This is a genomic window from Methanomassiliicoccales archaeon (assembly GCA_013415695.1).
Classification (GTDB): Archaea; Thermoplasmatota; Thermoplasmata; order Methanomassiliicoccales; family JAAEEP01; genus JAAEEP01.
The window spans coordinates 1-45,875 of sequence record JAAEEP010000015.1 but is presented as its reverse complement, the minus strand read 5'-3'; the positions used below and the strand labels follow the sequence as shown (position 1 = coordinate 45,875).

General features: G+C 50.9%; 47 protein-coding genes and 1 tRNA gene. 28 read left to right on the top strand and 20 right to left on the bottom strand.

Annotated elements, in window-relative coordinates:
* Positions 1–113: 113 nt before the first annotated feature.
* Entirely contained in the window at positions 114–1,481 is a 1,368-nt protein-coding gene (locus GKC03_08165; GenBank protein NYT12502.1) for a TrpB-like pyridoxal phosphate-dependent enzyme, read from the bottom strand.
* 183 nt (positions 1,482–1,664) lie between these two features.
* On the opposite strand from GKC03_08165, the gene GKC03_08160 reads away from it, so the two are divergent.
* The 3 genes from GKC03_08160 to hisD all read left to right on the top strand — a co-directional run bounded on the left by GKC03_08160 (position 1,665) and on the right by hisD (position 4,102).
* Positions 1,665–2,483, top strand: a complete 819-nt coding sequence (locus GKC03_08160; protein NYT12501.1) for a hypothetical protein — start codon at positions 1,665–1,667, stop codon at positions 2,481–2,483.
* 89 nt (positions 2,484–2,572) lie between these two features.
* Positions 2,573–2,806 (top strand): hypothetical protein, encoded by a 234-nt coding sequence (locus tag GKC03_08155; GenBank protein NYT12500.1) that lies wholly within the window; start codon positions 2,573–2,575, stop codon positions 2,804–2,806.
* Between the two features lie 45 nt (positions 2,807–2,851).
* Entirely contained in the window at positions 2,852–4,102 is a 1,251-nt protein-coding gene (gene hisD, locus GKC03_08150; GenBank protein NYT12499.1) for a histidinol dehydrogenase, read from the top strand.
* 104 nt (positions 4,103–4,206) lie between these two features.
* Here hisD and GKC03_08145 read toward each other — a convergent pair whose 3' ends face one another.
* The gene (locus GKC03_08145) at positions 4,207–5,154 is read right to left on the bottom strand and encodes a hypothetical protein (protein NYT12498.1); all 948 of its coding nucleotides are present in this window, start codon (positions 5,152–5,154) and stop codon (positions 4,207–4,209) included.
* Positions 5,155–5,344: 190 nt separating this feature from the next.
* Entirely contained in the window at positions 5,345–5,872 is a 528-nt protein-coding gene (locus GKC03_08140; protein NYT12497.1) for a GNAT family N-acetyltransferase, read from the bottom strand.
* A 100-nt stretch (positions 5,873–5,972) separates the two neighbouring features.
* Between GKC03_08140 and GKC03_08135 the strand changes: the two genes are divergently transcribed.
* Positions 5,973–7,394: a replication factor C large subunit gene (locus GKC03_08135; GenBank protein ID NYT12496.1), complete on the top strand. Its 1,422-nt coding sequence runs from the start codon at positions 5,973–5,975 to the stop codon at positions 7,392–7,394.
* 8 nt (positions 7,395–7,402) lie between these two features.
* Positions 7,403–8,329 carry a 4-demethylwyosine synthase TYW1 gene (locus tag GKC03_08130; GenBank protein NYT12495.1) on the top strand — a complete coding sequence of 309 codons (927 nt, stop codon included), beginning with the start codon at positions 7,403–7,405 and terminating at the stop codon, positions 8,327–8,329.
* Here GKC03_08130 and GKC03_08125 read toward each other — a convergent pair whose 3' ends face one another.
* The 3 genes from GKC03_08125 to GKC03_08115 form a co-directional block, all read right to left on the bottom strand.
* On the bottom strand, positions 8,330–10,240 hold the full coding sequence (locus tag GKC03_08125) for a beta-CASP ribonuclease aCPSF1 (protein NYT12494.1): 1,911 nt from the start codon (positions 10,238–10,240) through the stop codon (positions 8,330–8,332). It abuts the gene before it with no gap.
* Between the two features lie 57 nt (positions 10,241–10,297).
* A complete protein-coding gene (psmB, locus tag GKC03_08120; protein NYT12493.1) occupies positions 10,298–10,954 on the bottom strand; it encodes an archaeal proteasome endopeptidase complex subunit beta in 657 nt (218 codons plus the stop codon).
* 372 nt (positions 10,955–11,326) lie between these two features.
* On the bottom strand, positions 11,327–11,887 hold the full coding sequence (locus tag GKC03_08115; GenBank protein NYT12492.1) for a DUF2085 domain-containing protein: 561 nt from the start codon (positions 11,885–11,887) through the stop codon (positions 11,327–11,329).
* A 112-nt stretch (positions 11,888–11,999) separates the two neighbouring features.
* Here GKC03_08115 and GKC03_08110 point away from each other — a divergent pair, with 112 nt between their 5' ends.
* Complete coding sequence (locus tag GKC03_08110) at positions 12,000–12,467, top strand: hypothetical protein (GenBank protein ID NYT12491.1); 468 nt, start codon at positions 12,000–12,002, stop codon at positions 12,465–12,467.
* A gap of 18 nt (positions 12,468–12,485) precedes the next feature.
* On the opposite strand, the gene GKC03_08105 is transcribed toward GKC03_08110, so the two are convergent.
* The 3 genes from GKC03_08105 to GKC03_08095 are packed head-to-tail and all read right to left on the bottom strand — an operon-like array spanning position 12,486 to position 16,423.
* Positions 12,486–14,228: a hypothetical protein gene (locus tag GKC03_08105; protein ID NYT12490.1), complete on the bottom strand. Its 1,743-nt coding sequence runs from the start codon at positions 14,226–14,228 to the stop codon at positions 12,486–12,488.
* Between the two features lie 19 nt (positions 14,229–14,247).
* Positions 14,248–15,999, bottom strand: a complete 1,752-nt coding sequence (locus GKC03_08100) for a type II/IV secretion system ATPase subunit (protein NYT12489.1) — start codon at positions 15,997–15,999, stop codon at positions 14,248–14,250.
* Positions 15,989–16,423, bottom strand: a complete 435-nt coding sequence (locus tag GKC03_08095; GenBank protein ID NYT12488.1) for a hypothetical protein — start codon at positions 16,421–16,423, stop codon at positions 15,989–15,991. Before GKC03_08095 ends, GKC03_08100 begins: the two co-directional genes overlap by 11 nt.
* Positions 16,424–16,663: 240 nt before the next feature.
* Here GKC03_08095 and GKC03_08090 point away from each other — a divergent pair, with 240 nt between their 5' ends.
* The 3 genes from GKC03_08090 to GKC03_08080 all read left to right on the top strand — a co-directional run bounded on the left by GKC03_08090 (position 16,664) and on the right by GKC03_08080 (position 19,632).
* Positions 16,664–18,589 (top strand): peptidase, encoded by a 1,926-nt coding sequence (locus tag GKC03_08090; protein ID NYT12487.1) that lies wholly within the window; start codon positions 16,664–16,666, stop codon positions 18,587–18,589.
* Between the two features lie 70 nt (positions 18,590–18,659).
* A complete protein-coding gene (locus tag GKC03_08085; GenBank protein NYT12486.1) occupies positions 18,660–19,145 on the top strand; it encodes a hypothetical protein in 486 nt (161 codons plus the stop codon).
* A 1-nt stretch (position 19,146) separates the two neighbouring features.
* Positions 19,147–19,632 (top strand): hypothetical protein, encoded by a 486-nt coding sequence (locus GKC03_08080; protein ID NYT12485.1) that lies wholly within the window; start codon positions 19,147–19,149, stop codon positions 19,630–19,632.
* 2 nt (positions 19,633–19,634) lie between these two features.
* On the opposite strand, the gene GKC03_08075 is transcribed toward GKC03_08080, so the two are convergent.
* From GKC03_08075 to GKC03_08060, 4 genes are all read right to left on the bottom strand, one after another.
* Entirely contained in the window at positions 19,635–20,003 is a 369-nt protein-coding gene (locus GKC03_08075; protein ID NYT12484.1) for a hypothetical protein, read from the bottom strand.
* A gap of 37 nt (positions 20,004–20,040) precedes the next feature.
* Positions 20,041–21,270 (bottom strand): 2,3-bisphosphoglycerate-independent phosphoglycerate mutase, encoded by a 1,230-nt coding sequence (locus GKC03_08070; GenBank protein ID NYT12483.1) that lies wholly within the window; start codon positions 21,268–21,270, stop codon positions 20,041–20,043.
* A 51-nt stretch (positions 21,271–21,321) separates the two neighbouring features.
* Entirely contained in the window at positions 21,322–21,705 is a 384-nt protein-coding gene (locus GKC03_08065; GenBank protein ID NYT12482.1) for a hypothetical protein, read from the bottom strand.
* A 93-nt stretch (positions 21,706–21,798) separates the two neighbouring features.
* On the bottom strand, positions 21,799–23,001 hold the full coding sequence (locus GKC03_08060) for a radical SAM protein (protein ID NYT12481.1): 1,203 nt from the start codon (positions 22,999–23,001) through the stop codon (positions 21,799–21,801).
* A 434-nt stretch (positions 23,002–23,435) separates the two neighbouring features.
* Here GKC03_08060 and GKC03_08055 point away from each other — a divergent pair, with 434 nt between their 5' ends.
* The 3 genes from GKC03_08055 (at position 23,436) to GKC03_08045 (ending at position 24,783) form a co-directional block, all read left to right on the top strand.
* On the top strand, positions 23,436–23,837 hold the full coding sequence (locus GKC03_08055; protein ID NYT12480.1) for a hypothetical protein: 402 nt from the start codon (positions 23,436–23,438) through the stop codon (positions 23,835–23,837).
* A gap of 50 nt (positions 23,838–23,887) precedes the next feature.
* A complete protein-coding gene (locus GKC03_08050; GenBank protein ID NYT12479.1) occupies positions 23,888–24,121 on the top strand; it encodes a hypothetical protein in 234 nt (77 codons plus the stop codon).
* 323 nt (positions 24,122–24,444) lie between these two features.
* Positions 24,445–24,783 (top strand): winged helix-turn-helix transcriptional regulator, encoded by a 339-nt coding sequence (locus GKC03_08045; protein ID NYT12478.1) that lies wholly within the window; start codon positions 24,445–24,447, stop codon positions 24,781–24,783.
* 167 nt (positions 24,784–24,950) lie between these two features.
* Here GKC03_08045 and GKC03_08040 read toward each other — a convergent pair.
* Positions 24,951–25,038 (bottom strand) — tRNA-Leu (locus tag GKC03_08040).
* A 57-nt stretch (positions 25,039–25,095) separates the two neighbouring features.
* Entirely contained in the window at positions 25,096–25,527 is a 432-nt protein-coding gene (locus GKC03_08035; protein NYT12477.1) for a hypothetical protein, read from the bottom strand.
* A 256-nt stretch (positions 25,528–25,783) separates the two neighbouring features.
* On the opposite strand from GKC03_08035, the gene GKC03_08030 reads away from it, so the two are divergent.
* Genes GKC03_08030 through iorB form a run of 6 tightly spaced genes read left to right on the top strand, consistent with a single transcriptional unit; the run spans position 25,784 to position 31,123 of the window.
* Entirely contained in the window at positions 25,784–26,335 is a 552-nt protein-coding gene (locus GKC03_08030) for a pyruvate ferredoxin oxidoreductase (protein NYT12476.1), read from the top strand.
* 2 nt (positions 26,336–26,337) lie between these two features.
* The gene (locus GKC03_08025) at positions 26,338–26,610 is read left to right on the top strand and encodes a 4Fe-4S dicluster domain-containing protein (GenBank protein ID NYT12475.1); all 273 of its coding nucleotides are present in this window, start codon (positions 26,338–26,340) and stop codon (positions 26,608–26,610) included.
* Between the two features lie 2 nt (positions 26,611–26,612).
* Positions 26,613–27,803 (top strand): pyruvate ferredoxin oxidoreductase, encoded by a 1,191-nt coding sequence (porA, locus tag GKC03_08020; GenBank protein ID NYT12474.1) that lies wholly within the window; start codon positions 26,613–26,615, stop codon positions 27,801–27,803.
* On the top strand, positions 27,803–28,699 hold the full coding sequence (locus GKC03_08015) for a pyruvate synthase subunit beta (protein NYT12473.1): 897 nt from the start codon (positions 27,803–27,805) through the stop codon (positions 28,697–28,699). Before porA ends, GKC03_08015 begins: the two co-directional genes overlap by 1 nt.
* Before the next feature lie 4 nt (positions 28,700–28,703).
* Positions 28,704–30,521 (top strand): indolepyruvate ferredoxin oxidoreductase subunit alpha, encoded by a 1,818-nt coding sequence (gene iorA, locus GKC03_08010; protein ID NYT12472.1) that lies wholly within the window; start codon positions 28,704–28,706, stop codon positions 30,519–30,521.
* Positions 30,518–31,123, top strand: coding sequence for an indolepyruvate ferredoxin oxidoreductase subunit beta (gene iorB / locus GKC03_08005; GenBank protein NYT12471.1), 606 nt, complete (start codon positions 30,518–30,520; stop codon positions 31,121–31,123). The genes iorA and iorB overlap by 4 nt, the downstream gene beginning before the upstream one ends.
* 127 nt (positions 31,124–31,250) lie before the next feature.
* On the opposite strand, the gene GKC03_08000 is transcribed toward iorB, so the two are convergent.
* Together GKC03_08000 and GKC03_07995 are read right to left on the bottom strand one after the other, a co-directional pair.
* Positions 31,251–32,072, bottom strand: a complete 822-nt coding sequence (locus GKC03_08000) for a hypothetical protein (protein ID NYT12470.1) — start codon at positions 32,070–32,072, stop codon at positions 31,251–31,253.
* Between the two features lie 132 nt (positions 32,073–32,204).
* A complete protein-coding gene (locus GKC03_07995) occupies positions 32,205–32,567 on the bottom strand; it encodes a hypothetical protein (GenBank protein ID NYT12469.1) in 363 nt (120 codons plus the stop codon).
* Positions 32,568–32,790: 223 nt separating this feature from the next.
* On the opposite strand from GKC03_07995, the gene leuS reads away from it, so the two are divergent.
* Both leuS and GKC03_07985 read left to right on the top strand, forming a co-directional pair.
* The gene (gene leuS, locus GKC03_07990) at positions 32,791–35,670 is read left to right on the top strand and encodes a leucine--tRNA ligase (protein NYT12468.1); all 2,880 of its coding nucleotides are present in this window, start codon (positions 32,791–32,793) and stop codon (positions 35,668–35,670) included.
* Between the two features lie 133 nt (positions 35,671–35,803).
* Complete coding sequence (locus tag GKC03_07985; GenBank protein ID NYT12467.1) at positions 35,804–39,001, top strand: MMPL family transporter; 3,198 nt, start codon at positions 35,804–35,806, stop codon at positions 38,999–39,001.
* A gap of 6 nt (positions 39,002–39,007) precedes the next feature.
* On the opposite strand, the gene GKC03_07980 is transcribed toward GKC03_07985, so the two are convergent.
* A complete protein-coding gene (locus GKC03_07980) occupies positions 39,008–39,559 on the bottom strand; it encodes a UbiX family flavin prenyltransferase (protein ID NYT12466.1) in 552 nt (183 codons plus the stop codon).
* Positions 39,560–39,703: 144 nt separating this feature from the next.
* Between GKC03_07980 and GKC03_07975 the strand changes: the two genes are divergently transcribed.
* Genes GKC03_07975 through GKC03_07955 form a run of 5 tightly spaced genes read left to right on the top strand, consistent with a single transcriptional unit; the run spans position 39,704 to position 41,601 of the window.
* Positions 39,704–40,132, top strand: a complete 429-nt coding sequence (locus GKC03_07975) for a 30S ribosomal protein S19e (GenBank protein ID NYT12465.1) — start codon at positions 39,704–39,706, stop codon at positions 40,130–40,132.
* An 11-nt stretch (positions 40,133–40,143) separates the two neighbouring features.
* Entirely contained in the window at positions 40,144–40,485 is a 342-nt protein-coding gene (locus GKC03_07970) for a DNA-binding protein (protein ID NYT12464.1), read from the top strand.
* Positions 40,486–40,487: 2 nt separating this feature from the next.
* Entirely contained in the window at positions 40,488–40,643 is a 156-nt protein-coding gene (locus GKC03_07965) for a 50S ribosomal protein L39e (protein NYT12463.1), read from the top strand.
* Positions 40,644–40,661: 18 nt separating this feature from the next.
* A complete protein-coding gene (locus tag GKC03_07960) occupies positions 40,662–40,925 on the top strand; it encodes a 50S ribosomal protein L31e (GenBank protein ID NYT12462.1) in 264 nt (87 codons plus the stop codon).
* 16 nt (positions 40,926–40,941) lie between these two features.
* On the top strand, positions 40,942–41,601 hold the full coding sequence (locus tag GKC03_07955; GenBank protein ID NYT12461.1) for a translation initiation factor IF-6: 660 nt from the start codon (positions 40,942–40,944) through the stop codon (positions 41,599–41,601).
* A gap of 18 nt (positions 41,602–41,619) precedes the next feature.
* Here the strand turns inward: GKC03_07955 and GKC03_07950 are convergent, their stop codons facing one another.
* Together GKC03_07950 and GKC03_07945 are read right to left on the bottom strand one after the other, a co-directional pair.
* Positions 41,620–42,249, bottom strand: a complete 630-nt coding sequence (locus GKC03_07950; GenBank protein NYT12460.1) for an MBL fold metallo-hydrolase — start codon at positions 42,247–42,249, stop codon at positions 41,620–41,622.
* A 96-nt stretch (positions 42,250–42,345) separates the two neighbouring features.
* Entirely contained in the window at positions 42,346–43,455 is a 1,110-nt protein-coding gene (locus GKC03_07945; protein NYT12459.1) for a hypothetical protein, read from the bottom strand.
* Between the two features lie 191 nt (positions 43,456–43,646).
* Between GKC03_07945 and GKC03_07940 the strand changes: the two genes are divergently transcribed.
* From GKC03_07940 to GKC03_07930, 3 genes are all read left to right on the top strand, one after another.
* A complete protein-coding gene (locus GKC03_07940; GenBank protein ID NYT12458.1) occupies positions 43,647–44,798 on the top strand; it encodes a DUF373 family protein in 1,152 nt (383 codons plus the stop codon).
* Positions 44,799–44,807: 9 nt separating this feature from the next.
* The gene (locus tag GKC03_07935) at positions 44,808–45,470 is read left to right on the top strand and encodes a DUF115 domain-containing protein (protein ID NYT12457.1); all 663 of its coding nucleotides are present in this window, start codon (positions 44,808–44,810) and stop codon (positions 45,468–45,470) included.
* 252 nt (positions 45,471–45,722) lie between these two features.
* Positions 45,723–45,875 (top strand): hypothetical protein (locus tag GKC03_07930; protein ID NYT12456.1); only part of this gene is annotated, 153 nt, incomplete at its 3' end.

Genomic DNA, 45,875 nt, shown 5'->3' with positions numbered 1-45,875 from the left:
AAAATTGCTGTTCATTCGTACTGATTAGAGGTTTGAGGGGAGCTTGAAAAGCCCCCCTCGAGGGATAGAGGGGGAAGGCGTTTAGGGGTGAAAACTATGGGTGCAGAACCTATTCATGCGCCTCCAGGAGGTATGATGCTCGAGGTTGCCTTCCTTATATCCTCTTCTGGCAACGCATAATCCACCAGCTTGCCGGAGAAGTATGCATCGTAAGAGGACATATCAAGGAAACCGTGTCCGGAGTTTGCAAAGAAGATTACTTTCTCCTCTCCAGTCTTCTTGCACCTAATGGCCTCGTCAATGGCTGCCCTTACGCAATGGGAGGTCTCTGGGGCTACAACGAAACCCTCCTGCCTCGCGAATAATACCGCTGCTTCGAAGCACTCCTTTTGTTGGAAGGAAGCGGCCTCTATGACATTCTCGTGCACTAATTTGCAGAGAAGGGGGGCGTCACCGTGATACCTGAGTCCGCCTGCATGTATGGGTGGTGGGACGAAGTCATGTCCAAGGGTGTACATCATCATCATGGGTGTCATCTTGCCAGTGTCTCCATGATCGTACATGTACGGGCCCTTGGTCAATGTCGGACAAGCAGAGGGCTCGCAGGCCACGATCTTGACATCCGGTCGGGAACCGTTCATCTTGTCCGCAGCGAAAGGAAACGCTGCACCTGCGAAGTTGCTTCCTCCGCCCACGCACCCATAGAGGGAGTCGGGATACTCATCGATCATCTCGAACTGCTTCTTCGCCTCCAATCCAATGATTGTCTGATGAAGCAGGACGTGATTGAGAACGCTTCCAAGCGAGTATTTCGTCTTCTCGTCGGTCAATGCATCCTCCATTGCCTCAGTAATTGCAATGCCTAGGCTTCCAGGAGTATCGGGATACTTCTCCAACATCATCCTTCCGAATTTTGTCTTGGTGCTGGGACTTGGTACGCAGGTGGCTCCCCAGGTCTGCATCAAACTCCTTCGATAGGGCTTCTGCTCGAAGCTGATGCGGACCATGTATACTCGACATCCCAGGCCAAACAGGGAAGTGCCAAAGGCCAAGGCCGATCCCCATTGACCCGCTCCGGTTTCTGTGGTCAGGGTCTCGATCCCTTCCTTCATATTGAAGTAGGCTTGAGCCACTGCCGTGTTGGGCTTGTGGCTGCCCGCTGGGCTCACTCCCTCCCACTTGTAGTATATCTTCGCTGGCGTCTTCAGGGCCTTTTCCAGCCTTTTGGCTCTGTACAAAGGGGAAGGTCTCCATATGCGATAGGCTTCCAAAACCTCTTCCGGAATGGGGATCCATCTATCCTGGCTCATCTCCTGCTTCAACAGCTCCATGGGAAAGAATGGAGCCAGGTCTTTCGGTCCAGCCACCTCACCATTGGGCATCAGGGGTGGGTCCAGCGGAGAGGGAAGGTCGGGTTGGATGTTGTACCAGTTCTTGGGAATATCCTCCTCGTCAAGGAAAATCTTGATTCTATCAACCATATTGCACTCCTCCCAATAAGGATGTACAATATATACAATAGAGTACTATATATTGCTTTGGTGTATAGAATAATACAATATTATCCTAGATACTATCCGCTCTTACCTACCTAATTCCCATTTATTGGGTGTCGGACGCAAAGATTATTGAATGAACTGATGATTTGCTTCAGAGGAAGGTACATGAGCTCCGAGGAACTCAAGAAGGATGAGAAGAAGAAAAGTGATCCCAAGGAATCATCCAAGAAACTTCAGGAATCCATAAATGATATGAACGAGGGTTCCAAATCGTTCTCCAAACTAAGACGGTTCGCGAAGGAGCTGTCCAAGTCCCTCGAGGAGCCCATAGCCTCAATGAACCTTTTGAACGAGATGAGACCCGCAAGGATCGGTCCTACCTTCATCATCGGTGCAAACGCTCAAACCGATAGATCTCCAGCGAGGACGTTGGATGAGTACTACCAGCTGGTTCGAAGATCAAAGGATGAGGACAGGACCCTTGAAGAGATAACCGGCAAGTCTAATCAAGAGATGAGGAATGAACTAGAGGAAGCCGTGGAATCAAGCATTGAGTCGGAGTTCAACTTCCTGGGCTACCGATTCCTGTACGAGCTTGAGAATTTCCTAAGGGACCTCATCCAGGAACGAGTCGTGATCCCTAATGAGAAGAATATAGGCAACTACGTTCCCAAGAACATCCTGGAGCAGTGCAATCTGAGAAGATCCACGGAGGAATCCTCCTCGTATACTTACGGATCCTACCGCTGGATTGATTACTCCGATTTCAACGACCTCAAGACGATCCTGGAGAAGGGTAAGAACCGCAAGTACTTCCAAGATGTCCTGAACGAAGAGCAGTTCAAGTGCGTTGTGTCTAAACTTCACGAGTTGGATCCTATACGAAAAAAGATCGCCCATTCCCGCTCTCTCACAAAAGAGGAATTCAACCGCCTCTCAATGTATTCTGAGGATATCGCTATAATGTTTAGAGAGAACAGCTGAGCGATCGCATTCCCATAACCGAAAAGTTAGGCAAACCATTATTGCAATCACCCTGGATGCCCGTTCACCAAAACACAGGAGGTAAGGCGTTGAAGGAGGATTTGAAATCAATCTTAATGACCGTAGTATCCACCCTGGTTCTGATTGTCGTTGGAATAATCTATTTCGCGATCACCCTCGCTATAATAGATGTTTCAGCCTGGGTCCTGCTTGGAGCAAACCTTGATGAAAACTGGACAGTACTCTCGGCCGCCATTGTAACACTGGGATCTATGCTTGGAGGGTCTCTAAGGCAGAGACCAGTATTGATGATGAAGCAGTGAGTGAAGTCCGTAAAGGTAATCTAGTCATTTGCCAATGGTGCAATCATGTGGGAGTCTCTCGACCCGGAGGGCTGGAGGACCTCAAAGAGAACCGACCTGAGCAACGTCCATGAATCCGTCGCTCAAATCATAGAGCGGGTGAGGATTGGTGGAGATGCCGCCCTTAAGGACATAACCTTGGAGCTTGATGGCGTTGACCTAGATGAAATCAGGGTGACTAAAGAGGAGCTCGAGGGTGCCTTCGATCTAGTCGATCCTGCGATTGTGAAAGCGCTGAACGACGCCTATTACAGAATATGCAGGTTCCATCGCATGCAGATGCCTCCCCCAGCCTGGTTTGGCGAGGCAGGACCGGGCATCATCCTCGGGATGAAGACCGAACCGCTTGGAAGGGTAGGGGCATACATACCAGGGGGTAGGGCATCCTACCCAAGCACTGTTCTTATGGCGACCGTGCCTGCGCGGGTAGCTGGTGTTCCTCAGATATGCTGCTGCACTCCTCCGCCTATTAATCCCATCACCTTGGTAGCCCTTTGCGTCGCTGGTGTACGAGAAGTGTACAGCCTGGGTGGAGCGCAGGCCATTGCTGCTATGGCACTGGGAACGGAGACTATTTCCCGTGTTCAGAAGGTGGTAGGCCCTGGCAACATCTACGTCACTGCGGCCAAGATGATACTTGAGAATATAGTCGATATCGATTTTCCTGCTGGTCCCAGCGAGATCGTTATTGTTGCTGATGATTCGGGATATCCAGATTTCATTGCGGCGGACATACTTGCCCAGTCTGAACACGATCCAAAGGCATCATGTGCCTTGGTGACGGTCGATCCCAAACTTCCAGAGCAGGTCTGGGAATGCATCGAGTCCAGGCTGGACTCCACCCCACGCAGGGAAATAATCGAAAAGGTCCTTGAAAACGCTGGATTCATAGTGGTTGATAGCGTATCGGCAGCTATCGAAGCATGCAATAAGATGGCACCCGAGCATGTCTCCATTCAGCTCAGGGATCCATGGCCCGCCGTGGATATGGTCAGGAACGCTGGAGCAGTGTTTGTCGGCAGATACTCTGCAGTTGCGTGCGGAGATTATGCATCGGGAACCAACCACATCCTGCCAACAGCGGGCTACCCAAGCGTAAAATCAGGACTGGATGTCGATCATTTCCTGAGAAGAACCTCTGTTCAGATGATCTCGAAAGAAGGTCTGGACCATATCGGAAACATGGTCGAAACACTGGCGAGAGCCGAAGGTCTTCACGAACACGCTAGATCCGTCGAACTGCGCAGGAAGGGCTGATATCTCCTCAAGGGAGCTAATCAGAAGGTCAATCCAGCACATGTATGTTTGAGAAGAAGGGTAATGCAAGGAAGAAAAAGGTGTTTGGAAGCCTCAGGAAGGCTTCAATCATTCCACTCTGCCCAGATGTCAACGTTACCGGTGGAGGTATGCAGGGAGATTGAAATGTTATCCTCAGCTGGGAAGTTGTTGGATTCCATGTGATTACCGTCTTTCAAAAATCCGATCTCTCGATGGATCTCCGTATCTCCCGTTCCCAGGCTCCAGTCTATCTCAGCGGATATGTCCCCACTGATATCGATATCTGCAGAGACGCTTCCTGTCTGAGTGGTGCTCGAAACTTCCAGATCATATCCCAAAGCCACGGTCTGCCGTCCTCTGAAATCAGTACTTCCAGTACTTGTCACGAGCGTTACAGTAATATCCTGGGTAAGAACGAGGTCTTCCCATTGCAGATAGACGGAACCGGTGTTCGTAGACATTTCAATGTCATTCCAAAGTGTCGTGCCAGTGTCGAGATATGCTTCCACGGAGCCAGTATTGGTGTTGAGTTGCATTCTTGTGATATTGATGTGCGGGTTCGTGGTCAAATTCACGCTGCCAGTGTTTGTCATGACGTCCAGATCGGCATTGAGCTCGTCGCTTATTACCACTTCAGCCTTTATGACCAGGAACTTGATCCCCTTGAATAAATCGGTTGGTTCAAGGTTGACATCGACGTCCAAGGTGTCCCCCGAGAAAACGTACTCGAAGGAAAGATTATAATCTCCTGGATCGTCGAAAATATTAATAGCTCCGTTCACCCAGACATCAAGGGTTAGGAACTTGTCCTCCAGATCATCAAAGGTCACTTCAATCGCCCCTATGTTTCCCACGAGATTCAAATCGATATTCTCCGCACCAGATTGTGAGGGTACTTCCCGGTACTCGTGAACGTCAACGGGCTTGAGAGGAATCACCAAGATCAACACCATGGCGGAAACCACAACGATGACTACGGCCACCACAACCACCAAAGCCAGGGTGGTCAAGCCTTGTTGAGAACTCCTCATTTTTTTCCTCCTAGCAATTTGTTAGAGAATAACCATTTCAAATATGTTGCCCAAACAACAAGCCCGCACACCTTGAAAAGGTGAGTATGAAAAGAATCCTTTGCGGGAACCAAGTTTGAGTCATGAACCGTCTAAGGTCGAATAAGATTTTCAGGCATAGATGAGAACTGACCTTCACCCCATATCGAAATCATTTCTCGTTGGATTCAGCTCTTGACCGAAGTGCCTTCCCCATATTGTACCCCTCGATCAGGAAACCCGATGACCTGTAGAGCGCGATCGCTTCTTTATTTCCCGTACCAACATTCAAGCCGATCCTATGAAGCCCCTCCTCAAGGGTCCATTCCTCTGCTATCTTCATCAAGGCCTTTCCCAATCCAATGCCTCTAAATTGTTCAGAGACAAATATCTGAAGAACCCAGCCTCTCATCTCCCCGGTGTATTGGAAGGGTAGGGCCACCATCCATAGGGCACCGGCCCTTTCTTCTCCCTCGGTCTTCGCGATCAGCAGCTCGTTCCTGATGGAGGGGTTATCCCAAAGCTTACCGGCCTCCAATATCGCCCTCTCCCTGACTATGACTGGATCCGCTTGGTAGCTCTCTGGAATGGATTTGATCATGCTCTCCGCTATCCCGTCCTTGATCCACTCCCAGTCCTCCTTTTCAACACCGGAAATCAGGAAACTACGCCCCCCGCACTCTATCCTCCTCTCATCCATGTTTGATGATGGTCTAAGATAATATTTATGTGATGTGAAGAACCGATTTTCAGGGGGGTAAGGGTCACTTATTTATTTCATAAATGGATAGAGACTGCTGATGGCGAGCGACTGGACCGAGCTATATCGACCTGACACTCTTGATGAGGTACATGGCAATCCCAAAGCCGTGAAGGATCTCAGAGACTGGGCCAGGCGATGGGAGGAGGGAAAGCCCGATAAGAAGGCCGTTGTCCTCATGGGCCCTCCGGGAGTGGGCAAGACCAGCGCCGCACTTGCCCTTGCGAATGAGTTTGGCTGGGGCGTGGTGGAAATGAACGCCTCGGATCAGAGAAACGCAGATGCCATCAAGAGGATTGCCCTCAGAGGTGCTTTGGCAGATACATTCACTGACGATGGGGAGTTCCTTTCTAGCCATCATGGATATAGAAAGCTCATCATATTGGACGAGGCGGATAACATCTTCGGCAGGGAGGACCGGGGGGGAATACCAGCAATCTCGGACCTGATCCAGAAGACCAAGCAGCCTGTGATTCTGATCGTTAACGATTTCTACGAGCTGAAGCGGAGGAGTTCGGCCATCGCTTCCCAGACCAAACAGATACGGTTCTCCAAAGTCAAGGCCAACACCATCGGGAAGGTTCTCGGTGGCATAGTCCAGAATGAAGGTCTGAAGATCTCACAGCGAGCTCTGGATATGATCGCTGACAATTCAAATGGAGATCTCCGGGCTGCGGTCAGGGACCTGCAGTCCTTGTCCATGGGCAGGAAGGAGGTCTCCGAGAAGGATGCCGCGACTCTCCAGAACAGGTTCGTATCCAAGACGATGTACGACCTCATGACCGAGATATTCAAGGGAAACGATCCGTTAAAGGCCCGAAGCATGATGATGGACGTGGACGAGACATTGGACAGCGTGAAACTCTGGGTCGAGGAGAACCTGCCCTACGAATACAAAGACCCAGAGGAACTGGTGAAAGGAATGGAGGCGCTTTGCCGCGCCGACCTATTTCTGGGAAGGGTCATCAGGAGACAATACTTTGGGTTCTGGTCCTACGCCTCGGACATGCTCAGTTTTGGAGTAGCGTCATCGAGGGACAAGCCTCACAGAGGCTACTCAAGGTTCCGCTTTCCAGGATACCTTATTAAGATGTCCCGTACCAAGGCCAGGCGTGCCGTGCAATCCAGCATCTCCGACAAGATCGGTATGAAAGCACACACCTCAAAATCGCGAGCAAGGGAGGACATCCTTCCCTACTTGAGTTGGCTATTCCAGAAGAACCGGGACTTCAGGATTGCATTATCCATCGATCTCGATCTCGAGCAGGAGGAGATGGCCTTCCTGCTGGGGGAGAAGGTAGACTCTCCCACCGTGAAGCACCTGATAGCCGAGATCGCCAAGGTCAAGGACGTCACCGAGAGGGGCGAGATTACCAGGCCAATAGATGAACCTTCTCCACCTCAGGAGCAAAGGCCCGAGCCAAGCGATGTGAGGTCCCAGAGAAACCTCTTCGAGTTCTAGGTGTTAGGATGAACGAGGGCCTCAAGAAGATATTGGAAAAACAGCAGTACCGCGTCTACGGCGATCATGCAGCTGTCAAACTCTGTCACTGGATGAGACAGTCACTTCTTCACGAGAGAAGCTGCTACAAACAAGACTTCTACGGCATAAGATCCCATAGATGCCTTCAGATGACTCCGGTGATAACCAAGTGCAACCAGCGTTGCCTTTTCTGCTGGCGGGTACAGGGTTTCGAATCAGAAGGTGGTGATTGGACCGATCCGGAGGAGATGCTTGATGCCCTGATCGAGCACCAGCGAACTCTTGTCTCGGGGTTCAAGGGTGATGCCCGATGCCCATTGGAGAAGTTCGAAGAGGCAAATGAGCCCAAGCACGTCGCAATCTCCCTGGCAGGAGAGCCAACGCTCTATCCTCGATTGGGGGAGCTGTTGGAGGTCTGTCACAGAAGAGGGCTGACCACATTCCTGGTGACAAACGGAACCCTACCCGAGGTCCTGGAGAATCTGGACCCGTTACCGAGGCAACTGTACGTCACGGTGGCTGCGCCGAACGAGGACATCTACAGGAAGCTGTGCGTTCCCCTTGTCCCAGATGGGTGGGAGAGGCTCAACCGTACCCTGGAGATCATGCCTTCCCTTAATGCGAGAACCGTGATAAGGCATACTCTGGTCAAGGGTTGGAACTTAGGCTGGGAAGAACAATATGCAATACTCGACGAGAAAGCGGAGCCCACTTTCGTGGAGCCCAAGGGGTTCGTGCTCGTGGGGGGCTCTAGAAGTCGATTGAACCTGACCAACATGCCATCCCACGCCAACATAGTGGAATTCTCAAGGAGATTGGGGACTCTCCTAGGAATAGAGATCCTCAAGCAAAAGGCGGACAGCAGGGTCGTGTTGCTCGGGAAGAGCGGTACCAGGACAGAGATCGAAGATTGATCACTTTAGCCTGATGGTCTCTAGGTTCATGGGTGCCCTGGTCTCTACGTTGAACTTCTTATACAGTGCGGAAGCGAGGTCCAAGCATTTGCTCTCCTCCCCATGACCGATGATGACTCTCTCGGGCCTGGGTTCAAGGGACGCAAAGTAGTTGATGAGCTGCCTCCTGTCTGAGTGACCTGAGAAACCATCGCAGGTATCTACGTTCATCTTGAACTTCACGGTCACTGGGTTGCCCCTCTCAGTGAGCGTTAGCTCGCTGTAACCTCTCTGAATGTTCCTTCCAAGAGTTCCCTCGGCTTGATATCCGACGAAAATCAGGGAGTTCTTAGGATTATCAGCCCAATTTTTGAGATACTCCAGAACCGGTCCACCATTCATCATTCCGCTGGTCGCCAGCACGATGCAGGGCTCAGGATCGTGTGATATCCTCTCTCTCATGTCAGAGCTGTCAACCCGGTTGAATATCTCGGACAGGAATGGATTCTGACCCATCTGGAATATCTGGGTCCTAAGCTGGCTGTTAAGATACTCGGGATACGCCGTATGTATTGCCGTGGCTTCCCAGATCATGCCATCCAGGTACACGGGGACCGTGGGAACCTTACCGGTTCGCATGAGTTCCTCCATCACCAGCATGACCTCCTGGGATCGCCCTACCGCGAATACTGGAATCAGCACCTTGCCCTGTTTGCTCAGTGTGCGTTCCAGGATGCTCTTGAGCTGATTAGCGGCTTCTCCCCTACTGGGTTGCATATCGTGGTGCGCCCCGTAGGTGGATTCGGTGATCAGTGTCTCCAGCCGTGGGAACTTGTTCGCAGTGGCATTGAACAGCCAGCTTCTCTCGAACTTCATGTCCCCGGTGAAGGCAATGTTGTACAGCCCATCACCGATATGGAAATGGCAAACTGCTGATCCAAGAATATGACCCGCATTCTGAAGAGTGAGCCTGATATCCGGTGTAATGTCCGTGGTCTCCCCGTACTTCAGGGGGATGCAATGGGAAACCATATCCCTGATGTGCGAAGACTCGTAGGGGCTCCTCCTGCCCTCTCCGAAGGATACTTTGATGTAATCCAGGGTGAGGAGTGACATCATATCCCGTGTCGGTGGTGTGCAGTATACCGGACCATCATATCCGTACTTGTAAAGGGCAGGCAGAAGCCCGCAATGATCGAGATGAGCATGAGTAATGACAACACAGTCTATGGAATCCAATGGCTGTATTTCGGGGGCGTTGAAATAAGGAGATCCGTTCTCATTGCTCGAGACGTCCACTCCACAGTCTATTAGTATCTTGCTTTCACGGGTTGAGAGCAGTGTTGCGCTCCTTCCGACTTCTCTATATCCACCTAGGGCAGTCACCCTTATCCAGGATTCTCCATCTATCCGGTGACGCATCAGCTTCCTTCCGACCTTCTTCAGGAACTCCTTCCTTTCTTCCTGGACCGTACGAAGATATTTCCTGATTTCCGAAACGGTCTTGGATGGGATGGGCGGTGCCCTCACCACCTTTGGAGCCCAGCCTATTTCCTTCTTGATCTCATTAAGAACGGAACCATGTTTTCCGATGACCAGACCGGGTGCGATGGCCTCGATAGTGACTTCTCCATTATCGTGCTCGAAATAAATGTCGGTGATCTGAGCATCCTCGGGAATAATATCCCGAAGCTTCTTTTCAACGGTCTCAGGATCTGCCAGCATTGATGGATCTGGCCTGATCGCCACTCTCTTTCGAAGTCCTTGGGCAAGCTGCCTTACGATATCGTTGTTCGAGGCGAACTTCTCCATATCCTGGGTATATATGACTACCACAGGACCCTCGAACTCTATTGATGTAATATCAACCTCAGAGGGCACGATCCGTTTTACCTGGTCACGTGCCTCTTCTAGAATTCTCTCTGCGCTCATGAACTATTCCCACTTGGTGTTTGAAATTGAATGTTTGGAGTTTGTGTAAGGAGAGGATCAGTCTACCTTCGGATAGTCCAAGCCCATCTTGTCTATCCTGGACTTTAGCTCGTCGTTGTCGAGCTCCCTGTAACCCTCCGGAGTGATGACGGCGACCGTTATTCCATCACCGGACGCGGCATCACGCTTCATTGCCGCACTAAGTGAGCGGATTGCGAGATCAATGCTACCATCGAGGGTAATGTCCTTCTTGTAATGATCCTCTAGGACCCCGTAAGCAAAAAGAGAACCTGATCCAACGGTCACATAATTGTCACGGATTGATCCTCCAGCTGCATCGACGCCATATACATGACCACCTGTTGCGTCAACTCCTCCCATTATAAGGCCGACATAGAAGTACCCAGCTGCGCCTCCTCCTCCTCTAAGAATATTGGAGAGCAACGTGGATGCAGCCTTTACGCTCATGGTAGAGCCCCTCTTTAGCTTGTAGAGCTCCACCTCGGCCTTCAAGTATCTAGCCAGGAGCTGTGCATCACCTACCAATCCAGCAGTGGTTAGCCCGAGATTATCGTCAATCTTGAAAACTTTACGAACTTCCTTGTGAGCAATGACGTTACCCATGGTGGCCCTGTGTTCTGTGGCCAGAACCACCGAGTCTCCTGAGACAATACCTATCGTGGTGGTTCCTTTCTTAATTTGTTCACTTACCATAATTTCACACCTTCCAAAATCGAGTAAAAGATGCAATTTGCACTCTCGGCGCTCTCACAAATGAAAGAGCGAATATATAATCTTTTTTATGATAAATACTTTCATTGCCAGCAATCCTGAGTCATCGAGATGCCTTAAATATTCTTTGACGGAGTTAGCACATAAAACTAATGTGCTCTAGATCGGATTGAAACACACTTTGATATCCTATTCAATACCCTTATATCGTGGAAGCACTTAATCTGGTAATGAGGCGGGTAGCGTATAAGTCCATTCCCGTTGTACGCACAAAAAAGTGTGCTCCGAAATTAAAAATTCGGGATGGCAGCGCGTCAGGACTCCAGTACCTGCCTGCCTCCCTCCTTTTCATCTCTACGAACGAGCCGATTCAGAATTCTCATCATATACGTCCAGGACTTGTCGAGCCAATCTTGACATGATGAGAGAGACTCCCGCCCCCGCGATTAGTCCTGTCATCAATCTGAGCATATTCGAGGACTCGTAATCGGTAAGTAACTGAAGGGATCCATCGATCCCCATTGGTACCAAGGTAAGGAGGAACAGTAATATGGATATCCTTATGTCAAGAAGGACAGCAAGAAGCATCCCTGCCACCAGGCCTATGAATATACCGAGATCCCTCGAGCAGAAAGGCATTTGATTGTCGTTCAAGAACAACGACCTTTCAGGGATTTGATGGCAGTACATGTCGCCTATCGTGTACATGACCCAAGCAAGAGGGTTCATCGAATCGATCTGCTCTCCGCTGTCTATCCCCCCCACTTTACCCGAGAGGTCCTGAACGCTGCCCCTGGGAAGTGATAGGGGGGCGACCAATATGAGTAGAAGCCAGATGGTGAAAATGATGAGCATGGTCACCTCAGCCTTTCTCGATCTTCTCAGTTCCGACCAGCTCGGTATAGGCATATACACCAAGGATGGCAGGAATGGACGCCTAAAGAACTTTCTGCTTCAACATATAAAGGAATTGCAAATTCGCCTCACCACCCCCAGGTATGGTTCTCCAAAGAGTTGAATATTGACAATGGAAATAAATAGGGGGCACAAGATAATGGAGCTGATGAGCCTTCCAGAGGAGATGGAGAGACTCAAGAAATTCCACGGTCACCTCGGACCCTGGGCTGTAGTTGGGTATCGAATGGGACAGACGGCTAGGAAAAAATTCGAAGGCAAGTTATGGGCTGTGGTGTACACCGGGACAAGGCCTCCTATGTCCTGCCTCATTGATGGTGTCCAATTCACCTCCTGCTGCACCATGGGAAAGGGGAACATCAAGATCAAGGATGACAACCTGGCCATGGGCATGTTCTATGACGAGAAGTTAATTCTAGAGATTCGCCTCAAGGATCAATGGAGGCGGAAGATCGATAGTGAGACCACCAAGGAGAACGAGGAAGAGATCTCCATGGAGGTATTCCAGGCCAAGGACGAGGACCTATTCAGGATGACCAAGGCTGAGTCCCTCGTCGAAGAGCGGATAGTCAAACTCTGATTCTTCTTCCATCAGTCCTCACGTCATCGAGAGCATACCGTTCATGCTTAACAGCGAGGTTAACACAAAGACTAGAAGCGAGAGTGGCGCTCTTGCTGCAAACTGCATGCCAACTTCCTTCCATCCTCCCTCGCCCATAAGAAATGTGGTGAAGTAGGTCACGATGAATCCCAGTTCCATCAGATAAATGCCGACGATCAGCGCGATTCCCTCCATCGACCCTAAGGGCTGGCCGGTCTGGGCCCCGATCACTCCAAACAAGGAGCTGGTAATTCCCAGGACGATTGGGGCAAAGAGCAAGGCTGTAGACCTCATCATGTCAATGACCCCCCTCAGCCTCTCTTCGACACGGGCTTCACCTCTTCTCAGGTCGTTAATGCTCTGAGCAAGATTTAGCGCAACCTTGCCCGCAGCCAGAGGATCCCTCTTGGCGGAGTCGGCAACGGAGTTCATTGCAGCCTCTAAAACCGATGATTCCACCCCTATGAGATCTGACCTGCCAACCAGAAGGGTGATGTCCTCTCTGGAAATTCTGGAGAGCTGGACTACCCTTTTAGCATATCTCGAGAAATGAGAACCATCCATGGAATTAGCCGCTTCTTCGAAGGCTACCTCGAAACTAGCTCCAGTCAGCATCCTGTTTCCAATCTGATAGAGAGCGTTGGCGAACTCCTTCTCCGTTCTTTTTTCTCTCCTAGTGCTCGTTCCCCCGCTTTTGGACCTCAGGAGTAGATACACTGAGGGTGGGAGGAATATGACCATCAGCAAGACGTACGAACCATGCATTCCAAGAGGAAGTATAGTCAAGAGAGTACCCATGAATACCCAGGAAACCGGGAGAAGGAGGATAGATGGATGAAATCCTACCTCTAGAACATCCATCACTCTGATGGGGTTCCTTTCCAGAATGGAACGCGCATAGAGGAAGCAGAATAAGGGAAATACCAGCAACATCAGTAGGGCGATGACCTCCTCACTCAACATCTCTCCACTTGTCAATTGAAGGGAGGAGGTGGCCATGCTCCCCATTGACAGGAGAGGGAGAAGGGCGAAAAGCATCACGGGCATTATTATTCCGATGGAGAATAAGACCATAGTGGGAACCGTGAGTGAGGATGCGTAGCGATCTACAGCCTCCTTCAAGCTTTCTAGTATTATCTGATTGGCCTTATCAAGAAGTCGCTCCAGACCGTCCTTCGTCCTTTCGAAGTTGGCGGAGACCACAAGGTGCAGAGCCTGCCTGAGGCCATCGTTGGAATCGGAAAGCCTGGAATTGAAGGAGAGCATTGCCGAGATCATGTCCCCTTCACGCCTTGTGAGAACGCTCCATAGAAGTTCTCTGAGTTTCCAAGAGAGCACTCCTCCCCCTCTTTGAGAGGCAAAGATGACCGCCATTTCCAGATTGGGGCGTGCCTGCATGCTCATCGTGATGCTCGCGATCATTCTCGGGGATTCTGCGGTCATTACCTTCTCCTCATTGTGTGCTAGACCCTTCGGGGCGTTTGAGATCAAAGCAGCCGCGATAGGGGGAGAGAGTAGCATGGGAAACATGAGTGTCAGATCGAAGCCAATCATTGAATCAATGATCAGAATCCCTAGGGATATGCTCATCATGAGGATGAACAGCCCCCAAGAGGCTCCCATGATATTTGACCAGTTCAGGTTCTTTGATTCAAGCCACCTTTCTACACGGGGGTCCTTCTTGGGCAAGAACGCCCTCTGGAAGAAGGATGGGGCTATGAACCAAGCGAGATTATTCACCAGCCACAGGTAGGTATCTTCATAGGATATCTTCAGCGCCCACCCTCCTGACCAACCATTCGTTAAAGTTAGCCTCGATCATCTCTGGGGTGGAATCTGGATAGGTCATCTCCTTCCAAAGGAACTCGTTACACCTGCAAAGCCAGAGGGGCGATAGGAATTCCGGGCCCCTCTTGGAGGCTATGTTGACAAGCCTATCCCGGATCCTTGTCCTCATCATGATGTTCTCCAGGGATTGCTCTTCTTCGATCCCCCATGATTCAGAGATCCTTCTCATAGTATCGGAGCCTTTTAGATTCAGCTCCATCCTACCATCGATCAGATCATACCTTCCCAAAGTGTTGAACTCCCCTGGTCCTCTATCTTTGGCGAGTTCAGCTATCTCCATCACACATCTGATCTGACGCTGTGCGCCGTGAGGTCTGAGGAGACCCATGGTGACTATTACGTCCGTGGCTCCAAAGGCCTCTGGAGCTATCCCCATATCGTGCACCACCCTTTCGAATACAGATCTGGCTGAGTCACCGTGAATGGTACCGAGAACCGATGATCCAGCCCTACCGGTTCTCATTCCTTCGTAGAGGGTCTGGGCTTCCTTTCCACGCACCTCACCCAATATGATCGCGGATTCGCCCAATCTCAGAGATACCCTGAGGGCTTCCTCGGTCTTCAGCTCCATTCGCTCACCCATGCCATGTTCGACCACCAAAGATTGAACATTGAACCCCATCTCCTGCATTTGTTTGACAGGAAGCTCAGCTGTGTCCTCAATAGTGAGTATCCTCTGTGAAAGCGGAAATTCGAAGAGCATAGCGCTGAGCAGGGATGATTTTCCAGAACCTCTTGCCCCAGCGATTAGTACTGTCGAACAGCCGTCCATGAGGAAAGACAGAAGACCTGCTGTCGTTGAATCGAGAGTCCCGTTCTCCACCATCCTGGGCAGCGTCCAAGGGATCCTGGATCGTCTCCTCAGAGCCACCGCTATCCCAGCGGGACTGAGAGGAGGAGCTACCAATGTGGCCCTGGTTTGAAAATTAGGAATGTCCGTTTCCATAACTGGGAACGCCTGTGAGAATGGTTTCCCACTCATCTGTCTGAGCCGGGAAGCAAGCCCCTGGATCTCCGAATCAGAGGCCACAATGTTGGTCGGACACCTGAGCACGGAGGTATCATCACCCACACCACCTAGGCTCACATGTATATGGTTCAGGCTACAGGGAGCATCGATGAAGATATCCTCTATCCTATCGTCAGAGAGCAGAACCTCAAGGAGACCAAAGCCAACTGTATATCGACCCACCACCTCTGAAAGGTTCGTTAGAATCTCCATCCTTTCCATAGGATTTCGGGACGCTCCGATGCTATTCGATTCGATCAGGTTGCCCAGTACCTCTCTGGTCCTGGACACAACAAGATACCTGAGCTCATCCATGGATGCTCCCAATCTATCCGGTGGTTTTCTGAAAATGTCGTCGACGGCTAGCCTGAGCATACCCATCCATTCATCAGGAACATTATATTCCCAGGGCACCAAATGATAAAGGAATCTTGTCCCACCAGATAACGACAATATGCTGACCTCGGCGCCCTTAACACAATAGCTTTCGACCACCTCGGCCCCAATGGGCATGGGTGGAGAAATCCAGCAACTGGAAAAGAAGGGACGTTTTCTTGAACCATTGCTGATAAGCTGCTCCATCCCCCTAATCACCGGGAGTGGGGACCTAAAGGACTTGCGACCCGTTGGCTTGATCACGATCCTAGTTCCCATCTCCTGCCTCCACCACCATGTAGGCACTTCTAGCCACATACTTCCTTAATTCTTCAATCGCGAAATCAATCTGCAGCAGTTTGGATCTCGAACGGTCGACACATTCCTTGCAAGCGCTCTGGTGCTTCGCCGATTGAACTTGAAAAGAAGACAACTGTTCAGCATTAGGGACTATGGGAAGTCTATCAACCAGTTGTCCGAAGAATCTCTCAGGGGAGAGAACGCATCCCTTACAATCCTGAAACATGGTGGACGTCCTAGCAAGTTCCTGGCAGAATCGTACCACCGAAGCAAGGGAGCACATCGCACGAACGCAATCACCACCATAGCTCACCTCCCAGTTTCCAGATAGTATCAGACTGTCAACTCTAGCCCCGGAAGAAAGCACCCTCAACACGGATCGGAAGCAATGGTCATCATTCAAACCCTGCCCCCCAGAGCAGGAGTGACAATCAATGATCAATTCTCCATCATCCCGGGTATGATGGCAATTCGTGTAAGAATATGATCCTCTTGAATTGATTGGGGCGATTCTCTTTTTATGCAATATCCTCATCTTTCTCCCGTACCCCTTTCATCGGGAGGAGATAAGCAGGTTGCGACTAATTGCAGACTAACCATTCCTCGACACCACTTAAATATCATCCATTTCGTTGACCAGACCATGGATATCCTAGCCCCCGTTGGCTCCATGGAATCACTGAAAGCTGCAATACTAGGAGGAGCTGACGCTGTTTACCTCGGTGGAAAGGAATTCGGGGCGAGGAGACTTGCCAGCAACTTCACGGACCCTCAACTGAGAGGGGCCGTTCTTTATGCTCATGACAGGGGTGTCAAGGTCCATGTTACCGCCAACATCCTTATTAAAGAGGACGAACTGGGTAGAGCTCTTTCCTTCATCGAGTTCTTGGATTCCATCGAGGTTGAAGCTGCCATCATTCAGGATCGCGGACTTCTCAATCTTATCAGGGACAGGTGCTCCCTTCCATTGCACGCCTCGACTCAGATGGGCATCCACAGCCCGGAAGGGGCAAGGTGGGCTGCGGACAACGGGATTTCCCGAGTGATATTGGCCAGAGAACTCGGCCTTGAAGAGATATCGGCTATCAAACGTGCCGTTGATATCGAAATCGAGGTGTTCATCCATGGTGCCCTGTGCTACTCAGTCTCCGGTCAATGTCTCTTTTCAAGCATGGTGGGGGGCAGAAGCGGAAATCGTGGATTGTGTGCTCAACCATGCAGAATGCATTACACCCTTGGGGGTGAGGAAGGTTACCTGCTGAGTACCGCTGATCTGTTCGGAGTGGAATCCATTCCCAAACTAATGGAGATGGGTATCAACTGCGTGAAGATAGAGGGAAGGATGAGGAGCCCGGTTTACACCTACCTGGCCTCACTTGTTTACAAGAACGCAGTGAAGAGGGCAGCTGAGGGCGATTCTGATATCATCACTCAACGGGAGAAAGAGCTTTTAGAAGTGGCTTTCAACAGGGGATTCACCCGGGGATACCTGGAATGCGATGAAGTCATGCAGAAACGATATCCTAACTCCAGGGGAAGACCGCTGGGCAATGCAATTATGGCGTTTGGGCGATTGAAAATTGCCGATCAAGGTCTAGAGGTTGGAGACGGGATCACTTTGTACAGGGCCAACCAGAAGGTAGGGGGCTTTGACATTGACGAGTTCAAGAGTGAAGGTCAGGTCACCTCCCTTACGCCTCCATTCACACTGGACGATGGTAATTACCTCGCGTTCAAAACCAAGGACCGGGATTTCGATTCCATATTCCAGATTATATCCTCAATTCAGGTTCCAGAAATCGATGGGAAGAGGGAAGAAGTGGACATCGAACTCGAAGAGAAAGAAAGGCATTCCAAGACCCCTATGATCTCTTGTTACATATCATCGACCCGGACCCTGGAGAGCGTGCTTCCTTTCGCGGACAGGGTATACTTCGACCTGAATCCCAGAATGGATGAAGCAAGGATCATGTGCATTGATCAGGGAATCGAGTTTGTCCCTTTGCTACCTAGGATCTCAACTCAGATCCCTAGGATCGATGCGGATGAGGTCATGGTCTGCACCCTTGGACAACTCCAAGAGTATCATGACCGAGAATTGTTCGGACATTACTCACTGAACTTCTTCAACAGCATGACCATTCCCGATTTGCATCAGTACACGCTCTCGGTTGAGCTTTCGAGAGACGAGATGAGGGATGTCCTCCAGCATTATTCGGGGAGGTTGGAGGCGATGGCCTTCGGGAGGGTTGAATTGATGGTGACGAGAGATCCAAGCATCAGGGAGGGTGTTCTCGTGGATGATGCTGGACGGAAGTTCCCCGTTTACCGGGACCGTTGGGGATACGCTCATATCATGAACTGCGCTGATCTTCTGCTCCTGGACTACATGGATGAGCTCCAGGCGATGGGATTGGACTCCATCGGGTTGGACTTGAGACGCCGGGATCCAGGATTGTGCGAGAATGTTGCCAGAGCTTTCAAGGAAAATGACCTCAAGAGGAAAGGGAGGATCAAGAGAAAGTGTGGAAAGGTGACAGCTGGTCACTTCCTCCGTGGAGTAACTTGAATCCTGACATATCCTGTGAAATCTACCTGTAGTGAACTGCATATTTAATCGATAGTCTATCGGGACTCTGATGAGGATCGCCTTCAAGCCAAAGGGAAATGAACCCCGTTGCAGGATAACGACTCCAAATCCTCTCGCTCAAGACAAAAAGGGCATCGGGGGATTCATAGAGAGCATCTTAGCGATCATGATTGTTACTTCTGGATTGCTAATTTTGACATTATCATTCTATATCATAGCAATCGATGATGTAGCGGATTCTGAATTGGATAGCCGATGTCAGGAATTGATGAACCTAGTTTTGGACGACAGCTCTCTCCTAATAGACGAGGGGGTGATAGAACACTCCGCCCTAGCGCACATCAACTTATCAAAGATTGACATCGAAAATGAATTCAAGCTGGTGATCAACGAACTCTCCCCTGAATCCACGATTGTTCTGGGAGAGAATGGATCGTATATTGAGGGGGAGAGATGCTGTCTATCGATGCCGATCAATGTTTACCACTCCCCCAAGGATGTGCGACCCGCTTTGCTGAGAGTTTGGACGTGGTGACATGCCAGGTAAGCGAGGTCAAGCAGCCCTTCTTGATGCTATGATATTCCTCACGGTTGCGGCAATTGTCTCAGTTTCACTGGTAGCAGTGACTTCGAATCGATATCAGGATCAAGAGGTGGACCTCAGAGACTATGTGGACAGGGCACATGAGGTCGTTCTCAGGACCACTGTACAGATGACGAGTTCAGGAGAGTATGAGAACACATGGATCACTGTCAGCGATTTTGCCATTGCATATTTCCTGGCTTTGAACAGGGGAGAGGATCTCAATTCATACGAGCGAGAAATAAAAGAAATAGCAGAAATGATTGAGGGGTTGATTCCTTCCTGGACCAACTTCGCCTGGAGGGTCATTCTTGGATCCGATGAGCTTCTAATCGGAGATGTTCCAATCAATGCAGAATGTGTGTGGCCTTCCTCCCTTTACAGTGAGATGCCGATCCTGGGAGGGGAACTACAATTCAAACTTGAGATATGGAGATGAACCTATAGGAGCTGCTCAAGTTTCTTCATTCTTATCTGTTCAACCTTCTGCTCTGCACGCCTCGAGGTCTCCTTCAGATCGAAGTATCCGAACACTACCGAGGCACCGATCAGCGCGAAGATGATGATGGTCAACGCCTCGATTCCCAGGGACTGAACAAACTCTCCCAAAGAACCAGTGAGACTGTCGGCGAAAAGGTAGATGCCAATGAAGACCGCCGCCACCGCATCGAGCAAGTACATCATGTAACCATAGATCGTTCGGTTCACCTCGATTACGGTGCACTTCCCCCTGCAAATCTCGCACTTATTCCGTGCATACCAATTCCTGGGACGGAGTTTATCGCATTCCGGGCAGTAGCAGTACCTCATTTTCTAGAACTCCTTAACCATCATTTGACGCTCACATTCAGGCACCATACTTTTCGGAACGATTCGCCTTATCTAGTAGTATGGGAAGCAGATTGACTCCGCGAATCCTTCCCAGGCCCCCCATGGAACAGGAAGCCTCGTCGTACCTTGTTACTTTATCCCTTACACCATCTGCAGCCCAAACGATCAAGGGTACAGGGTCACCAGTGTGATCTCCTACTGTGATGGGTGTGCAATGATCGGCCGTGATTGCTACTACCATCTCAGGATTCAGCTCTTTCCTTAAGATGCCTATCATGGAATCTATGAGCGAGATGACCTCCATCTTCTGCTGGGGATCCGAATCATGGGATGCAATGTCCGCCATTTTAACGTTCAGTAGCACGAAGTCGTTCTCATCCAGCAGATCAAGGGCCGTCTGGATTTTCAGATCGATGTCGGAATCGAGTCCTCCGGTGAACCTCTGATCTTCTATGACCTCCATATCCAGCACCCTTCCGATTCCCCTGATGAGGCTGACTCCCGAGATGCATGCGGCCTTCATTCCATACTTCTCCTTGAAGGGCTGTATATCGGGAAATATTCCTGAACCTCGGGGAAGGAGAATGTTGGCGACGGGCTTCCCCTCCTTGACCCGCCTCAAGTTGACCGGGTGATCCTTGAGCTTATCGTAAGATCTCCTCACGAATTCATTGACGACTCTGGCTGTGAGCTTGGCATTCTCCTCGAGCGGCTGACATTCGTGTATAGGTCCAAGTTGGTGAGGATCGACGTCGCTTACATGGGCGGAAAGTCCCTTCCCTGAGAGTAATAAGGCAGCCCTGTGCTCCGTGGCCTCCTTTACTGTGATATCGACTCCCTCGATGGTCATCCCTTCGAGAACGGATACGAGCTCTCTCGTATCCGGCTCTTTTATCCTTCCGGCACGCCGATCGACCACACACATGTTCTCATCCACAGTGGCGAAGTTGCATCTGAACGCCACATCCCCCTTCTTTCCCACTATGCCCACTCCGGCTGCCTCGAAAGGCCCCCTACCAGTGTAAATATCGTACGGATCATATCCCAGGATTGAGAGGTGGGCGGTGTCACTCCCGGGTCTCACCCCAGGTGAAATGGTGTCCATAATGCCACAGGATCCGTTCTCTGCGAACCAATCCAGGTTGGGGTGTTCTGAGGCCTGAAGTGGAGTGTTATGTCCAAGGGACTCCACAGCCCTATCTCCAGCCCCGTCAAGCACCACGAGGAGGATTTTTCTAGGTCTCATGGGAATCGAAGTGATATCTCTTAAAGGATAGAAAAAGGGTGCTGTGTCGTTTCACATTGCGCCCTCACGGCACCATGCGTTATCCGGGAGGGTGTCGTAGACCTCCAACACCTCCTCCCTGGTGCCCTCATCTTCCTTGACTAAATAGCTCCTGATTCTTGGGAGGTCCAAGCGCCAGTAAAATATCCTCCAACCCCTGCCATTGGGCAGAAAGGTCTCATCCCAATCGGTGCCCATCATACCGGAATCCTGAAGAAAGTAGAACAACCTTCTGTCGTCCTGATTCAGCATATTATCTATGATCGTGTCCCCATAACCAAAGTAGTTAAGAACACGCTGCGCCACGTCAATCGCCACTTCTTCCCTGAGGCCGATTCTGTTCATAAGCGCATCGACGAATTCATGCATTTCTAATGTACCAGTCCTTCTAATCATCTGAGATCCGTGATTAATCTGTATGCTCCACTATTAATACTTATCGATTGTTATTAATTTTGTATCGGTATGACAATATAAATTGAAATGGGACTAATCTGCGATCTGAGAGTCATATGAACTCTCCAGATCCTTGTATATCTCGGAGCTAGTTACCCTCCTTCTGAGATTCGGATTCCTGATATTTTCCCAAATAATCTTCCTCAGAGAAGGATTGGCTAGGAACAGCCTACCAATCTCTAGAATAGAGCGGGGGCGTATCCATCCATCTATGTGAGCCTTGTAGCCTCCATTGGCCATCTCATCTAGTTCTTCCTTGGTGAAGTGATCGAAATACTCGTAGATACGGTGGTTTGTCTTCCAGTCGTTCGGTCCAGTGATGCCTTTCGCCTCCAGATCGTCCCATATGGGAGTTCCAACGAGGCAATCGAGTATGTTCATCTGAATACCGTGTGGGCGGGTCTCTTTGATGAGGTCGATGGTCATGTTGATGTCTTCCCTGGTCTCTACCGGAGCCCCCACGATATAAGATGTGACGGCCAGCATTCCCACTTTCTTCGCGTTATTGACTGCCTCTCGGATCTGGTTGGGATTTATCTTCTTATTGTAATATTCAAGTACGTGCTCTGATGCGCTTTCCGCCCCGAAGTAGATGACGTCGAAGCCTGACCGTTTCATTTCCTTTAGCAAATCAAAATTCGCACGGTCCACACGTCCCTCACAGTAAAAGCGCATATGTATGCCATTCTCCCTGATCAACCTGCAGATCTCCCTCACCCGCTTCCGGTCTTGAGTGAACGAGTCATCTACGAAGACGCAGGTCTCGTATCCCTGATCGCTAAGAACCTTGAGCTCATCGACCACATTCTGAGGACTCCTCTTTCTCCACTTTCCCTTCGAAAGCACCGTACATGAACAATAGGTGCAGCGAAAAGGACAGCCTCTCGAAGTGCAAATAGTGGTGAACTTGCCGGGTGTAAGGGGTATCCCCTGGTGCGCGTACCCGTAATCAATTCCGCTCAATAGACCCCGATCTGGGAAAGGAATGGCATCCAGATCCTGGATGAGTTGGAAATCGTTGTCCACGATGATTCCTTCATGTTTGAATCCTAGACCAGGTATCTCGCCAAGAGGGTCCCCTGTTTCTAAATGGTCCAAGAGTTCAATGAATGATTCCTCCCCCTCGCCCTTAATCAGGAAGTCAATGAATTCGTACTCGTTTAATATCCTTCGGGATGTGAAGGTAGCATGATACCCACCTAGGACCGTTATGACCTGGTCAAGAGTATGTTTCACTTCCCTTAGCACGTACAGAGTATCAATGAATGTGTGTGTAGAGCAGTTGAGCCCTACAACATCTGGATTCTGAGAGAGTATCTTGGAGACAAGCTCGTCCTTGTCTAGATTTTCGCAGAAGGCGTCTATGACGACAACATCGTCATTCCTGTGCTCTTTGATCGAAGAAGCAACGTAGAGAAGACCAAGCGGTGGCCACTTCTCACTTGTCTTGCCTGGAGGTGTTGAAAGTAGGACCTTAATACTATCCCCTCTGAAACTCGAATGAGTTATAAGCGAATGTTATGTAGCATTTCAACCTTAAATCTTATCAGAATCCTTCTATGATTGAGGATGCATTGAATGACTCTATTCGCGAGGTAGGTTCAAAAGGAGTAAATAATGCGGGTGACAACTGGTCTCATGGTGATGAATTGGGAGGCCCGCAGATTGAGTTGTCAACGGACACCTTGACCAGACTCCGAAATATGATGCGAACCCTTGACATCATGGACCCCGACGAGTTCATCAACGAGATGCTTCACCAGATGGAAGTGAGAGGGCGCAGACGAAGGTCGAATGCCATGGATGTAGTGGACAGAGTATTCACCGTTAAGTGCCCGAGACTGGATAGAAACGTCGGTTACTCTGAAGGTGAGGAGTGCGAGTTTGCGAGTGAATTCGACCGGGAAACAGGAAGTGCCAGGTGCGCATTCTGTGGATTCAGAGAGGTGCGTTTCCTTACGAGTTGTCCAGCCCTCAAGAAGGTGACTTCCCTCAGTGAATGCACTGAATGTAAATACGGAATTGTGGACAGTCAGAGAGGAACCGTTGTTTGCACTTTCATGGAGAAGTAGCCGCTCGCCACCATCATTATAAGATAGTTTTCCAATCCCCGTTCTGTAACATGACCAAACAAAAGAGGATTACAAATGCGTTGCTAGCAGCCTTGATCTGCTCAGCACTAACCTCCCTGATAATATACGCAATACCTGGTTTCAACATCCCGGCATTCACGGCCGACTTCACCACTGACTTCATAATCTTCTTTCTGGGGGAGTTCTTCCTGTGGTTCGTGCTCTGGTACTGGGTTCTCATGGTCAAGGACAGGTTGAGAGGATCAACGCCCGGGACGAAATAGAATGAGCCGGCCGATAATGAAGCAAGAAGAGGTTAGGGAGCCATTCTTGAATGGTGGTTATCATGGTTGAGAAACCCTCAATACAAGAAGGCCAGCTCCTTATGGTCTTGAGTGAGAGCAGTGCTATATCGGATTCCAATATCATTATCAGTAATGGGAATTTGAAACGCCCTCTTATCTAGTTTCTTCAAAATTATTTTCTAGCAAGAAAGGGTACGGTAACCCTGGAAACAGATTGATCGGAAACGAGCATCTGCCTTCAAGCCAGGAGAAACAAATTTGGATTAAAGGGGTTGCCCGCCCATCCAAAAGGAGGTTTAGAATTGGGAACTCAAGTCCTGCGCGACTATCAGACCGGTTCACAGGTCTGCGATGAGGAACATGAGTCTGTGCTTAGACTGCCACATTCCTCTGGCCTCATTCTCCTGCTCTATGATGAGAAGGAAATCATTGCATCGCAGATGAAGAAGGTCTGCAAGAACTACAACACCATGGCAGCCCTCGCCAGGCGGTTGGAGGAAGAAGGCTTGGTGGAAGTGGTAATGAGAAGTAGTCCGCGTGTCACACACATATATTTTCTCAGCGACAAGGGCAGGAAGGTCGCGGAGAAGCTCAAGGAGATAGAGAACTATATTTACAAGGGAGAGAACGACGTTCCTTAATTATTGCCTCATATCCGGATGTGGCATCTCCCGATTTCCCTTGATATTACTCGTATTAATGCTAGCAGGGATTGTTTAATTAATTCTGCATCTAAGACATTATCCAAGCGATCATCATATATGATTCAAGAGGTCGTGCATGGGAATCGATTGGGGATAGATATAGGTGGTGCAGGGGGTGCGATTTGAACGCACGAACCTCTACAGGACAGGGTCCTAAGCCCTGCGCCGTTGACCAGGCTTGGCTACCCCTGCTCGGTTCAAGGGATGGAAAAACCGTTAATAATCTTTTTCCAGAAATAACATGCTTTACTAATGGTTCTTGATGAATGAATCAAGGTATTCTCGTATAGAACCCATCGCCGAGTCCCTCCTCTTGGGATACGACTTGACATTGCCCCGAACCTGTATGAAATCTTCGTGCCCTGCTAGAACGATCCGGCCCTGGTAAGCCTCCTGTTTGTCAAGACGGAAATAGATATGGCAATTCTCATCGACCCTTTGATCTAGTGACTTGATGATCTCTTCAAGGGCTTCTCTATCCATCCTGTTGAAAAATCCATCGATCTCCCTTGATTTCTTTATCTCACCCTCAAGAATGACTATGGCGTTCCCATGATGACCCTGCACCTCGGTCCGAGACAGTTCCTCAAGGCTGGTGACAAATCTCATGGCCTCAAATACCTTCTCCTCGCTCTCAGTTGCGTGGACCAAGGTCCGAAAAGCCAGATAATGCAGGGACATAAGGACCGTCAAATAAGTTGGAATACATATATTAATCTCTCCATTCCGCAGATCGATTTTTCATGACCTTTAGACAAATGATTATTCAAATTGCACTTCAATCGACATATAGAAGAAATCGGAGCAGCATTTCGAATTGTAGACATTTCAATTAGGGAAAATTCGTAATCGTTATGTTCTCCACTTTGGTGATTTAGGTTGAATCCCAAAAAGCTTATAAGCTCCTATGCATGAAACCCAATGGGTGTAATATTCGATGATAGAGATCAGATTCCATGGAAGGGGAGGCCAGGGGGCCGTGGTGGCCTCGGAACTCCTGGCCAGGGCCGCGATCATGGACGGAATGAAGGCATCGGCATTTCCCTCTTTCGGATCGGAGAGGAGGGGGGCACCGGTTATGGCTTTCTGCCGGATCGACGACAAGCCTGTCAGGATCCATGCTGGTATTTATGAACCTGATTATGTGGTCGTTCTTGATGCCAAGCTCATCAAGATGGTGAATGTCCTGGATGGCATCAAGGAAAATGGTAAAGTGCTTATCAATTCGCCCAAGTCACCAGAGGAGTTAGGACTCAAAACCGATCGTGAGATATTCACGGTAGATGCGACGGGCATCGCACTTGATATGGGATTGGGCAGCATGGCCGCTCCTATCGTGAACACCGCGGTGATCGGAGCGTTCGCTGCTATCTGCCCTAGAGTGAAGATCGAGAACGTCATCGAGAGCATCAAGCAGGCGGCTCCGGCAAAGAAGGAGCAGAATGCTGAGGCCGCTAGGAAAGCATTCGATTCTGTGAAGGGGGTGTGATAATGCTTAGGAGTTACGAGGATCTACCCTCCACTCCGGTGAGCCTTCAGTCAACTGAGGACATCATGACTGGTAACTGGAGGACTATGAGGCCGGTGATCGACGAGGAGAAATGCATCCGCTGTTACATATGTTGGAAGTTCTGCCCAGATATGTCCATAGAGGTAGAGGAGGCGGACGATTTCCCAACTGTCAATCTGGACTACTGCAAGGGATGCGGCATCTGTGCCAATGAGTGCCCAAAGGATGCCATCGAGATGGTGAGGGAGGAGTAAGAATGATAGAGATAATCACATCAAACTACGCCGCTGCATACGCCGCTAAGCTCTCACGCGTGGAGGTGATCGCGGCTTATCCCATCACTCCTCAGACATCAATCTCAGAGAAGCTAGCAGAGCTTGTGGACACAGGTGAGATGGACGCCAAATACATCAAGGTCGAGAGTGAGCACTCCGCTATGGCCGCCGTGATAGGAGCCTCGTACGTAGGCGCTAGAACATTCACTGCAACCTCATCGCAGGGTCTTGCCCTAATGCACGAGAACCTCATTTGGGCAGCTGGTGTGAACAGGCCCATCGTCATGCCTGTGGCCGCAAGGGCCCTAAGCGGCCCGTGGACCATCTGGTCAGATCATTCTGATGTTATTAGCGAGAGGGATGCGGGCTGGATGCAGTTCTTCTGTGAGAACAACCAAGAGACTCTCGACATGACAATCATGGCCTACAAGATAGCCGAGGACCGGGAGATCATGACACCTGCCATGGTGATAGAGGACGGGTTCATACTTTCCCACACCGTCGAGGCGGTGGATATGCCATCACAAGAGGAGGTCGACGACTTTCTACCTCCCTTCGATCCGGAGTTCAAGATCGATTTTAAAAGCGAGCCTAGGAGATATGCGGGAGTGCTCGCCCCTGACTGGTGGCAAGAGCACCGCTATCGGCGTATGCTTGATATGGAGCACAGTAAGGAGAAGATCGTGGAGGTCGAAAGGGATTTTGAGCGCAGATTCGGCAGGAGCTACGGCGGCCTTGTGGAGTTCTACCGCTGTGATGATGCCGATGTCGCTTTGGTGATCGCTGGAGCTCCAACTGGAACCGCCAAGGATGTGGTGGATGAGATGAGAGACAGAGGCAAGAAGGTGGGGCTGGTCAAGCTCAGGTCATTCCGACCGTTCCCAGGTGAAGAGTTGGTCAAGCTCAACGACATGGTCTCCATGGTCGGCGTGTTCGACAAGAGTTACACCATGGGTCAGGGCGGAGCATTCTTCCAGGAGATCAGGAATGCCCTATATTCACCCGACGGAGTTCCGATCAAGAATTACATAGGCGGTCTGGGAGGAAGGGACGTGACCAAGAAGAACATTGAACTAATTTTCGAGGACCTTCTGTCACTGAGCAAGAAAGGCAAGGTGGACCGCATTATCGATTGGGTTGCCCTCAAAGGCGGACCAAGGAGGTGGGAATGATGGCAAAGCTACCCCTTCCAAAGGAAGAGTACCTTTACAGGGGACACGCGGCCTGCCCGGGTTGCGGTGCACCTCTGGCCATGAGATACACCATGAAGGCGTTGGGCCCCCGGGTAATCATGAACGTCCCCGCGGGCTGCACCCCCGTCATAGGCGGGGTCTGGCCCAGAACGGCATTCAAGTTCGATATGATGGACCATGCCTTCGAGAGCACTGGAGCAGTTTCCTCCGGAATCAGGGCCGCCCTTGACGCCAAGGGTATTGAGGATGCGACCGTCCTGGGCTGGGCAGGCGACGGCGGGACCGTGGACATAGGTCTACAAGCACTCTCGGGTGCGGTGGACAGGGGCACTGACTTCATCTATGTCATGATGGACAACGAGGCCTACATGAACACCGGTATCCAGTGCAGCGGTTCCACGCCGATCGGGGCGTGGACCACCACAACGCCACTGGGCAAGAAGTGTGAGATCATCCTTCAGAGGAAGAAGAAGATCATGGAGATGATGGTGGCCAACGGTATCGTCTACGGTGCTACTGTCAACGTTGCCTACCCAGAAGATTTCGTCAAGAGGGTAAGGAAGGCAACCGAGTACGAGGGGCCAAAGTTCATCCATGCCTTGTCCCCGTGCGCACCTGGGTGGCGCGTCGATACCGCCAAGACGGTCGAGGTGGCTCGCCTAGCTACTCAGACCAACATGTTCCCCCTGTACGAGGTGCAGGGGAACGAATACAGGCTTACTAAAACGATAAAAGAGAGAAAGCCGGTTTCGGAGTACCTGAAGACTCAGGGACGCTTCAGACGGATCTCAGAGGATATGGCCATTAAGATACAGGCCATGGTCGATGAAGAGTACGAGGAGCTCCTGAGGAAGGTTGAACAGAGCAAGGGGTGAACCTCTGGACGACATAGTCGCCGAATCCGGGAAACTCCTTCTCCTAGGGAACGAGGCGATCGCCCGAGGCTGCATGGAAGCAGGTGTCAGTATCGCGGCTACCTATCCGGGCACCCCGTCCTCGGAAGTGGGAGGAGTTCTAGAGAGAGTGGCCCAAAAGGTGGGAATGTACTTCGAGTACTCGACCAACGAGAAGGTTGCAATGGAGGTCGCGGGAGCGGCTGCAGCAACCGGTTTAAGGGCTTTCGTCTTCATGAAACATGTTGGGCTGAACGTGGCGAGTGACGCATTTGTCACCCTCGGCTACACGGGTGTAAGGGGAGGCATGGTTGTGATGACCGCCGACGATCCTACAGCCCACAGCAGCCAGAACGAGCAGGACAATCGATTCTATTCTAAGCTCGCCCTGGTTCCCATGCTTGAGCCATCCACTCCCAAGGAAGCCAAGGATATGCTCAAAATGGGTTTCAAGATCTCAGAGGAGCTGGGCTCACCCGTGCTTTACAGGACCACTACCAGAGTGAACCATGCTCGCGCAATTATCGAACTCGAGAAGATCCCGGAGATCGAGCAGAGAGGACGTTTTCAGAAGGATCCGCAGCGATTTGTTTGCATTCCGGCTCACGCCCGCCTCGATCGCATCGCCCAGCTTGAGCGCTGGGAGAGGGCGATGGAGATGGCCGAGAACTCGCCTCTCAACTTCGTAGAGGGTGAGGGCGAAATAGGAGTCATCACCTGTGGAGTATCCTACACCTACGTCAAGGAGTGGCTGAAAGGAGTGCAAATACTGAAGCTGGGCTTTACAAATCCCTCCCCCGAGAAGAAGATAGCCAATTTCATGAAGGACAAGAGGTTCGTAATTGTCATCGAAGAGCTGGAACCGTTCCTTGAGGACGAGGTACTGAGGATCGCAAAGGGTCATAACATCGGTGTCCCGGTGTACGGAAAGCGGACAGGACATCTCCCACGGGCATTCGAGTTCAACCCTGACATCATCGCATCGCTCTCGGAACTGGTGTCCGTGGAGGAAAGAAAGCTCCCGCTTGATGTCGAGAAGATAGCCCTTCCGCGGAGACCACCAATGCTCTGCGCAGGCTGTCCGCACCGGGGCACTTTTTACGCGGCAAAGAGGGCCGTTGGAAAGAAGGAAGTGGTCTATAGCATCGACATAGGATGCTACACTTTGGGAGTGCAACCACCGCTAACAATGGGCGATTTCCTGCTTTGTATGGGATCGAGCATCGGTGCAGCGGGTGGATTCTCCAAGGCAACCGACCAGAAGGTGATGGCTTTCATAGGGGATTCCACATTCTTCCATGCGGGCGTTCCGGGGCTGATCAACGCGGTATTCAACGATCATCGATTCGTTCTGGTAATACTGGATAACAGGACCACCGCCATGACCGGCCATCAACCTCACCCTGGGACCGGAAGGAAGCACGGTGAATGGACATCAGAGGCCATCAAGATCGAGCCCTTGGTGAAAGGTCTGGGCGTTGGCTACGTCAAGACCGTGGACCCTTATGACTTGAAGGGAACCCAGGCAGCCATGAAGGAGGCGCTTGAATACGACGGCGTGGCGGTGATAATAGCGGAGAAACCCTGTCCCCTAGCCCTAAAGAAGGAGAGGCGATTGACGAAGGGGCAGTACAAGGTGGATCAAGAGAAGTGCAACAAGTGCTACACCTGCGTCGAGAAATTGTCATGTCCCGCTCTCTTCAGGGTGGGAGACGATGTGGTAATAGAGGAGACCATGTGCATAGGGTGCGGTGTTTGCGCTCAGGTCTGCCCTAAGAAGGCCATCGAGGAGGTGGACCAGTGAAATACAACATCCAAATGGTTGGCGTGGGCGGTCAGGGCGTGCTCCTGGCATCCATGGTGATTGGGGAGACCGCGATGCGCAAGGGCATGGATGTAACCATGAGCGAGGTCCACGGAATGGCCCAGAGAGGGGGCAGCGTCACCTCAACGATTCGAATGGGGGATAATGTCATTTCACCATTGATCCCCAAGGGAGGAGCCGATCTCCTTCTGGCATTCGAGCCCATCGAGGCCTACCGCTCGCTGGAGTATGCCAACAAGGATACCTACATCGTGGCTAACACACACCCCATAATACCGATCACGGTGTCCATGGGAGCGGATGAATATCCTGACCTGGAGTACATAATCGAGAAGATGAGGTCTGCTAGCAGCAAGGTCATTCCTGTGAACGCCACGGAAATTGCCATCGAATTCGGAGGCGCCATTGCTACCAATTCCGTCCTTATTGGGGCGGTGGCGGCCGTAAAGGGATTCCCTCTGTACGTGGAGGAACTTAAGGAGTCTCTCTTATATCGTGTGCCCAAGAAGTTCAGGGACATGAACGAGAGGGCATTCCAGGGTGGTTACCAGGCAGCGATGGAGATCATGGACCAGTTCTAGAAGGTAAGTTCATAAGACTGCTTCAATTCATTCAATAATTCAGCCTCGATCATATTTGATGGAAAAAACAGTTTAGGTGGGAGGAGTGACCTCCCACCGTCGTATGGTCTGTTTGGCTTGAACTTGATCAAAGCGGACCTAGGCCCGGACCGAATCCTGGGCTGAAATCCGGACCGCCCATCCCCAGTTCGGCGTGGGGCATGGGCACGGGAGGTTCAGGGCGCCTCGATGTGAGGTCACTGAGGTCCTCCAGTTCCGCTTCATTCATCTCGTCCAGCATCTCCTTTACGTCGGTCTCGATTTGCAGGAAGAATGACTCGCTGATCTTGCTGTCCACCGATTCAATGATCTTCATGATGCTCCTCTCCATTATAGAGAAGGTCTCTCTCAAGGCAAGGTTGCCCGCAATATCGAGGAGCCTGTCGTTCTCCAGAACGATGGTGGTCTCTGCCGCCTCCTTCAGTTTACCTATTCCTTCCTTCGCCCTCTTGGTTCTGTCGACCTCATGTGAGAAGGGGTTAATGGCTATTGCGAAGGTCACAGCACCTTTTTCCCGGGCTATCTTAGCGATAACGGGGGCAGCACCAGTACCGGTTCCTCCGCCCATGCCAGCGATCACGAACACGATATCGCTCTCGCTCAGCATGTCCTCGAAGATCTCTCTCGCGCACTCGGCGCAGTACTCGCCTACCTCAGGGAATCCACCGGCACCACGTCCTTTGGTTATGTCTTTGCCAATAAGGACCTTCTTGTGAGCCTCTATCTTTCCTAGTTTGGTCTCGTCGGTGTTGACGGCTATCGTCTCCACTTCGTTCCTAGAATTCCAGTATACACTGTGAACGATGTTGTTGCCTGCTCCTCCGCAGCCCACCACGGCGATCTTGGGCTTGACAAGGCCCTTGGTGAGCATGGTGACTATTTGTTCTTCCAATACCGATTTCTCCATCATCCCCTTTCCTCCATGAGGTCATTGTGAGCATATTAGCTCAAGCTGTTCGCCAAACAGAACCGCGCATCCCATCCCTTCTTGGCCCCAAGTTGCACGGACATTGCTCGTTGGCTGACTATTTGTCCGCCGGAATCAATCGGATATCACGCTGATCGTGTTGAGCTCCTCCTCGAGAGCCCTTTTCTTCAGCGTTTCCATGTATTCCTTGGTTATGAAGTGTTCACGCACACAGCTCTCGATGGCTTCGACCATCGATTTGTATACCCCATCCCTTACATACCGCTTTATCGTCCCCATTGCTGGTCTGGGAACAATAATGCTGATCCTGTTATCGGCTCCCTGCGAGGGTTGGGAGCTTACCCCTTCTATGTATGAGCGGATGGCAATTCTAGCAAGCTGCGACCGATTGGATATCTCCTCAGATTCCTCTATGAAACGGTCGATGAGCTCGAGGTCTTCCCTTTCTAGGCGCAGTGAAATCCTCTCGCCATCCATGCGTTCCCACCTAGGTCACTAGGACCGTCATATGTAATGTCATACAAGATATATAAGCATTATCAAAATGTCATATTTTGTCATAATATAGTCAAGATAAAATCACCGTGTCATACAGACCGTGCGACACTTTTTTCATAGACATCTGGCCCTTATTATGGGCAAGTGTATTGACGCAAAAGGTATTTACAAACATCCTATATACCCTGCGCAGGTGCACAAAATGGCTAGCCGGTCATCCGAGATTGAGGCAAAGTGGCAGGAGCAATGGTACTCCAAACGGATAAATGAACCCGAAGTGAGCTCCAGGCCCAAATTCATGATCATCTTCGCCTATCCCGGTGTGACCGGCTACTTGCACGTGGGGCATATGCGGGGATATACCTACGTCGACGCTATCAGCCGATATAAGCGAATGACCGGGTACAATGTATTGTTTCCAGTGGGAACACACGCCACCGGGAACGGGGCTATAAGCCTCGCGAACCGTGTGATGAGTAAAGACCCCGCCACCCTGAACTACCTGCTCTCCAACGGTTGCCCAGAAGAGAAGATACCGGATCTGGAGACACCTATGGGAGTTGTGGATTTCTTCAATGATGTCTACGTTAACCAGTACTGGAAACGATTCGGTTTCCTGGCCGACTGGCGTAGGTTCACGTGCACTCTGTATCCCGATTACAAGAAGTTCATTCAGTGGCAGTTCTACAAGCTGAATCAGAATGATCTGCTCATCCAGAAGCCGTACTTCGCTCCCGCCTGCTTGGAATGCGGCCCTGTGGCGATAGACGCTTCCGAGACGGACCTTCAAAAAGGGGGCCGTGCGGAGATCAACGAGTACACCCTGCTCAAGTTCAAGAGCGGTGAGCTCACGCTCATAGCCGCCACCCTTAGACCCGAGACCGTGTACGGTCAGACTAACTTCTGGGTCAACCCTGACGTAGACTATGTCAAAGTAAGGAGGAACGACGAGACCTGGGTGATCAGTCGGCCCGCCTTCGACAAGATGAAGTACCAGAAAGATGACCTGGAGCTCATCGACGCCATACCCGGAAGGGAGCTGGTTGGCCTGAAGTGCGTTGCACCGGTCATACACCGCGAGATTCTGGTTCTCCCGGCGAGGTTCTGCGATCCCAATGTCGGAAGTGGACTGGTCACGAGTGTTCCCTCTGATGCCCCTGATGACTGGATATCACTTAGGGAGGTGCAGGCTGATGATGCCCTGCTGAGGGAGTTCGGCCTTGATCAGGACGAGGTCCGTTCTATAGAGCCCATTGCCATTATCGACTCGAAAGGTTTCGGACCCTTCCCCGCGGCCGAGATAATCGAGCAGATGGGCATAGAGAGGAGCGGAGATCCCCGTCTTGAGGAGGCCAAGAAAATAGTCTACAAGGCGGGATACCACACTGGTCACATGAACGAGAACTGCGGAGAGTTCACCGGCCTCCGGGTTGAGGAAGCGAAGGAGCGCATCAGGGAAATGATGATAGAGCGGGATGAAGCGGAGATGTTCTATGACCTCTCCGAGGAGGTCATATGTCGCTGCGGAAAACCCGTGGTGATCAAGAAGGTTCCCGATCAATGGTTCATCGATTACGCCAATCCAGACCTGACCAGGAACAGCAAGGAGCAGGCCAGTAGGATGCACATCATGCCCAATGATTATTACTCCAATGTGCAAGGTGTTCTGGACTGGTTCAGGGAGAGAGCCTGCGTGAGACAGGGCAACTGGCTTGGTACCACCTTCCCATTCGACGACAAGTGGATAATCGAAGCGATTTCCGATTCGACCCTCTACCCCATATACTATCTCATTTCCCGCTACGCAAATTCAGGTGAGGTGAAAGAGGAACAGATGAGTGAGGATTTCTTCGATTTCGTTCTACTTGGCAAGGGTGATGTCGACCAGGTGGCCAACCAGACCGGGATCCAGGTGGATCTGCTGGAGAGGATGAGGGCTGAGGTTGAGTACTGGTACCCACTGGACATCAATCTTGGAGGTAAGGAGCACATGACCGTGCATTTCCCCGCATTCCTCATGAATCATGTGGCGATACTTCCCGAGAAGCACTGGCCCCAAGGCATTTTCGTCAACTGGTACATAACCGGGAAGCTGGGGAAGATATCGAAATCGAAGGGTGGGGCGGAGCCCATTCCTGACGCAGCAGAGAGGTTCGGAGTTGATCCCCTGAGGCTATACTATGCCCACATCGCAGCACCATTCGCTGATGTGGAGTTTGACGAGGATGCCATCGAGAATTACCGCTCCAGAATGGAACGGATCCGACGCATGATTGAGGAACTGCTCTCCCTTCCAGATGGGACAGAGACCATCATAGACAGGTGGCTTCTATCCAAGACAAACAGCAGGATGGCATTCGTGGCGGAAGGGATGAAGGAATATGACCTCAGAATGATGGCGAACGAGGTCTACTTCGAGATGATGAACGACCTCCGCTGGTACACCCGCAGGGGCGGAAGGAATGGGAATGTGGCCAAGAAGGTCTTGGATATATGGGTCCGCCTCATGACACCGATCACACCCCATACCGCGGAGGAACTCTGGTCATTGATGGACAACGAGAGACTGGTCTCCACGGAGTCCCTGCCTGAGATCAACGAGAATGACATCTTCACAGATGTGGAGGAAGCTGAGGAATTCCTGAAGGATGTCATGTCGGATGTGAAGGAGATACTGAGGGTCACGGGCATCACTCCCAGCAGAATATTCCTTTACACCTCTCCCGAGTGGAAGAGCAAGGTATTCTCCATGGCAGTGAGGATGGCGATCGAGGATGAAGTCAGCATACCAAAGCTGACCAAGATGGCCATGGCCGATCCCGACATCCGTTCCAAGGGAAAGGACGCTTCGAATTTCGCCCGAAAGATGGCCGAAGATATCGCCAAGCGCTCAGACGAGGATCTGAGATCACTTGGAGTGGAGTTTGACGAATTGGTCTATCTCTCATCTTCCAGGGACTTCATAGAATCCCAGCTTGGATGCGAGGTTGTCGTCCGACAGGCTGATGAGGAGGGCATCCACGACCCTGAGGGTAAGGCAAAGGTGGCGCAGCCTCGAAGGCCAGCAATTTTTGTGGAATGAGCCACTCTTGACGCCATTTTAATATATTGAATTCCGAGTTAACTCACTCAGTTGTCTAGGGGGCAGTCGATTCATATTCTCTAAGCTGGCGGACATCATCGTACGGCGACATAAGGCAATCATCATCCTCTGGATGATCCTGCTAATCATCGCCCTTCCTTTCGCCCCAATGGTTGGCGATGTTCTAGTGTACGAGGAGACGGAGATGGCCCCTAATCAGCTGGAATCTGAGAAGGCCATGGAGTTCATTGTAGACGAGTTCGGGGATGTGATGAGCGGTGAATCGACCATCATCGCCCTCACATCGGAAAACATACTTGACAACCAGAGTAAGGATGTCATATATCGAATTGAAAAGGAGCTTTTCAACGCCAGCCATGACGGAAGGATCGGAGGGAAATTGACCTCAGAGTCCCTATATTCGCGCCTTACAGACTACAGTTCTGGTGTGATGACAGGGATGTCCCGGGGAATTTCAGAGGGGAAGGTCCTTGTCAACTTGACAGCGGAACTGCTTTTCGGCCTTCCCCTTACCTTTCAGCAGATTTACTGGCAGTCGAACGGGTCCGCCTTCATCATCTGGGGGATGCCTGACATCCATGTCCAGGTGTGGCAGTCTATAAGAGCGGTATATCCCAACTGGACAACACTCCAGGTCGATATTGCGGCCTATTCCCAAGCTGTTGGAGTTCTGCAGTCACACCCCATAATGCAGGGTATGAACTCTACCATGCAGGTTATGGCCTGGAGCTGGTTCTCACTTTACATCTCATCCTGGAACCAAACGTCCTTGAATTCGACCTTGGCTGATGAACCCGTCCTAAGAGCGAAACTGGCCGTCCAGGATGCCTTGCCAGCATTCCTTGAAGCCATTCCAGCGGAGTTCCAGGAGTTCTTCATACTTATCTATTACAGCTTCGATCTTTGGTCCTGGGACCAGTATCACATCCTCAACCAGTTCTGCAGGTCCCTGATCGATGGAGAAATCAACGAATCATACGCCTTGGAGTATTTCGAATTGTTCTACCAGCAGTGGAACGGGACAGATCGAGCACCCGATCAGGAAGAATTCGAGGCTATGGTCAACATCGCCGTTATCGATTACGCGGAGATGCTGGGTGGAGACGAGGGAGAGATGATCCTTGCCATCTTCACTGGTCTTGGATTCTCCCACTGGAACGATACACTGGCCCAAACTGAAATGGTAGTGGGAATGGTAAGCCTGGAAGCAGAATCCCAGAAGTGGGTGGTTTGGGAAGTTGAAATGCTTGGTGACTCACCGAGCTTCGCCCAGCTTTATGGGTTGGCCGAACGGGTGGTCAGGAATTCGACCGTAGAACTCTTTCCGATTTACGTTCCTGGGGCGCTCGTCAGCAACATGGTCAATGTTCCTGCGAACGACACCACAATGATGGTCCTGACGTACGAATCCTCCTCCGTGGCGGCTGACTCTGTCGGAGTTGTGAGAGATATCGTCCATTCGATCTCATCCGAGTACCAAGGCCTGATACCATATGTCACGGGTGGAGATGCCATTAACCTCGACATCAACGAGGCTTTTGACAAGGATCTTGAGAAGATAGACCCAGTCGTGATCGTTCTAATCCTGGTATTGATAGGAATGTTCTTCAGGTCAATCGTAGCGAGCTCCATCCCTCCGCTCAGTATAGGTATCGCCATCGGGGTGGCAATGGCCGTAATCTACTTCATAGGCAGTTACCTGACATCCATCCACTACTCGGTGCTGGCGATCATGATAACCGCCATGCTTGGTGCTGGCTGTGATTACTGCATCTTCATCCTTTCACGGTACAGAGAGGAGAGGACCAATGGCCTGAGCAAGGAGGAGAGCGTGCGGATCTCGGTGGAGTGGGCGGGTGAGGCCGTCACCACCTCCGGAATGACTGTCATGATCGGTTTCGGAGTTCTCGCTCTCGGACGCTTTGCGTTGCTTCAATCCATGGGGCTCTCGCTCGCGATAGGGATACTCATCGCCCTTCTTGTTGCTTTGACACTCCTCCCATCAATCATATGTCTATTGGGGGACAGGCTGTTCTGGCCATCCAAACTCGAAACCGGAAGAAGGGGGAAATCGATCAGGAAGGACATCAAGGAGAAGATTGGGTATTTTGGAAAAAGCGCAAGATTTGCCGTCAAGCACGCCAAGGTAATCGTGTTGGCAGCACTCTTAATATCGGTTCCAACCACCTACCTCGTTCTAACACTGGAGACGAGTTACGACTTCATAGCTGGAATGCCAGACACCGAGAGCAAACAAGGTCTCGAAGTCCTAGGCGACGGCTTTGGTCAGGGAAGAATCGACCCGACCTTCATGACCGTCAACTTCACCATAGTCGTCCTGGACGGCGATAAGTTCGATATGGAGAGCCTTGACATAGTGGAGGACATTTCTCATGATCTGGATTCCCTTCCCCATGTCAAGGAGGTGATGTCACCCACTCGACCATTGGGCGAACTCATCAACTACCGGAATCTTTCAGAATATTCGCCCTTGGTTGCAACGGAGTATCTCAGCCTCATGAAGCACATGGTTGGAAAGAACCGGACAGCCGTGCTCATCCAAGTGATCTTGGAGACCGAACCCTTCGCCAAGGAATCCATTGACCTGGTGACCGAGATAAGATCCGTGGGATCGAACGCGACGATAAGCTATCCCTCTGTCCAGCAGGTATTGACCACGGGTAGCACCGCCGTAATGTTCGACATATCTGAGATGGTTCAGGAAGATTTCAGCCAAATGCAGATCGCCGTCATCGTCGGCATATACCTGGTCCTCCTTGTGGTCTTGGGATCCGTCCTGATCCCGTTTAGGCTGATCATCACCATTCTTCTGAGCATCTCTTGGACCATAGCAATCACCATGCTGGTCTTCATCCATATCGTAGGCACCCCCATCCTATGGATGATGCCTATGATGCTGTTCGTGATATGCATGGGCTTGGGAATGGACTATGACATCCTTCTCACCACGCGAATCAGGGAGGAGGTCTCCAAGGGAAAGAACGACAAGGAGGCCATAGTGGAAGCTGTGGAAAGGACCGGAAAGGTCATCACCATCTGCGGGATCATAATGGCCGGCGCATTCGCCACCATGATGCTTTCCTCGACAGCCCTGCTGCAGCAATTCGGCTTCGCCCTTGCCTTTGCCATCCTCCTGGACGCCACCATCGTGCGCATCTACCTCGTCCCAGCAATAATGGTCCTCCTTGAAGGATACAACTGGTGGGCTCCAGGAAGACTCCAGAGGGTGAGAACAGAAGAGAAGATCAAGCACAAGGAGTGGAAAAAAGCCCGGAAGGAGAACAAATGACCCGCTTCAATCCAGGCCGCCCCATCGCTTGTAGAGGGCATGGTCCTGTCCGATCTGATCCAATATCTTTCCGACCACGAAATCAATCATATCATCCAAGTCTTTTGGTCGATGATAGAATCCAGGAGAAGCGGGAAGGATCATAGCCCCGGCCCTGGCCAACCTCAGTTGGTTCTCGAGAATGATTTCAGTGACAGGTGTTTCCCTGGGAACAAGTATCAACTGCCTTCCCTCCTTCAGACACACCGAGGCAGCTCGGGTTATCAGGGTGTCCGCTATACCGCTGGCCACCTTGCTCATGGTTGAAACCGAGCATGGGGCGATCACCATGCCATCGAAGCGGCAGCTGCCAGAAGCTATCGGTGCGAAGAGATCCTTATCGTCAAAAACATGGTTCGCCTTGGACGCCAGTTCTTCGTAGGTGATCCCTGCCTCCATCTCCAACATACCCTTGGCCGTATCGGAGACCACCAGTACGCTCTCACCTTGGAAGGTCTCTAATAATCTCGTTCCATAAGGTATTCCTGAGGAACCTGTAATGGCTAGAACGAACCTCACGCCTGCATGATAGTTGGGAAGGTATATCAATCCTTTCGGCAATGGCCATCAGGCTCCATGACCCACAATCCTTTTATATAGGCAGTTTGTTAATGCGGTCAGCCTATAGCCTATTCAGTAATGATGCTAATTGAGGTAGATTAGATGGTTACCGTCTATGATGTTCCCCCTGACAAACTGATTGAGATGACGGCCACTAAGCTTAAGGAGTTCGAGACCATCGAGGCTCCTGAGTGGGCGTTCTTTGCCAAGACCGGCAGGCACCGTGAGAGGTCCCCCATTCAGGAGGACTGGTGGTATATCCGGACCGCGTCCATTCTGAGGAAGATATACATGAAAGGGCCGATAGGGACCTCCCGGCTTGCAGCGGAGTATGGCGGCTATGCCGACAGAGGTTCGAAGCCCAATAAGGCAGTCAAAGGCAGTGGTTCTATTACCCGAAAGTGCATGATGCAGCTGGAGTCCTCAGGTTTGGTTGTCAGGGATAGTAACAAGGGCAGGGTCGTGAGCCCCAAGGGACGATCCCTGCTGGATAACGTGGCCAAAGAGGTCCACGATACTTTGAGCGATTGAAGGGAGAGCCCATGGAGGATCCTGAGCTACAAGAACTTCGAAGACGGCGTCTCGCCGAGATCCAAAGGCAGCAGCATGATCAAGTTGCCCAGCAGGCCGCCGCTGAAGAGCAGGCCAAGCGTATCGAGGATCAGAGGCAGGCGATTCTTCGGAGCATCCTGACCCCTCAGGCCAGAGAGCGCCTGGGAACGGTCAAGATAGCCCATCCTGAAGTGGCCAGACTTGTTGAGGATCAACTTATTTCGCTTGCTTCCTCGGGAAGGCTTGACCATGAAATCGACGATGATACGCTCAGAGCCATCCTAAGAAAGCTGGCACCCCAGAAGCGCGAGATAACTATCGAGAGGAAATGATCATGACCAGGAACAAGCCCCACGCAATGAAGTCGAGGCTCCTGAAGGCGGGCAAGCAGAACAGACGAGTGCCCGCATGGGTGATGATGAAGACGAACAGACAGTTCCTCCGCCATCCTAAGAGGAGGAGTTGGAGAATGAATAAACTTAAGAAGTAATCCCGAGTCGTGAGTCATATGGAAGAGGAAGAGAGGATTCTTAACATCCCGCTTCGAAAGACAAAGGCCGTTCCCCGCACCAGGCGAGCGAAGCGGGCTATCGCCGAGATCAGGGAGTACGTGGTCAGGCATCTCAAGGCCGATGAGGATGACGTCTGGATAGACGGAGCCCTTAATGAGAAGATCTGGTCCAGGGGAATACAGAAACCCCCATCCAGCATCAGGGTGAAGGCCATCAAGTTCGAGGACGGCCTCGTCGAGGTCTCACTCGCCGAGGAATGACCACTGGTGCAACCACATGATGAAGCTCTCTAGCTACGATGGCAACCCGTACATCGGTGTCTATTCAGTGGCGAACGAGTGCTTCTCTCTAGTACCACTCGACTCGGCAAAATCACTTATTCAGGATATAGAGGATTGCCTGGAGGTCGCGGTGGAAAAGACCTCTATTGCAGGTGCCAATATCATCGGTTCCCTCATGGCCGTCAATTCCTACGGAGCGATGGTCTCGGGAATGGCCAATGATCGGGAGCTCGAAGTGATCGAAAAACATGTCCCAGTCGCCCGACTGGACGACAGGTTGAACGCTGCTGGGAACAACATTCTGGTAAACGATAACGCCGCCCTAGTCAATCCCAGGCTTGGAAAGAAGGCTATAAAAGGTATCGAGAGAACACTTCAGGTTGAGACTGTACAGGGAACGATTGCTGGCTCGAACACTGTGGGGTCTGCATGCGTGGTCACGAATAAGGGAATTCTCTGCCATCCCAAGACATCTGAGGCTGAGTTGAAGATGCTGAGTGGACTGTTCAAGGTTCCCGCTTCCCTGGGTACCTTGAACTACGGAGCAGCATTGGTGGGGGCTTGTATGATCGCCAACACCAAGGGTGCTGCAATAGGTTCTAGAAGCACGCCTATAGAGCTAGGCAGGGTCGAGGACAGCCTGGGTTTCATTTGATAATAATCAAGGCATATTCTAAAGACAGAATACCCAGTACTCCGTTTCAGTCGGAAGATCTTCTGGTAGGATGTCAACCTCGTTCCCTACCCTGAATATCTTTTCCTCGCTGATATCTTTCAGGAAGGGATCCAGCGTCTGTATTGAAAGTGACAGACCCCCTACACGGAAATGCATAGGGACCACGATTTTGGGCTTCAACTGACTTACTATCTCCTGTGCAGCCTCTCCGTCGATAGTGAACACTCCACCAACTGGTACGAAGAGCACATCTATTGGTGTCAAAGCCTCCACCTGCTCCTTGGATAATGTGTGCCCTAGATCCCCACAGTGACAGAAGGAGACGTCGTCCATCTCGAAACGGTAAATCAAAATGGACCCGCGTCTTTCCCCCTGGACCTCGTCATGATAGGCCTTCAGACCCTTCACCAATACCCCGTCGACCTGCCGTTCGCCTTCGACCGCGATCTTGGTGAAGTCTCCCTTGACGATCCTGGCACAGTTGTGGTCAAAATGATCATGACTGACCAGGACAACATCTGCCCTCACAACGGGCGTCTTGATACCGATGGACTTACCATCATGAGGGTCCACTACCAAAGTGGATGTACCAATTATTTCGAAGCAGGCATGACCATGCCAGACGATTCTCGTTCAATCACCACCATTTATGAATTCAATCTACGTAGATACATCACATTCTGATGATATATCAAGGTGAGGCTGCAGAAAAAGGGCAAACGGTCATTGCCCCGCATTACGTTTTCGCGCCTCTGACACCGGAAGCAGGACATCGTAGAAGCGCCGGAAACCGAACAATATCATTACTGACCCAAGAATGGCCAATGCCCATACCAAGGCCGCATCCAAAGAGAGGAAGAGATAACCGCCCATTGCTGCCAAGTACAATACGGCTCCTACGCCCATAGATGCCGCGAATGGGATAGCGGGTGAAGGTGATGAAATGACCTCTTCGCCCTCGGTCAGTTCCACCTCATCTGTTTCTCCCTCCACAGCTACAAGTGATTCTGGCGTTGCCGTCTCAGCAGATTGAGGTGGAGTTTCCTCGATCTCCACTGGACCCGGTTCCTCCAGTTCAACGGGAATAAAGGATTCTATGGTCTCTTCCTCGACTGCGATCTCTTCTTGGAACTCAGGTACTTCCTCGGCGTATTGCTCTATACTGAATTCACGGATCTCTTCAGTTGCCAATTCTTTTTCGATATCCGGAACATCCTCCATCATTCGCTCTACAGGAATCTCAAGTTCCGGTTCCTCTGGTTCGGCCGTTTTGGCGGCAAGTGCACCAGCGGCTGCCGCAGCTTCCAAACCATGTCTTTCATCCCTTTCCGAATACTTGGCCTCTGGAATTGCTTCCGATTCATCGGAGATCAGTTCCTCCAAATACTCCAGGCTTGCCCCCTCTGTGGTCTCAACTTCCGCAGTAGGTTCCTCTGTCTCTCGGGAGATCGGTTCTGATGTATCATCCTCGATCATGGAATCCACGAACTCTACGACCTCCTTGGGTTCATCTACCTCTGTGACGATCTGATCTTCCTCGATCGATTCTCTGCCCCCAATCACCGCTATGCCAGCGGCAGCAGCCGATCCCTCAACCATGACCTCTTCAACATCTCTTTTCTTAACAAGTGTTGACTCGATCTTCTTTGAAAGATCCTCGTCTACCGGGCGGACCTCGTCCCCTTTGCTGAGCTTCTCTAGGATGTCCACGTAATCGGACCACTCCTCACTTGAGCCCTTGAACTCATAACCGCAGAAATCGCACTTTGTGGCGGATAACCGGTTCCTAAGCCCACATCGAGGGCACTCCTTGAAGCTTGACCTTCCTTCCATCAGCGTCCCTGCAACATCTCCGTCAATACATTTAACCTTTTTTTTCGAACTTGAGATTAATGATAATCCATTCGATGACTCTGGAGAGAAGGATCGAGTTGGATAATGAGTGAAGAGTCGAAATTTTAGGTGGCCACGTGAGGAATTAGATAAAAAGCTTCAAATAGATAGAATCGGGATTGGAAAGATGGATGACGATCCTGGTTCTCTCTGTGGACCGAGACAACGACTTCGGCGAGAAGGCGGGGCTCTCCGGACCTTTCATTGGAAGGGAGGATAACCTCGAAGCAGCCCTGGCCCTAGGGTTGAAGGACGCCGAGGATTCAGACACCAACACCCTATTGGCAGCCATCAGTATGTATGATGAAATGGTGAAGAAAGGGATGGATGTAGAGGTTGCGACCATCTGCGGAGATATCAAGGTCGGGTACGAGTCGGATCTGACTCTAACCAACCAACTGGAGAATGTGCTAGAGGTCGTCAAGCCCGAACGGGTCATCCTGGTCAGCGATGGGGCAGAGGACGAGTACATCTATCCCATCATCTCCTCAAGGGTGAAGGTCGACTCCGTAAGAAAGGTGTTCGTGAAGCAGGCGCCGAGTGTCGAGGGTACCTATTACATCATCCTCAAGACCCTCCAGGATGATAAGATGAGGAAGAGAATCCTCACCCCAATCGGCCTCATCCTGGCCTTGTTTGGGTTCTTCTCACTGATGCCTAAGCTATTCCAGCTCTACACGGACTGGGACCCAGGGACGATATCAGAGATGGCCGGAGGCACCATAACATTGGTACTTGGCATATACCTTATCTTCTATGCCTACAGAGTAGTCGATAGAGCTCGCAATTGGTCCAGAAGGGCTGGAAAGGCCGTAAGATCTGGAAGCCAGATGATTCCGTTCGCAGTGCTGACAGTGGTTCTGATTATCGCTGGCCTAGCATACGGAGTTGACACAGCCCTATCCGATCCAGATGCGGACATATTCCTCCAGATAATCGTATTCGTATCCGCGAATCTCTGGATGTGGGCTTTCGCCATCTTCTGCTACGAAACTGGCAGGTTCCTGAACAACTACCTTTCAAGGGGGAAGGTATACTGGACATACCTGGTACTTTCGGTGACGGTGTTCGCCATCGCCTTCATCCTTCAGGGCGCCCTTGACGCGACAGAGTTCTTCCTGGGATATCGCAACTACGATGAGGGCATCATCATACTCGAGATGATGACAGGCTTCCTGTTGGGGGTCTTTGGCGGACTGCTTAACACCTCCCTCCGCTCCATGTCCAGACGCATAGAAGAAGATGAGAAGGAGATCTCCGAGGCAGCAGAGTCCATAGATTAGGTGTGCTCGATGGAATTCGAAGAGTGGGAGCCCATCTACCATGATATCCTGAAGGATATGGGATATGATCCTGTGAGGGATATTGAGGCTGCAAGACTTCTCGATTCGCTCTGCCCGAGGGATAGGATATGCGGAATCGAATGTCTCTGCAGAAGGTTTTGTGAGACGGCCACAATAATTGGTCACGGACCGGATCTGGAGGAAGCCTTGGAAAGGGCCAAACTTGAGGGGACTGTCATATCGGCTGATGGTGCCACCTCATCTCTATTGGATATCGGAGTGATTCCTGAAATCATCGTGACCGACCTCGATGGAAATATCGAGGACGAGATCGAGTCCAATGTTCAGGGAAGCATAGCCGTCATCCATGCTCATGGAGACAATATGTATTCAGTGAGCGAGCATCTCCCCCTTTTTCCAGGATTGATCACTCCAACGGTCCAGTGCAGACCATTCGGCAATCTGTTCAATTTCGGGGGATTCACAGATGGTGATAGAGCCGTGATGATGGCTCTCCACTTCGGTGTTCGTAGAATAATCCTCGTTGGATTCGATTTCGAAAATCCTCGAGAGAAAGAGGGAAGGAAGTCCAAAGAGAAGATAAGGAAGCTGGTGTGGGCGAAGAAAATGATCCTTCAAGGAACAGACCAAGTAGAGTTAGAGATCATATGAGATTATTATCGGTCAATTAATTACAATATCCGAGATTTAATCGATAGCATATTTCTAAGGATGGTGTCTAAAATCTAACTCGTCTTATTATTTTGGACAAATTGTCCAAAAACATCGAGGAATTTAAGAAAAACTTCCAAAGAATGTAAATTGAATTGCCCAGTGTCCAGACAAATCCACAATCTATATATAGCAACGAACTGTTACAAAATCTAGTTTATCCTATAATATACGGATAAAGGAGGAAAGCTAATGGAAGGTGAAGGCGAAATACCCCTTCCTGAAGAGCGGGGCGGCGGCGGAGGCTCGATGACCAAGGTCATCGCGGCCATTGTCGTCATTATTATTGTTGTGGCGGCGATAGCCGGAGCCCTGATTCTGATGGGAGGTGAGGCGGAGAACCAA

Excerpts from the sequence above, each read along its gene's own strand:
- hisD (NYT12499.1), top strand. The coding sequence starts at position 2,852 with ATGTGGGAGTCTCTCGACCCGGAGGGCTGGAGGACCTCAAAGAGAACC.
- GKC03_08135 (NYT12496.1), top strand. The coding sequence starts at position 5,973 with ATGGCGAGCGACTGGACCGAGCTATATCGACCTGACACTCTTGATGAG.
- GKC03_07995 (NYT12469.1), bottom strand. The coding sequence starts at position 32,567 with ATGGATGGCGAGAGGATTTCACTGCGCCTAGAAAGGGAAGACCTCGAG.
- GKC03_07935 (NYT12457.1), top strand. The coding sequence starts at position 44,808 with ATGGAATTCGAAGAGTGGGAGCCCATCTACCATGATATCCTGAAGGAT.
- porA (NYT12474.1), top strand. The coding sequence starts at position 26,613 with ATGATAGAGATAATCACATCAAACTACGCCGCTGCATACGCCGCTAAG.
- GKC03_08090 (NYT12487.1), top strand. The coding sequence starts at position 16,664 with ATGGATATCCTAGCCCCCGTTGGCTCCATGGAATCACTGAAAGCTGCA.
- GKC03_08125 (NYT12494.1), bottom strand. The coding sequence starts at position 10,240 with ATGAGCGCAGAGAGAATTCTAGAAGAGGCACGTGACCAGGTAAAACGG.
- GKC03_08165 (NYT12502.1), bottom strand. The coding sequence starts at position 1,481 with ATGGTTGATAGAATCAAGATTTTCCTTGACGAGGAGGATATTCCCAAG.
- GKC03_08065 (NYT12482.1), bottom strand. The coding sequence starts at position 21,705 with ATGATTAGAAGGACTGGTACATTAGAAATGCATGAATTCGTCGATGCG.
- GKC03_08075 (NYT12484.1), bottom strand. The coding sequence starts at position 20,003 with ATGAGGTACTGCTACTGCCCGGAATGCGATAAACTCCGTCCCAGGAAT.
- GKC03_08130 (NYT12495.1), top strand. The coding sequence starts at position 7,403 with ATGAACGAGGGCCTCAAGAAGATATTGGAAAAACAGCAGTACCGCGTC.
- GKC03_08035 (NYT12477.1), bottom strand. The coding sequence starts at position 25,527 with ATGTCCCTGCATTATCTGGCTTTTCGGACCTTGGTCCACGCAACTGAG.
- leuS (NYT12468.1), top strand. The coding sequence starts at position 32,791 with ATGGCTAGCCGGTCATCCGAGATTGAGGCAAAGTGGCAGGAGCAATGG.
- GKC03_07970 (NYT12464.1), top strand. The coding sequence starts at position 40,144 with ATGGAGGATCCTGAGCTACAAGAACTTCGAAGACGGCGTCTCGCCGAG.
- GKC03_08050 (NYT12479.1), top strand. The coding sequence starts at position 23,888 with ATGACCAAACAAAAGAGGATTACAAATGCGTTGCTAGCAGCCTTGATC.
- GKC03_08160 (NYT12501.1), top strand. The coding sequence starts at position 1,665 with ATGAGCTCCGAGGAACTCAAGAAGGATGAGAAGAAGAAAAGTGATCCC.
- psmB (NYT12493.1), bottom strand. The coding sequence starts at position 10,954 with ATGGTAAGTGAACAAATTAAGAAAGGAACCACCACGATAGGTATTGTC.
- GKC03_08145 (NYT12498.1), bottom strand. The coding sequence starts at position 5,154 with ATGAGGAGTTCTCAACAAGGCTTGACCACCCTGGCTTTGGTGGTTGTG.
- GKC03_07940 (NYT12458.1), top strand. The coding sequence starts at position 43,647 with ATGACGATCCTGGTTCTCTCTGTGGACCGAGACAACGACTTCGGCGAG.
- GKC03_07965 (NYT12463.1), top strand. The coding sequence starts at position 40,488 with ATGACCAGGAACAAGCCCCACGCAATGAAGTCGAGGCTCCTGAAGGCG.
- GKC03_07945 (NYT12459.1), bottom strand. The coding sequence starts at position 43,455 with ATGGAAGGAAGGTCAAGCTTCAAGGAGTGCCCTCGATGTGGGCTTAGG.
- GKC03_07985 (NYT12467.1), top strand. The coding sequence starts at position 35,804 with ATGATCCTGCTAATCATCGCCCTTCCTTTCGCCCCAATGGTTGGCGAT.
- GKC03_08015 (NYT12473.1), top strand. The coding sequence starts at position 27,803 with ATGGCAAAGCTACCCCTTCCAAAGGAAGAGTACCTTTACAGGGGACAC.
- GKC03_07975 (NYT12465.1), top strand. The coding sequence starts at position 39,704 with ATGGTTACCGTCTATGATGTTCCCCCTGACAAACTGATTGAGATGACG.
- GKC03_08100 (NYT12489.1), bottom strand. The coding sequence starts at position 15,999 with ATGGGAACTAGGATCGTGATCAAGCCAACGGGTCGCAAGTCCTTTAGG.
- GKC03_08080 (NYT12485.1), top strand. The coding sequence starts at position 19,147 with ATGCCAGGTAAGCGAGGTCAAGCAGCCCTTCTTGATGCTATGATATTC.
- GKC03_08085 (NYT12486.1), top strand. The coding sequence starts at position 18,660 with ATGAGGATCGCCTTCAAGCCAAAGGGAAATGAACCCCGTTGCAGGATA.
- GKC03_07955 (NYT12461.1), top strand. The coding sequence starts at position 40,942 with ATGATGAAGCTCTCTAGCTACGATGGCAACCCGTACATCGGTGTCTAT.
- GKC03_08070 (NYT12483.1), bottom strand. The coding sequence starts at position 21,270 with ATGAGACCTAGAAAAATCCTCCTCGTGGTGCTTGACGGGGCTGGAGAT.
- GKC03_08140 (NYT12497.1), bottom strand. The coding sequence starts at position 5,872 with ATGGATGAGAGGAGGATAGAGTGCGGGGGGCGTAGTTTCCTGATTTCC.
- GKC03_08000 (NYT12470.1), bottom strand. The coding sequence starts at position 32,072 with ATGATGGAGAAATCGGTATTGGAAGAACAAATAGTCACCATGCTCACC.
- GKC03_08110 (NYT12491.1), top strand. The coding sequence starts at position 12,000 with ATGGAAATAAATAGGGGGCACAAGATAATGGAGCTGATGAGCCTTCCA.
- GKC03_08030 (NYT12476.1), top strand. The coding sequence starts at position 25,784 with ATGATAGAGATCAGATTCCATGGAAGGGGAGGCCAGGGGGCCGTGGTG.
- GKC03_08025 (NYT12475.1), top strand. The coding sequence starts at position 26,338 with ATGCTTAGGAGTTACGAGGATCTACCCTCCACTCCGGTGAGCCTTCAG.
- GKC03_07960 (NYT12462.1), top strand. The coding sequence starts at position 40,662 with ATGGAAGAGGAAGAGAGGATTCTTAACATCCCGCTTCGAAAGACAAAG.